The organism is Enterococcus sp. AZ040 (genome assembly GCF_050499185.1).
GTDB lineage: Bacteria > Bacillota > Bacilli > Lactobacillales > Enterococcaceae > Enterococcus_D > Enterococcus_D entomosocium.
The window spans coordinates 2,828,771-2,886,441 of the sequence record NZ_JBMHEW010000001.1 but is presented as its reverse complement, the minus strand read 5'-3'; the positions used below and the strand labels follow the sequence as shown (position 1 = coordinate 2,886,441).

54 protein-coding genes, 1 pseudogene and 1 other annotated feature (2 of these 56 running past the window's edge) are annotated in these 57,671 nt (G+C 42.9%); of the genes and pseudogenes, 40 read left to right on the top strand and 15 right to left on the bottom strand.

The features are described 5' to 3' along the window. Both IGK63_RS13220 and IGK63_RS13215 read right to left on the bottom strand, forming a co-directional pair. Positions 1-1,077, bottom strand: the 5' portion of a protein-coding gene (locus IGK63_RS13220) for an Nramp family divalent metal transporter (protein WP_008380385.1). 273 nt of this gene lie to the left of the window's left edge; the window shows 1,077 of its 1,350 coding nt (coding positions 1-1,077); the start codon lies at positions 1,075-1,077; its stop codon lies off the left edge, out of view. Between the two features lie 156 nt (positions 1,078-1,233). Beyond that, positions 1,234-3,576: an ABC transporter ATP-binding protein/permease gene (locus IGK63_RS13215; RefSeq protein ID WP_016612861.1), complete on the bottom strand. Its 2,343-nt coding sequence runs from the start codon at positions 3,574-3,576 to the stop codon at positions 1,234-1,236. 138 nt (positions 3,577-3,714) lie between these two features. On the opposite strand from IGK63_RS13215, the gene IGK63_RS13210 reads away from it, so the two are divergent. The 8 genes from IGK63_RS13210 (at position 3,715) to IGK63_RS13175 (ending at position 14,250) form a co-directional block, all read left to right on the top strand. Next, entirely contained in the window at positions 3,715-4,200 is a 486-nt protein-coding gene (locus IGK63_RS13210; protein ID WP_034872137.1) for a MarR family winged helix-turn-helix transcriptional regulator, read from the top strand. Positions 4,201-4,360: 160 nt separating this feature from the next. Beyond that, a complete protein-coding gene (locus IGK63_RS13205; protein WP_034872136.1) occupies positions 4,361-6,148 on the top strand; it encodes a glycoside hydrolase family 13 protein in 1,788 nt (595 codons plus the stop codon). A 304-nt stretch (positions 6,149-6,452) separates the two neighbouring features. Beyond that, positions 6,453-7,505, top strand: a complete 1,053-nt coding sequence (locus tag IGK63_RS13200) for an aspartate-semialdehyde dehydrogenase (RefSeq protein WP_016612859.1) — start codon at positions 6,453-6,455, stop codon at positions 7,503-7,505. A gap of 122 nt (positions 7,506-7,627) precedes the next feature. Beyond that, entirely contained in the window at positions 7,628-9,310 is a 1,683-nt protein-coding gene (locus IGK63_RS13195) for a ribonuclease J (RefSeq protein WP_005228243.1), read from the top strand. Positions 9,311-9,551: 241 nt separating this feature from the next. Further along, complete coding sequence (locus tag IGK63_RS13190; RefSeq protein WP_016612801.1) at positions 9,552-10,991, top strand: MFS transporter; 1,440 nt, start codon at positions 9,552-9,554, stop codon at positions 10,989-10,991. A 198-nt stretch (positions 10,992-11,189) separates the two neighbouring features. After that, entirely contained in the window at positions 11,190-11,873 is a 684-nt protein-coding gene (locus tag IGK63_RS13185) for a metal-dependent hydrolase (protein WP_005233945.1), read from the top strand. Positions 11,874-11,910: 37 nt separating this feature from the next. Then, a complete protein-coding gene (locus tag IGK63_RS13180) occupies positions 11,911-13,242 on the top strand; it encodes a DRTGG domain-containing protein (RefSeq protein WP_005233948.1) in 1,332 nt (443 codons plus the stop codon). Between the two features lie 54 nt (positions 13,243-13,296). Continuing rightward, positions 13,297-14,250 (top strand): DHH family phosphoesterase, encoded by a 954-nt coding sequence (locus IGK63_RS13175; RefSeq protein WP_008380500.1) that lies wholly within the window; start codon positions 13,297-13,299, stop codon positions 14,248-14,250. Between the two features lie 144 nt (positions 14,251-14,394). Here the strand turns inward: IGK63_RS13175 and dapD are convergent, their stop codons facing one another. The 3 genes from dapD to dapA are packed head-to-tail and all read right to left on the bottom strand — an operon-like array spanning position 14,395 to position 16,771. After that, complete coding sequence (dapD, locus tag IGK63_RS13170) at positions 14,395-15,108, bottom strand: 2,3,4,5-tetrahydropyridine-2,6-dicarboxylate N-acetyltransferase (protein WP_005233952.1); 714 nt, start codon at positions 15,106-15,108, stop codon at positions 14,395-14,397. Between the two features lie 12 nt (positions 15,109-15,120). Next, the gene (dapB, locus tag IGK63_RS13165; protein WP_005233953.1) at positions 15,121-15,876 is read right to left on the bottom strand and encodes a 4-hydroxy-tetrahydrodipicolinate reductase; all 756 of its coding nucleotides are present in this window, start codon (positions 15,874-15,876) and stop codon (positions 15,121-15,123) included. Positions 15,877-15,889: 13 nt separating this feature from the next. Further along, on the bottom strand, positions 15,890-16,771 hold the full coding sequence (gene dapA / locus IGK63_RS13160; RefSeq protein WP_008380503.1) for a 4-hydroxy-tetrahydrodipicolinate synthase: 882 nt from the start codon (positions 16,769-16,771) through the stop codon (positions 15,890-15,892). A gap of 222 nt (positions 16,772-16,993) precedes the next feature. Between dapA and IGK63_RS13155 the strand changes: the two genes are divergently transcribed. The 8 genes from IGK63_RS13155 (at position 16,994) to IGK63_RS13120 (ending at position 24,585) form a co-directional block, all read left to right on the top strand. After that, complete coding sequence (locus IGK63_RS13155) at positions 16,994-18,163, top strand: M20 metallopeptidase family protein (RefSeq protein WP_008380505.1); 1,170 nt, start codon at positions 16,994-16,996, stop codon at positions 18,161-18,163. A gap of 4 nt (positions 18,164-18,167) precedes the next feature. Next, positions 18,168-19,484 (top strand): diaminopimelate decarboxylase, encoded by a 1,317-nt coding sequence (gene lysA, locus IGK63_RS13150; RefSeq protein ID WP_005233959.1) that lies wholly within the window; start codon positions 18,168-18,170, stop codon positions 19,482-19,484. Between the two features lie 23 nt (positions 19,485-19,507). Further along, positions 19,508-20,341 (top strand): diaminopimelate epimerase, encoded by an 834-nt coding sequence (dapF, locus tag IGK63_RS13145; RefSeq protein ID WP_429972520.1) that lies wholly within the window; start codon positions 19,508-19,510, stop codon positions 20,339-20,341. A gap of 93 nt (positions 20,342-20,434) precedes the next feature. Beyond that, positions 20,435-20,669, top strand: a binding site (T-box leader). A gap of 50 nt (positions 20,670-20,719) precedes the next feature. After that, complete coding sequence (locus IGK63_RS13140) at positions 20,720-21,577, top strand: MetQ/NlpA family ABC transporter substrate-binding protein (protein ID WP_016612798.1); 858 nt, start codon at positions 20,720-20,722, stop codon at positions 21,575-21,577. 14 nt (positions 21,578-21,591) lie between these two features. Beyond that, positions 21,592-22,617: a methionine ABC transporter ATP-binding protein gene (locus IGK63_RS13135; RefSeq protein ID WP_016612797.1), complete on the top strand. Its 1,026-nt coding sequence runs from the start codon at positions 21,592-21,594 to the stop codon at positions 22,615-22,617. Further along, the gene (locus IGK63_RS13130; protein WP_016612796.1) at positions 22,610-23,269 is read left to right on the top strand and encodes a methionine ABC transporter permease; all 660 of its coding nucleotides are present in this window, start codon (positions 22,610-22,612) and stop codon (positions 23,267-23,269) included. The genes IGK63_RS13135 and IGK63_RS13130 overlap by 8 nt, the downstream gene beginning before the upstream one ends. A 181-nt stretch (positions 23,270-23,450) precedes the next feature. Then, positions 23,451-23,783: a zinc ribbon domain-containing protein YjdM gene (locus tag IGK63_RS13125; RefSeq protein WP_005233964.1), complete on the top strand. Its 333-nt coding sequence runs from the start codon at positions 23,451-23,453 to the stop codon at positions 23,781-23,783. A 94-nt stretch (positions 23,784-23,877) separates the two neighbouring features. Beyond that, complete coding sequence (locus IGK63_RS13120) at positions 23,878-24,585, top strand: zinc metallopeptidase (RefSeq protein ID WP_016612795.1); 708 nt, start codon at positions 23,878-23,880, stop codon at positions 24,583-24,585. Positions 24,586-24,797: 212 nt separating this feature from the next. Here IGK63_RS13120 and IGK63_RS13115 read toward each other — a convergent pair. From IGK63_RS13115 to IGK63_RS13105, 3 genes and pseudogenes are all read right to left on the bottom strand, one after another. Then, positions 24,798-25,700, bottom strand: a pseudogene (locus IGK63_RS13115) (IS3 family transposase); the annotation flags it as partial. A gap of 74 nt (positions 25,701-25,774) precedes the next feature. Then, a complete protein-coding gene (locus tag IGK63_RS13110; RefSeq protein ID WP_429972519.1) occupies positions 25,775-26,383 on the bottom strand; it encodes a helix-turn-helix domain-containing protein in 609 nt (202 codons plus the stop codon). An 85-nt stretch (positions 26,384-26,468) separates the two neighbouring features. Continuing rightward, positions 26,469-27,149 carry a hypothetical protein gene (locus IGK63_RS13105; protein ID WP_008380519.1) on the bottom strand — a complete coding sequence of 227 codons (681 nt, stop codon included), beginning with the start codon at positions 27,147-27,149 and terminating at the stop codon, positions 26,469-26,471. 748 nt (positions 27,150-27,897) lie between these two features. Here IGK63_RS13105 and IGK63_RS13100 point away from each other — a divergent pair. Then, on the top strand, positions 27,898-29,505 hold the full coding sequence (locus tag IGK63_RS13100; RefSeq protein ID WP_016612792.1) for a CTP synthase: 1,608 nt from the start codon (positions 27,898-27,900) through the stop codon (positions 29,503-29,505). 263 nt (positions 29,506-29,768) lie between these two features. On the opposite strand, the gene IGK63_RS13095 is transcribed toward IGK63_RS13100, so the two are convergent. Beyond that, positions 29,769-30,224: a YehR family lipoprotein gene (locus tag IGK63_RS13095; protein ID WP_005233973.1), complete on the bottom strand. Its 456-nt coding sequence runs from the start codon at positions 30,222-30,224 to the stop codon at positions 29,769-29,771. A 368-nt stretch (positions 30,225-30,592) separates the two neighbouring features. Between IGK63_RS13095 and IGK63_RS13090 the strand changes: the two genes are divergently transcribed. From IGK63_RS13090 to IGK63_RS13065, 6 genes are all read left to right on the top strand, one after another. Further along, the gene (locus IGK63_RS13090) at positions 30,593-31,462 is read left to right on the top strand and encodes a class II fructose-bisphosphate aldolase (protein WP_005228297.1); all 870 of its coding nucleotides are present in this window, start codon (positions 30,593-30,595) and stop codon (positions 31,460-31,462) included. A 173-nt stretch (positions 31,463-31,635) separates the two neighbouring features. Further along, the gene (locus IGK63_RS13085; RefSeq protein ID WP_016612790.1) at positions 31,636-32,895 is read left to right on the top strand and encodes a UDP-N-acetylglucosamine 1-carboxyvinyltransferase; all 1,260 of its coding nucleotides are present in this window, start codon (positions 31,636-31,638) and stop codon (positions 32,893-32,895) included. A 2-nt stretch (positions 32,896-32,897) separates the two neighbouring features. Next, positions 32,898-34,193 carry a transcription termination factor Rho gene (rho, locus tag IGK63_RS13080; protein WP_005233978.1) on the top strand — a complete coding sequence of 432 codons (1,296 nt, stop codon included), beginning with the start codon at positions 32,898-32,900 and terminating at the stop codon, positions 34,191-34,193. 99 nt (positions 34,194-34,292) lie between these two features. Beyond that, complete coding sequence (locus IGK63_RS13075) at positions 34,293-34,556, top strand: type B 50S ribosomal protein L31 (RefSeq protein WP_008380527.1); 264 nt, start codon at positions 34,293-34,295, stop codon at positions 34,554-34,556. Between the two features lie 492 nt (positions 34,557-35,048). Continuing rightward, positions 35,049-35,675, top strand: a complete 627-nt coding sequence (locus IGK63_RS13070; protein WP_005234022.1) for a restriction endonuclease — start codon at positions 35,049-35,051, stop codon at positions 35,673-35,675. A gap of 227 nt (positions 35,676-35,902) precedes the next feature. Then, complete coding sequence (locus IGK63_RS13065; protein ID WP_016608418.1) at positions 35,903-36,148, top strand: hypothetical protein; 246 nt, start codon at positions 35,903-35,905, stop codon at positions 36,146-36,148. A 27-nt stretch (positions 36,149-36,175) separates the two neighbouring features. Here the strand turns inward: IGK63_RS13065 and IGK63_RS13060 are convergent, their stop codons facing one another. After that, positions 36,176-36,949, bottom strand: coding sequence for a MurR/RpiR family transcriptional regulator (locus IGK63_RS13060; protein ID WP_010749961.1), 774 nt, complete (start codon positions 36,947-36,949; stop codon positions 36,176-36,178). A gap of 180 nt (positions 36,950-37,129) precedes the next feature. Between IGK63_RS13060 and IGK63_RS13055 the strand changes: the two genes are divergently transcribed. The 4 genes from IGK63_RS13055 (at position 37,130) to IGK63_RS13040 (ending at position 41,765) form a co-directional block, all read left to right on the top strand. Next, positions 37,130-38,701, top strand: a complete 1,572-nt coding sequence (locus IGK63_RS13055) for an alpha-glucoside-specific PTS transporter subunit IIBC (RefSeq protein WP_016612789.1) — start codon at positions 37,130-37,132, stop codon at positions 38,699-38,701. A 28-nt stretch (positions 38,702-38,729) separates the two neighbouring features. Further along, positions 38,730-40,061 carry a 6-phospho-alpha-glucosidase gene (locus IGK63_RS13050; RefSeq protein ID WP_010749959.1) on the top strand — a complete coding sequence of 444 codons (1,332 nt, stop codon included), beginning with the start codon at positions 38,730-38,732 and terminating at the stop codon, positions 40,059-40,061. A gap of 65 nt (positions 40,062-40,126) precedes the next feature. Continuing rightward, positions 40,127-41,293: an MFS transporter gene (locus IGK63_RS13045; RefSeq protein WP_016612788.1), complete on the top strand. Its 1,167-nt coding sequence runs from the start codon at positions 40,127-40,129 to the stop codon at positions 41,291-41,293. Positions 41,294-41,306: 13 nt separating this feature from the next. Continuing rightward, positions 41,307-41,765 carry a PTS sugar transporter subunit IIA gene (locus IGK63_RS13040; protein ID WP_016612787.1) on the top strand — a complete coding sequence of 153 codons (459 nt, stop codon included), beginning with the start codon at positions 41,307-41,309 and terminating at the stop codon, positions 41,763-41,765. A gap of 55 nt (positions 41,766-41,820) precedes the next feature. Here the strand turns inward: IGK63_RS13040 and IGK63_RS13035 are convergent, their stop codons facing one another. Genes IGK63_RS13035 through IGK63_RS13025 form a run of 3 tightly spaced genes read right to left on the bottom strand, consistent with a single transcriptional unit; the run spans position 41,821 to position 44,374 of the window. Beyond that, entirely contained in the window at positions 41,821-42,594 is a 774-nt protein-coding gene (locus IGK63_RS13035; protein WP_016612786.1) for an ABC transporter permease, read from the bottom strand. Positions 42,595-42,599: 5 nt separating this feature from the next. Further along, positions 42,600-43,403 carry an ABC transporter permease gene (locus IGK63_RS13030; protein ID WP_086372351.1) on the bottom strand — a complete coding sequence of 268 codons (804 nt, stop codon included), beginning with the start codon at positions 43,401-43,403 and terminating at the stop codon, positions 42,600-42,602. Further along, the gene (locus IGK63_RS13025; RefSeq protein ID WP_016612782.1) at positions 43,400-44,374 is read right to left on the bottom strand and encodes an ABC transporter ATP-binding protein; all 975 of its coding nucleotides are present in this window, start codon (positions 44,372-44,374) and stop codon (positions 43,400-43,402) included. Before IGK63_RS13025 ends, IGK63_RS13030 begins: the two co-directional genes overlap by 4 nt. Before the next feature lie 396 nt (positions 44,375-44,770). On the opposite strand from IGK63_RS13025, the gene IGK63_RS13020 reads away from it, so the two are divergent. Next, on the top strand, positions 44,771-45,439 hold the full coding sequence (locus IGK63_RS13020; RefSeq protein ID WP_034872126.1) for a CPBP family intramembrane glutamic endopeptidase: 669 nt from the start codon (positions 44,771-44,773) through the stop codon (positions 45,437-45,439). A 46-nt stretch (positions 45,440-45,485) separates the two neighbouring features. Here the strand turns inward: IGK63_RS13020 and IGK63_RS13015 are convergent, their stop codons facing one another. Continuing rightward, positions 45,486-46,277: a helix-turn-helix domain-containing protein gene (locus tag IGK63_RS13015; protein ID WP_008380558.1), complete on the bottom strand. Its 792-nt coding sequence runs from the start codon at positions 46,275-46,277 to the stop codon at positions 45,486-45,488. Between the two features lie 235 nt (positions 46,278-46,512). Here IGK63_RS13015 and IGK63_RS13010 point away from each other — a divergent pair, with 235 nt between their 5' ends. The 3 genes from IGK63_RS13010 (at position 46,513) to IGK63_RS13000 (ending at position 49,300) form a co-directional block, all read left to right on the top strand. Then, the gene (locus IGK63_RS13010) at positions 46,513-47,526 is read left to right on the top strand and encodes an acyltransferase family protein (RefSeq protein WP_016612780.1); all 1,014 of its coding nucleotides are present in this window, start codon (positions 46,513-46,515) and stop codon (positions 47,524-47,526) included. Positions 47,527-47,703: 177 nt separating this feature from the next. Beyond that, positions 47,704-48,768: a DUF1002 domain-containing protein gene (locus tag IGK63_RS13005; protein ID WP_008380562.1), complete on the top strand. Its 1,065-nt coding sequence runs from the start codon at positions 47,704-47,706 to the stop codon at positions 48,766-48,768. A gap of 160 nt (positions 48,769-48,928) precedes the next feature. Then, positions 48,929-49,300, top strand: coding sequence for a YccF domain-containing protein (locus tag IGK63_RS13000; RefSeq protein WP_008380564.1), 372 nt, complete (start codon positions 48,929-48,931; stop codon positions 49,298-49,300). Between the two features lie 257 nt (positions 49,301-49,557). On the opposite strand, the gene IGK63_RS12995 is transcribed toward IGK63_RS13000, so the two are convergent. After that, positions 49,558-50,409, bottom strand: coding sequence for a MurR/RpiR family transcriptional regulator (locus IGK63_RS12995; RefSeq protein ID WP_016612776.1), 852 nt, complete (start codon positions 50,407-50,409; stop codon positions 49,558-49,560). Between the two features lie 152 nt (positions 50,410-50,561). Between IGK63_RS12995 and gnd the strand changes: the two genes are divergently transcribed. The 9 genes from gnd to uxuA all read left to right on the top strand — a co-directional run. Next, positions 50,562-51,461 carry a phosphogluconate dehydrogenase (NAD(+)-dependent, decarboxylating) gene (gene gnd / locus IGK63_RS12990; RefSeq protein WP_008380568.1) on the top strand — a complete coding sequence of 300 codons (900 nt, stop codon included), beginning with the start codon at positions 50,562-50,564 and terminating at the stop codon, positions 51,459-51,461. 11 nt (positions 51,462-51,472) lie between these two features. Then, positions 51,473-52,474: a D-isomer specific 2-hydroxyacid dehydrogenase family protein gene (locus IGK63_RS12985; protein WP_016612775.1), complete on the top strand. Its 1,002-nt coding sequence runs from the start codon at positions 51,473-51,475 to the stop codon at positions 52,472-52,474. 15 nt (positions 52,475-52,489) lie between these two features. Further along, a complete protein-coding gene (locus IGK63_RS12980) occupies positions 52,490-53,593 on the top strand; it encodes an iron-containing alcohol dehydrogenase family protein (protein ID WP_034872125.1) in 1,104 nt (367 codons plus the stop codon). Between the two features lie 11 nt (positions 53,594-53,604). Then, a complete protein-coding gene (locus tag IGK63_RS12975; protein ID WP_008380575.1) occupies positions 53,605-54,438 on the top strand; it encodes a PTS mannose/fructose/sorbose/N-acetylgalactosamine transporter subunit IIC in 834 nt (277 codons plus the stop codon). Positions 54,439-54,457: 19 nt separating this feature from the next. Continuing rightward, positions 54,458-55,315 (top strand): PTS system mannose/fructose/sorbose family transporter subunit IID, encoded by an 858-nt coding sequence (locus tag IGK63_RS12970; RefSeq protein ID WP_008380577.1) that lies wholly within the window; start codon positions 54,458-54,460, stop codon positions 55,313-55,315. An 18-nt stretch (positions 55,316-55,333) separates the two neighbouring features. Beyond that, a complete protein-coding gene (locus IGK63_RS12965; RefSeq protein ID WP_005228434.1) occupies positions 55,334-55,840 on the top strand; it encodes a PTS system mannose/fructose/N-acetylgalactosamine-transporter subunit IIB in 507 nt (168 codons plus the stop codon). A 102-nt stretch (positions 55,841-55,942) separates the two neighbouring features. Continuing rightward, a complete protein-coding gene (locus tag IGK63_RS12960; protein ID WP_008380581.1) occupies positions 55,943-56,818 on the top strand; it encodes a hypothetical protein in 876 nt (291 codons plus the stop codon). 24 nt (positions 56,819-56,842) lie between these two features. Beyond that, positions 56,843-57,298, top strand: coding sequence for a PTS sugar transporter subunit IIA (locus IGK63_RS12955; protein ID WP_008380583.1), 456 nt, complete (start codon positions 56,843-56,845; stop codon positions 57,296-57,298). 20 nt (positions 57,299-57,318) lie between these two features. Then, positions 57,319-57,671 carry the 5' end (the start) of a mannonate dehydratase gene (uxuA, locus tag IGK63_RS12950; protein WP_005234052.1) on the top strand. 745 nt of this gene lie beyond the right edge of the window, so 353 of the gene's 1,098 nt are visible here — the first part of the coding sequence; it begins with the start codon at positions 57,319-57,321; its stop codon lies off the right edge, out of view.

Below are 57,671 nucleotides of genomic sequence, written 5' to 3'. Positions count from 1 at the left end.
GGTGATCAGACGTCGCGCCCAAGTAGGGATCTTCATATGGATAAATCCTTCCATCACGACTTGGCCTGTCAGTGTCCCAGTGATCGTTGAATTTTGACCGGATGCCAAGAGCGCTACGGCAAACAGAACGCTCAAGACTGGACTGGCGACAGCACCAGCAATGGAGGAATCTTGCAATGCATTGAACAGCGCGGAGAAGGTGCCGACTTCTTCGCTATGACCAAAGAACAAGGCGCTTCCTAAGATCAAAAGCAGGCAATTGACCAAAAACGCAGCGGATAATTGGATATTGGAATCCCAAGTAGCGAACCGCACGGCCGTTGCCACTTCTTGAGTATCGCTGCGATCGATTTTTCGTGACTGGGAGATCGAAGAATGCAGATAGAGATTATGGGGCATCACAGTCGCACCAACGATCCCCAATGCCATTGTCAGCTGCCCATGGTTCAAGACTTGTTTTTGCGGAATAAAGCCTTGCAAGACAGCCGGTAGATCCGGTTGAGCAATAATGACTTCGTAACAAAAGACCAGCATAATGACCAAAATCAGTGTCATGACGATCGCTTCGATTTTACGGAAACCTAGTTTCATTAAAAAGAGCAGAAGCAATACATCGAAAATCGTTAAGATGACCCCAACTAATAACGGTAAGCCGAATAGTAGATTGAGAGCGATCGCTCCTCCGATCACTTCCGCGATATCCGTTGCCATGATAGCCAATTCGGTGACGATCCACAAGACAAAGCCTAAACCTTTGCTGGTGTGTTTACGAGTTGCTTGCGCAAGGTCCATCTGGGTCACGATCCCTAGCTTGGCTGCCATGTATTGCAGTAGCATAGCGATCAAACTGGAAATCAAGATCACAGAAAGTAAGAGATAGCCATATTCAGCACCGCCTCCGATCGAGGTGATCCAGTTTCCTGGGTCCATATAGCCCACGGCTACCAATGCCCCAGGACCAGAGAACGCTAAGAGATTGCGCCAAAAGCTGCCGTTTTTTGGGATGGCAACTGTATTATTTATTTCTTCCAAGCTAGGACCGTTGGCCGCTTGGATCAATTTTTTTTCTTCATTCATCGTTTCACACCCTATCTTTTTAGGTATACCTAAAAACAAATCTATTGTATTCCTCATTTATGGATTTTTCAAGAGAAACCTTTTGGAAGTCAGAAGGAAGGACAAAAAAACAGCAGCCAAGGGGATGGCTGCTGCCTGTTAGGTTTTCTTATAAAATTAGTCGGCGCGTAAAGCGATCGCTGCATCTTTTTTCGCTGCCATTCGAGCTGGAATGTGGCCGCCAATCATGGTTAGAACGGTGCTGACGGCAATCAAGATCAGGCCGTGGACCGGATTTAATTGAGCAACATTTTCGAGATCAGTCATACTATATAAGATCGCGTTGATCGGGAATGTAGCTAACCAAGCAATTAGGACACCTAAAGCCCCTGAAGCGATCCCTAAAATACAGGTTTCGGCATCGAAGACGCGGGTGATGTCTTTTTTACGAGCACCTAATGCTTTTAAGACCCCAATTTCTTTCGTGCGTTCTAGTACAGAGGTATAAGTGATGATACCGATCATGATCATGCTGGTTACCAAAGAGATTCCTGCAAAAGCGATCAAGACATAGGTGATCGCATCCATCAAGCCACCAGTCAATTGAGTCATCGTACCGGCTAAATCGGAATAAACGATTTGGTCTTCTTTGTCTTTGCCTTTGTTGAAGTCATCCAAGTAATCAAGGATTTTTTCTTTGGCACTGAAATCATTTGGATAGATCATAATGCTGTTTGGTAAATCACTGCCGCCGAGATAAGCGATCAATGAATCTTTGGCACTTTCGTCAACGGGTTCATTCGTCATCACGTTGGTGTCGCTATCTTTTTGTGCTTGGACGATCGCTGAGTCTTGGTTTTCTTTGATCACTTCTTGCGCGAGGGCATCACTGTAGGCAATGCCGGTTGACAGCAAGTTCATCGTAGAGTTTTGCTTGATACGTAAGATTCCGCTGATCGTTAATTCTTTGTTGTTGCTGTTATCGAAAACTTCATTTAAATCTTGGTTTGGAATGAAGTTTCCAGTCGGCAATTCGGTGTAAAAGGCATCATTAGACGCCAATGTGATTTTTGTTCCCACGATATCGTCGAAGGAAACCGTGTCACCATCTTCAATATCAAAACCGAGATTGATCAATGCATTGACATTCGTTACGTTATTTTCATCGACGATCAAAACGACATCTGTGCTGGCACTTGGGTAGCTGCCTTCTAAAAGGTCATAGTTGTCTTTCAAGAAATTGCCGTTATCTTCTGATAACTGCTCAGGGAAAGTCGAAACCCCAATACCGGTTGAGGCACTCATGGCAGACATCATGGCATTGGTCTGTTCATTGTCAGGCGACGCGTTGGAGAAGCTGACTTGTTCCACATTGTCATCGATCTTGCGGAAAAGATTCAATGAAGTTGAACGAGTGTAGCCGATATTGTTACTTAACTCAGGATCAATGTCGTTGATGTAATCGAGAAACTCTTGATCGATTTTGTTAATATGAGTTGCACGATCCGTATCACTTAATTTGGCAGTGACCTCTTTATCTGAAGGGAAATCTTCAGATTTATCCCGCGTACCCATCGCTGATGGATCTTGTTCAGTGGCCACTTGTGAGATCGTAATCGGAAAACGAGCTAATGTTTCTGACTGGGTATTGTCGATTTGTTTTTGGAATCCCGTTGATAGTGACAAAACAATGGCGATTCCGATGATTCCGATACTAGAAGCAAAGGCTGTCAAGAAGGTGCGCCCTTTTTTGGTTCGGATATTGTTAAACGACAAACGTAAGGCCGTCATAAAACTCATTTTTGTGTGCTTTAATTCGAATTGGTCTTTCTTTTGTCCTTCAACATGGGGGTTCGAATCTTTAATAATTCGTCCGTCTTTGAATTCAATGATCCGTCCAGCGTATTTGTGGGCCAATTCAGGATTATGAGTAACCATGATGACCAATTTTTCTTTTGATAGTTCTTGGATCAGTTCCATGATTTGGACACTTGTCTCTGAATCTAAGGCACCTGTAGGTTCATCACAAAGGAGGATATCAGGATCATTTGCTAAGGCACGGGCGATCGCTACCCGCTGCATTTGACCACCAGAAAGCTGATTTGGTTTTTTGTGCATATGTTCAGCCAAGCCCACACGCGTCAAAGCATCGGTTGCTTTGGCTCGTTTTTCTTCTTTTGACACACCGCTCAAGGTCATCCCAAGCTCGACGTTGTCGATGATGCCTAAATGACTGATCAAATTGTAGCTTTGGAAGACAAAGCCAATCGAATTGTTCCGATAGGCATCCCAGTCGCGGTCTTTAAAGGATTTGGTTGATTTTCCATTGATGATCATATCACCAGAGTCGTAATTATCTAAGCCGCCGATCACGTTCAACATGGTTGTTTTCCCAGAGCCGCTTGGCCCTAAAATGGCAACAAACTCTTGTTTACGAAAGGCGACGGTGACGCCGTCGAGGGCTTTCGTAGTACTGGAGCCAACTGTATAATACTTCTTGATATCTTTTAATTCTAACATGGGGTCACTCTTTTCTTGCCGTTTTCACGATTATTTTCATTATGTAACCACGCTATCATAATGGTTAACAAAAATCAACGATTATCATTGTTTAAACAAATAATTTATACTAAACTAAAGACAGAAAAGAGGGAGAGTATGGAAAAAGCGTTAGGAACATTCAATATGGCAGTGTTTGCGGAGATATTTTCGCTGATGGGAAACATATTGTTTGAAGAAATCGGTCTGGAAGATTTAAAATTGACCAAAATGGAAATCTTGGAACTCGTGGTGATCTCTAGTAATGAAGGAATTACGATGTCCGAGTTGGCCCAGCAAATCGGTACATCAAAAGTCCAAATCAGTCGTTCGATCTCGGGGTTGGAAAAGGCTGGCTTTGTGGTACGCAAAACCAACGGCGTCAATCGTCGCAACGTCAATGTTTATTTGGAAGAAGCTGGGAAGCAGTTGTTTATCCAAAAGAAAAAACAAGTGGAAGACCGCTTGAATGCCAAAACCGCTCAAATGGCTGCGGAAGATATCCAGCAGTTGAGTCAATCGTTGACGGAGGCAGTGGGGATCTTGCGGAAATATGACATTTTACGGACTGGCAATCAATGTGAGAAGAAGACACCGTTTGATTAAAAAAGGGTGAAGCAATCGTTTGCTTTTTAATTGCTGAATTAATTTCATATTGACCTATATTATCGATTTATTAGATAAAGCAACCGATTGCGTTTTTCTCTTGTTTTGACTTCTGATTTGTGCGACAATGGGTATATCAAACAAGTCAAAGGAGTCTGCTATGAATACTACTGCCATCTATCATCGTCCCGAAAGTGAATTTGCGTATTTGTACGAGAAGGATAAAATGCATATCCGTTTGCGTACCGCCCGTCAAGACGTCCGCCATGTCCAGCTACTTTGCGGTGATCCTTACACACTGTATAAAGAAGCTTGGTACCAACAAAGAATTGAAATGCAAAAAATTCTTTCCACGGACTTGCATGATTATTGGCAAGTATCGGTCGGAGCAGAATTCCGCCGTTTGTCTTACGGCTTTTCCATCGAAAGTTACGATGGGTTGCATGTCTTCTATGGGGATCACGGGGTCTACCCCTTTGAACAGCAATATTTAGAAATGAACAACAATTATTTTCGGATGCCTTACTTCCAAGAAGCCGATCGTTTCAAAATTCCCGAGTGGGCGAAAGAAACGGTTTGGTATCAAATTTTCCCTGAGCGCTTTGCAAATGGGGACCCATCAAATGATCCTGAAGGTGTGTTGCCATGGGGCTCAAAAAATCCCGATCGCCAAGACTTTTTCGGTGGGGATCTACAAGGAGTCATCGATCATTTGGATTACCTTGTCGATCTAGGAATCAATGGGATCTATTTCTGTCCGATTTTTGAGGCATATTCGAATCACAAGTATGATACCATCGATTATTTGGCCATCGATCCTGCTTTTGGTGATAACGATACCTTTAAACGATTAGTGGAGGAATGCCACAAACGCGGCATCAAAGTTATGCTGGATGCTGTTTTCAACCATATGGGGGATACTTCGCATCAATGGCTAGATGTCATCAAAAACGGCAAAGATTCGCCGTTTGCTGATTGGTTCCACATCAATGAGTTTCCTGTCAACTACAAAGAAGGGGAAAACTTTGAAGATGCTTATGACATCACCTATGATGTTTTTGCCTTTACGCCGCATATGCCGAAACTCAATACGGAAAATCCCGATGTGCAAGATTATTTGTTGAAGATCGCTCGTTATTGGATCGAAGAATTTGATATCGATGCTTGGCGCTTGGACGTGGCTAATGAAGTTAGTCACTTCTTCTGGAAAAAATTCCGCCAAGTGTGTGATGAGGCCAAAGATGATTTTTATATCCTTGGGGAAATTTGGCATTCTTCTCAACGCTGGTTACAAGGCGACGAGTTTCATGCAGTGATGAACTACGCCTTTACAGATGCAATTATTGAATATTTTGTCAAAGACGAGATCTCCATGACGAAAATGGTCTCGGAATTAAATAACCAGCTGATGTTGTATCGGGAGCAAACCAACCAAGTGCAGTTCAATATTTTGGATTCTCATGATACCCCGCGTTTGTTAACTTTGGCTCGGGGAGACAAAGACTTGATGCGCCAAGTGATGGCCTTTACGTATCTGCAACAAGGCGTTCCTTGCCTGTATTACGGCGATGAGATTGGTTTGACCGGTGATATGGATCCGGATTGTCGTAAATGTATGATTTGGGATGAGGAAAAGCAAGATCGTGATTTGCTGCATTTCACCCAGTCATTGATCAAACTACGCAAAGACAACCAAAAAGTCTTATCTGAAGGTTCCTTGAGTTGGAACTGGGTTTCGGAAGAAGATGGCCTGATCATTTTCGAACGAGAGTTGGGGGCACAGCGGATCATCGGTATTTTCAACACTGGCGAGGACCAACTTACACTCTCTCGTCCTGATTCAATTTTGATGGAACAGTTTGTCCAACTGGAAGATGAGACGATGATCATCGATAACAAAGGCTTTGCTATCGTGAAAGTAAATAACGAAGAATCGAATGAAGCATAAAAATGAGGCAAGAATTGCATATGCAATTCTTGCCTCATTCAATGTTTTGGGTATTTTTAATTTCCCCATGCACGTTGGAAAGAATCTTCCCCAAAATTCCTTCTGTCGGTATTATATCCTATAACACCTAAATGTGACAAATGATAACCCTTAAATATAGGTAGTTTTTTCCTGAAACGGGGAAAACGATTGAAAATTTAGATAGTTCTGCCTTCTTTTTGCGCTTCTTTCCACGAAAGGCCTTTTCTTTTTTACAAGATATGATAAACTAGTAAAAATGTATTTTTATTCGAGGAGTGATTTGATGAGTACAGGGTATCACATAGCAGTTGTCGGAGCTACCGGCGCAGTAGGAACAAAAATGATTGAGATGTTGGAGAAGACCACGTTACCGATCAAAAAAATAACGTTGTTGGCATCCAAACGTTCTGCTGGGAAGACCCTTGTGTTCAAAAATGAACCACTCGTTATTCAAGAGCTGACCGCAGATTCCTTTGCGGGAGTCGATATTGCATTGTTCAGTGCCGGTGGTGGCATTTCAAAACAATTTGCTCCAGAAGCAGTCAAACACGGTGCAGTCGTAATCGACAATACCAGTCATTTTCGGATGGATCCGAATGTTCCTCTAGTCGTTCCTGAGGTGAATCCTCATGCATTAGCGCAACATAAAGGAATCATTGCCAATCCGAATTGTTCAACGATTCAAATGATGGTGGCATTAGAACCGATTCGTCAAAAAGTCGGTTTATCGAGGGTCTTGGTTTCAACGTATCAAGCAGTTTCAGGTGCTGGCGCACAAGCCTTGGCTGAATTGACTCGTGAATCTCAAGAACTATTAGCCGGCAAAGCCGCTGATGAACTAAATCCTGAGATTTTACCAGCAGGCAGCGATAAAAAGCACTACCCAATCGCGTTTAACGCCTTGCCACAAATCGATGTCTTTGCTGAAGACGACTATACTTACGAAGAGTGGAAAATGATCAATGAAACGAAGAAGATCATGGAAGATGCGCAGATCAAAGTAGCAGCTACGTGTGTGAGAATCCCTGTGTTTAGCGGTCATTCGGAGTCGATTTATATCGAGACCAAAGACCATGCCAGTGTTGAGGAAGTTAGGCAGTGGATCAGCGAATCCCCAGGAGCTGTCTTGCAAGATGATCCGAGTCAACAAGTGTACCCGCAAGCTTTGACCAGTGTGGACAAAACGGAAACCTTTGTTGGTCGGATTCGCAAAGATTTGGATGTCGAAAACGGCTTGCATTTATGGGTCGTTTCTGATAATTTGCTGAAAGGTGCGGCATGGAACTCTGTTCAAATCGCTGAAAGCCTGCATCAGCAAGGATTAGTTCATGTGTAAACCATAAGTTTTTCAGAAAAGTGTGGTGAATGCCACGCTTTTCTTTTTTTTGTTGTATAATAATAGGGACGGCTTATGCTTGGGAAATAATACAGTAGAAAAAAATTAAGAGGTGAATAAAAGTGGAAACGATAAAAATCATTCCTCTTGGCGGTGTACGCGAAAACGGAAAGAACATGTACATTGCTGAAGTTGGCGAGGATATATTTGTGCTGGATTGCGGTGTCCGTTATCCAGAAAATGAATTATTAGGGATCGATACAGTGATTCCAGACTTCACATATTTAGAAGAAAATGCCGACCGTGTGGCGGGTGTCTTCTTGACCCACGGGCATGCAGATGCGATTGGTGCATTGCCTTATTTCTTGGAGAATATCCAAGTACCGGTCTTTGGGACCGAGTTAACGATCGAACTAGCAAAATTGACCGTGAATAAAAATGAAGCTACCAAGCGCTTCAAAGATTTTCATGTGATCGATGAACATTCGGAGATCGACTTTGGCCATGCGACCATCAGCTTTTTCCGTACGACCCACTCTATCCCTGATTCTGTTGGAATCAGCGTAAAAACAGAAGCTGGCAATATCGTTTATACAGGAGATTTCAAGTTTGACCAAACAGCGATCCCTATGTATCAAACTGATTTTGGCCGCTTAGCGGAAATTGGAAAAGAAGGAGTCTTAGCATTGCTAAGTACGTCCTCAAATGCCGAAAATCCAACGCCGATTGCTTCTGAATTGACGATCCAAGATGAAGTTTATGACAATATCCGTTACTGGGAAGGTCGGATCATCGTCGCTAGCGTTGCTAGCAATTTGCAACGGGTGCAACAAGTATTAGATGCGGCGTTTCGTTCTGACCGCAAAGTCGTTTTGACTGGTCAAGATTTTGGTCGGATCATCAAAACGGCCATGAAGTTAGGGAAATTAAAATTACCTGCCGAAGACTTGCTGATCACCCAAAAAGAAATGAAAAAATACTCAGACGAACAGTTGTTGATTTTAGAAACAGGTCGTATGGGGGAACCAATCAAAGCGTTGCAAAAAATGGCCAACGGCTCTCACCGGACGCTGCGCATCAAAGAAGGAGATCTTGTTTACATCACAACGACGCCGACAACGGCAATGGAAACGGTGGTTGCGAAAACGGAAGATATCATCTATCGCGCTGGCGGTACCGTGAAACAGATCTCGGATAATTTCCGTGTTTCTGGTCATGCCAACCCGAATGATCTGCAGCTGATGTTGAATATGATGAAACCGAAGTACTTTATCCCTATTCAAGGCGAGTACCGCCAATTAGCCGCCCATGTGGACTTGGCGCAAGAAGTCGGGATTCCGATGAAAAATATCTTCATTACTGCACGCGGGGATGTTTTAGAATACAAAAAAGGCGAAATGATCGCCGCAGGTGCGGTCCCAGCTGAAAACGTCATGATCGATGGGATCGGTGTCGGTGATATTGGGAATATCGTCCTGCGAGACCGCAAAGTCTTATCTGAAGACGGAATCTTCGTTGCGGTAGTGACGATCAATCGTCGTGAAAAGAAAATTATTTCTGCGCCTCAAATCACTTCTCGCGGGTTTGTCTACGTGAAAGCCAGCCGTGACCTGATTCGTGAAAGTGGCGAGATCGTGGAAGAAATCGTAGAAAAACACCTTCATGATGAAGAGTTTGAATGGAGCAAATTGAAACAAGATATCCGTGATCGTTTGAGTCGTTTCTTGTTTGAACAAACCAAACGCCGTCCAGTCATCTTGCCGGTCATCATGGAATCAAGCCAAAGAAATCGCAACCGTAAATAATTCGTTTTGACCTACTGACAAAAGCAGGTGAAAGAATAGCCGTTTGACGGCCGATTTCTTTTCACCGAAGCTTTTGTCTTTTTTTGTGCAAGAAACAGGCGACGTTTTTTCAATAAATGCCCCTTATTTTGATCGTGAATGGGCAGATAAGGATTGACGGCGAATGGATTTCGATCAATAATACAAAGTTGTCCCCCTAAGACTAGAGGAACAAAATAAGCAAAGAGAGGATGGTCGATTTGTGAATAGTTATCAAGAAAACCCCGTAGTACAACAGAGAAAGTGGTGGATTCTCATTGCTGTTTCGATGTTTACCTTTATGTCAACACTGGATGGGAGTATCGTAAATATCGCATTGCCGACGATCTCGGCAGATATGGGTGTACCTATGAATCAAGCGGAATGGGTCGTGTCCGTTTACTTGATGATCGTTTGTGCCTGCCTTTTATTATTCGGTAAGGTAGGGGACAGTTGGGGCAAAATCAAAGTTTTCCGCTTGGGAATGCTAATTTTTATTATCGGTTCGCTGTTATGCGGGTTTAATCACTCCTTAGCATTTCTTTTATTTGCCCGAGTGGTGCAAGCGATCGGTGCTAGCATGACGATGGCGACGAATACCGGAATCATTACTGAAGTTTTTCCTATGAGTGAACGAGGACGCGCCTTAGGGATGATTGGTGCCTTTGTTTCGTTAGGCTCCATCGCCGGTCCTGGATTAGGCGGAGTGATTTTGGCGCATTTTTCTTGGCCGTTTATTTTTTGGATCAATGTTCCTGTCGGTATTCTGACGATGATTGCTGGAGAAAAGGTGTTACCAAAAGATATTACCATGAGTCATGATTCCATCGATAAAACCGGGTTTGTGCTGTTTTCAATTGCAATTATCAGCTTCTTCGGCGGCATTTTTCTTGGACAAGAGCGTGGCTTTCTAACGTGGCTGCCGCTGCTGTTGGGTGGGATCGCTTTAGTGGCATTCATCGTCTTTTTGCGAGTAGAAGCGCGTGTGAGCAAACCGCTGATTACCTTTGGGATCTTTCGTAATAAAATTTTCACCATGAGCCTGATCACGGCGTTGCTGATCTTTTCTGCAAACTTTTTTGTCAATGTCGTGATTCCCTTTTACTTGCAAAGTGCCCGAGGCTTAACGCCGAGCGTGGCAGGGATGCTGATGATGGTCTTTCCTTTGATGATGGTCATTGGTTCACCACTTAGCGGGTATTTGACGGACCGTGTAGGACCGGAGATTTTGGTCTTAGCTGGCTTAGCGTTGCTGTCGATCACTCAGCTGATGTATATGTTTATGAATCAGGATACGCCGATTTGGTATTATATCGTTGCCACTGCCATCATGGGACTTGGCAATTCGTTGTTCCAATCCCCAAACAATACGATGGTAATGAGCAGTGTCACCAAAGAAAATCTTGGGGTGGCAGGTAGTCTAAATTCCTTTGCCCGTAACTTGGGCATGGTGTTAGGGATATCCTTAGCAACGACGATTCTCTATGCAGCAATGAGTCAAGCGTATGGAAAGCATGTGACGACCTATATCGCAGGTCGGGCAGATATTTTTGCCTATGGCATGAAAATCACCTTCTTTGGGGCGTTCCTTCTTTGTATCACGGCGTTATTCTTAACAGTCTGGCGCATCTATAAACAAGGCGGACGTAAGAAAACGCTATGATCGCTTGAAGTCATCAGGTCGAACTGTTCTATTCCTTATTCAGAAAGGGTAGAACAGTTTTTTTATTTTTCTTGACAAGAACCAGAAAAAGGACGGATGTAATAAAGCTGCCAGAATTTGTGCTTTTGGATTTCTGGCGTTATCTGTTATAATGAAAAATATTAGACTGTATTACTTAGATGGAAAGGGGAATGTTGTATGAAACTCACGTATCACGGACACTCAGTGCTTGCTATCCAATTAGCGGATGGCCAAAAATTGTTGTTTGACCCTTTTATTACTGGAAATGCTCTGACTGATTTAGATGCAGAGACAGTGGAAACCGATTGGCTTTTGATCACGCATGGTCATAGTGATCATATTGGGGATATGGTGCCGATCGCCAAAAGAAATGAAGCGCCAGTGATCAGTGTCGTTGAAATTTGCCGCTATGCAGCCCGCAAAGGCGTTGCTGAGACGCATGGCATGAATATGGGAGGTTCTTTTGAGTTTCCGTTTGGCAAAATCTCAATGGTGGAAGCGAAACACAGCTCTGGCCTTGAAGAAGACGGAACGATGATCTATATGGGCAATCCTGTTGGAATCATTTTAGAAGCAGAAGGCAAAACCATCTACCACGCTGGAGATACTGCACTCTTTAGCGATATGGCGATGATCGGTGAACGTTTCGACATCGATGTGGCATTTTTACCGATCGGGGATAATTTTACGATGGGCGTTCAAGATGCCGCAACAGCAGCGGCCCTTTTAAACGCGAGCAAAGTAGTACCGATCCATTACAATACGTTTCCAATGATCAAGCAAGATCCGCAAACCTTCGTGAATTTATTGCCGGCAGGTGTGGGCCAGATCCTTGCAGTCGGTGAGACATTAGAAGTTTAAGCAACAGGAAGATTCGTAGTAGGAATAGGGGATAATTATGGCGACAAAACACGACTTGATTTTAGCGCATATCGAGAATCTGCCTGTAGGCGATCGCATCTCGGTGCGGGGAATCGCAAAAGACTTGAATGTCAGTGAAGGAACAGCCTATCGGGCAATCAAAGATGCGGAAAATATCGGCTTGGTTTCAACGATCCAGCGTGTCGGAACCATCCGTATCGAACGAAAACTAAAAAAACACATTGAAAAACTAACTTTCGGCGAAGTCGTCCAAATCATTGAAGGTGATGTTTTGGGCGGCGCTGCCGGTTTGGACAAAGACTTGAACAAATTTGTTATCGGCGCTATGAAAGAATCAGCAATGGAACGCTACATCACGCCTGGCTCCTTAGTGATCGTCGGAAACCGCAACGAAGTCCACAAGTTGGCACTGGAGGATGGCGCAGCCGTCTTGATCACGGGAGGCTTTGAAACAACAGAGGAAATCTGTCGTTTAGCAGACGAATTGGAGTTGCCGATTTTACAAACGACCTATGACACCTTTACCGTGGCAACGATGATCAACCGTGCCTTAAGCGACCAGCTGATCAAAAAGGACATTATGCTGGTGAGTGACATTTATATGCCATTGGAAAAAACCAAGTATCTGCACACCTTTGATACGGTCAAGGATTACAAACTGCTTTCGGAGTCTACCAATCACTCCCGCTATCCAGTCGTCAACAAGAATATGCGGGTCGTTGGGATCATCACAGCCAAAGATGTCTTAGAAAAGCCTGATACGCAGATCATCGAACGAATCATGACCCGGGAACCACGGGTCGTAAAAAAAGAGATGAGTGTGGCCTCTGCCAGCCATCAGATGATTTGGGATGGCTTAGAAGTGATGCCCGTCGTAGCTGATGACCTTTCTTTGATTGGGATTGTCACACGCCAAGACATTATGAAAGCGATGCAGATGGTCCAACGACAAACGCAAATTTCAGATACGATTTCTGACCAAATCTCGGGACAGATGCAAGTTATCGAACAAGATTTTGAAGGGAACAAATTGCCACAGCCGTATTTCAGCTTTGCGGTGACGCCCCAAATGGTTAATGAAGTCGGAACGATCTCTTTTGGTGTCTTGAGTGAAGTAATCGCTAATACGGCGAAACGTACGATGCAGTTGAATCAACGACGCAATAGCTGGATCGAGCAAGTCAATCTGCATTACTTCCGTTTGATCCAATTAGAAAGCGAGATCATCATTCAACCGAAGATTCTAGAACTGGGGCGACGTTCGGCGAAAATCGATATCGAAGTATCGATCGAAAATTCCTTAGTGGCAAAAGCGATCGTGGTATGCCAAGTAATGGAACGCCCATAAATCATCGAAAACGGCACTTATGGAAAAATTTTAGAGAGAAAGTTGAGACCATTCATGAAGGTACAAGAAGAAATACTTGCAACAATCAAAGCATTCGACCGGATCATTATCCATCGGCACCAGCGCCCTGATCCAGATGCATTAGGATCACAAGTGGGGTTGGCAGAAATTTTACGAGCTAGTTTTCCCAAAAAAGAAATCTATCAAGTTGGCGGACCCGTTGAAGGATTGGATTACTTGGCGCTGATGCAGACGATCCCTGATGATTTGTATAAAGGGGCGCTGGTGATCGTTACAGATACGGCCAATGCACCACGGATCAGTGACCAACGCTATGATCAAGGGGCGAAATTGATCAAAATCGATCATCACCCTAATGATGAACCTTACGGAGAACTGGTTTGGGTCAATACGAAAGCCAGCAGCTGTAGTGAGATGATCGTTTCGTTTTGGCAAATGTTTCAAAACGAGCTGACGATGACGCAAGAAGCGGCTCGTCTGTTATATGCGGGCATTGTTGGTGATACTGGACGGTTTTTATATCCGGCAACGACAGCGACAACCCTGCGCTTAGCGGCTGAACTATTGGATTACGGCTTTGATGCTCCGAAGATCAATCGTCAATTGGATCAAGTCTCTCGCAGTGTTGCTCGCCTTTCAGGGTATGTCTACGAAAACATCGAGATTGATGAGATTGGTGCTGGCAAAGTGATCCTATCGCAAGAATTGCAGCAGCGTTTTGGCGTAGTAGATTCGGAAACCTCAGCAGTCGTTTCCTTACCAGGGAAAATCGACGAAGTGATGGCTTGGGCGATCTTTGTCGAACAACCAGAAGGCTATTACCGTGTGCGGATGCGTTCGAAAGGTCCAGTGATCAATGAGATCGCCAAACGCCATCATGGTGGTGGACATCCGCTTGCCAGTGGAGCAAATGCAAAAGACCTTGAAGAAGTTGCAGTGATCTATCAAGAGATCCAAGCAGCGATCAAAGAATTTCAAGCAGAATAAACACTTTTACAAGCACATTTGCCAATAGAAAAAGGGCGTGCCAAAAGCTTTCGGCACGCCCTTTTTTAGACAAAACGCAGCGCAGGCTCATCACTGAACCGGTACTGCGTTTTTTTGTTGCGTATTTACGAGAAAATAAGAAGTTTACCCCCGTAGATCGTCTAAAAATTCGGTTTTGCTTTTCGTTTTCTCGTCTTTCATTTTGATGACTTTAGCTGGTGAGCCAGCAACGACTGCTCCAGCAGGGACATCTTCCGTCACCACAGAACCGGCAGCAACGACTGCACCTTCGCCGACACGGACGCCTTCAAGGACGACGGCATTTGCGCCGATCAAAACATTGTCTTCAATGATGACTGGGCTTGCTGAAGGTGGCTCAAGAACGCCAGCCAAGACAGCACCAGCGCCAATATGGGCTTTTTTCCCAACGGTTGCCCGGGCACCTAAAATCGCACCCATATCGATCATGGTTTCTTCACCAACCACAGCACCAATGTTGATCACTGCCCCCATCATGATAACGGCATTTTTTTCAATGATGGCTTGGTCACGGATAAAGGCACCTGGTTCGATACGGGCATCGACTTTCGTCAAGTCCAACAAAGGAATCGCTGAGTTGCGGCGATCATTTTCCAGATAGTGATCGGTGATCTTGTCTTGGTGCGCGGTTAAAAACTCAGCTACTTTTTGACTGTCACCAACCACGAAATAGAAGGTGCCGTTACCAAACAATTGGATGCCATCTGCTTGGACGTCGCCAAGATCTCCATTGATATAGACTTTTACAGGTGTTTGTTTATTTGCTTCTTTGATATATTTTGCTAATTGATAAGGATCGGAAAATTGTAATTCTGTCATGAGAGACCACCTTTACTTGTCGATTAGATTTTGCATGGAATAAAAACCGGCTGGTTGATCGGCTAAAAATTCCGCTGCTTTTAGTGCACCATTGGCGAAGATTTCGCGGGAGAGCGCAGTGTGTTTTAATTCAATGATTTCATCCTGCCCAGCATAGATGACAATGTGTTCCCCAGGGATCGTTCCGCCGCGAACGGCATGGATACCCATCTGCTTGCGGTCATTTACTAGATCACTGCCTTCACGCCCGTAGAGATACTCTTTTTTTGTTTCGCAGCTGTCATTGATACTATCTGCCAACAGCAAAGCTGTACCGCTTGGTGCATCAAGTTTTTGATTATGATGCTTTTCGATGATCTCAATGTCAAAGTCAGCTTCTAATGCGGGGGTGATACTTTGTAGTGCTTTGATCAGTACATTGATCCCCAACGACATATTGGCAGAATAGAAAACCGGAATCACTTTAGCAGCCAACGGCAGCATCATCTGCGTGTCTTCCGTCAAACCAGTTGTAGCAACCACGATTGGCAGCTGCTGTTCGACACAATAGTTCAACAAGGCAGGCACATTGCTATAATGAGAAAAATCAATCACCAAATCGATCGGTTGCGTGATTTTTTCTGGACGATCATAGATTGGAAAAGGACCATCTAATTGCTCGGTACGATCTAAGCCGGCGGCCACTTCTAACTGAGGGTGCTTTGCGATCAGGCTTTGCAACACTTTGCCCATGCGACCGTTTGCACCGCTTAATAAAATTTGTTTCACCAAAAACTCCTCCTTACAGCAATCCGTAATTGGTCATTTCTTCTTCTAAATGAACGAGGGTCGCATCTTCCGGGACACCCAAAGGCAAACGATAATGCAATTCGCATTTGCCCAGTAAGGAGACCGCTGCTTTGATCGGCACAGGATTTACTTCACTGAAAATCGCATCGATCAACGGTTTTTGTCGCAACTGCTCTTTGATGGCTGCTTTTACATCACCATTTAAGAAATCAGCAACGAGTTGTGCCGTTTGTTTCGGAGCGATATTGCCGATCGTTGAAATCACGCCAGAGCCACCTAAAGCTAAAATTGGGGTTACTTGATCGTCATTTCCTGAATAGATCGCAAAGTCATCATCCGCAAGACGAGCGATTTCTGCGATTTGCGAAATATCACCGCTGGCCTCTTTGATGCCTTTGATATTAGGGATTTTTTTTAGTTCTGCCACGGCTTCAGGTGTTAAATTTAAGCCGGTTCTTGAGCTGACGGAGTATAAGATCACTGGCAGCTCAACGCTTTGACAGATTGCTTCATAGTGAGCGACTAAACTTTTCTTGGTCGCTTTGTTGTAGTAAGGTGTTACAACCAATAATGCGTCAGCACCAACGCGCTGTGCTTCTTTTGAAAGATGGATCCCATGTTGGGTATTGTTGGAGCCTGTTCCTCCGATAACGGGGATTCGACCAGCAACTTGTTTTACCACCGCTTCGATCACCGCGATATGTTCTTCATCGTCTAACGTGGATGCTTCACCGGTCGTACCGCATGCAATGATTGCATTCGTTCCTTGCTGCACATGCCACTCCGCTAACTCCTTCAGCTTATCGAAATCCACCGAACCATCTTGAAGCATAGGGGTAATCAACGCAACGCCAGAACCTTTGAATATTGTCAAACTACGACACATCCTTTCAACCAATTTATTTTTCGTTACTCTACGTATAAGTGTACCAAAACGAGGGGTAAAATTTTCAATAAAAATCGAAACATTTCGACAATTTATACTATAGATTATTCGAATTATATACTATAATATTAAACAATATCAATGAAAAACTGAATATTCGCTGGTTTTTATGGATATTTTTAAAAGGAATGTATAGAAAGGTGTTTTAACATGCAAGTATCGCAAACAGTCACAGAATTAACCGAAGACGTGGTTCGTTTTCGTCGTGAATTACATACAATCCCTGAATTAGGGTTAACTGAGTTCAAAACAAAGGAATACTTGCTGCGTCAGTTGCAATCCTTTGGGATCAAAGAAATCTATCCAGTGATTGAAACCGGCTTGATTGCTGTCTTTCGCAGTGAGCGTCCAGGAAAGACACTGGCCTTTCGAACGGATATCGATGCACTACCGATCAAAGAAGAGACCGGTGTTTCTTTTGCTTCCAAACATGAAGGAAAAATGCACGCCTGCGGTCATGATGGCCATATGGCAACGATGCTAGGGTTTGCCAAATACTTAGCGACGCATCCTGAAGTGATTCGTGGAACGATCGTTTTGATTTTCCAACCAGCCGAGGAAAGCCCCGGTGGCGCTCAACTGATGATCGATGAAGGCATCTTACGAGATTTTGGCGTGGAAAAAATCGTGGGGCTGCATGTCTTCCCAGACTTTCCCGAAGGAGTCATTGCGAGTCGGAAAGGTCCTATGATGGCCCGTAACGGCGAGATCAATCTAACGATCAACGGTACGAGTGCCCATGGTGCCCAGCCTCATCAAGGGCATGATGCCATTTTAGCTGCGGCTGCGATCATTCAAGGATTGCATTCGATCATTTCACGCAATATCAGCCCGCTTTCTGCTGGGGTCATCACTTTTGGGAAGATCCATGGGGGAGATGCGGAAAATATCATTCCCGGCAAGGTCGTTTTAAAAGGAACGATGCGGGCGTTTGAAGATGAAGTCTATGAAACGATGACGCGCAGAATCACCACTGTCGCACAAGAAATCGCCAAAGGATATGATTGCACGGCGGATGTTGAATTCGAACATCTTTATCGTGTCGTGGACAATGATCCTGAGATGGTGGAAGTATTGGAAAAAGTGGTCGGGGAGAGCTACCGAGAAACACCGCCATATATGTTGGCAGAGGATTTTTCGATGTACCAAAAGGAAATCCCCGGCGTCTTTTTCTTTGTCGGTACCCGAAATGAAGAAAAAGGTTATGTCCACCCTTTACACAGCAGCAAAATGAATTTTGACGAAAAAAATCTATTGCAAGGCATCGAATGCTACGTTCGTTTGATCGAGGCGTTGAACGAGCCGACAGACAAGGAGTAAAGCGATGGCAAAAGAAATCAAGAACAATCACTTATACATTGACGGTTGCGATACCGTTGAACTGGCAAAAACCTTTGGAACCCCCCTTTACGTGTATTCCGTTTCGGAGATTCGCGAAGAATGCCAAAAGATTCAGGCGCAGTTTTTGACGCGCTACAGCAAGACACGAGCAGCATATGCCGCTAAAGCTTTCTGTACTACAGCGATGCTGCAAGTGATCAAGTCAGAAGGACTTTCATTAGACGTGGTTAGCGGTGGGGAGCTGTATACAGCGATCCAAGCTGATTTTCCAGCAGAACACATCGAGTTTAACGGCAATAACAAATCCATTGAAGAATTAGCAGCCGCCCTTGATTATGGCGTGGGACGGATCATCGTTGATGGCATTCAAGAAGTCGGCTTGATTCGCGCGTTATGTCAAGAAAAGCAAGTCGTTGCTAAAATCTTGTTGCGCATCACACCCGAGGTTTCGGTCAGCACCCATCAATTTATCTCGACCGGACAAAAAGATTCAAAATTCGGGATTCCTTTAGATGAAGAAATCTTATTTCCATTAGTGGAAGAAGTGATTCAAGCACCTGAATTGGATTTCTATGGCCTGCATTTTCATGTCGGCAGTCAATTGTCGGACAATCGCTCACATCTAGCGGCAGTTGATGCGGCTTTGGCCCTTGTCCAAACCATTCATGAACGCTTTGATTATTGGATCAAAGAACTAAATGTTGGCGGCGGCTTTGGCGTTCGATACACAGATGCAGATATTCGCCAACCCTACAGCTATTTTTTAGATCCTGTGATGGAAAAAATCGACGCCTTTTATGCGCAGCACCAGAGCGAACGTCCGACCATCGTTATTGAACCCGGTCGCAGTATCGTCGCAGAAGCAGGTATCAGTTTGCACACCATCGGCAGTATCAAGACATTGCCGGGAATCAGAACATACGCCAGCATTGACGGTGGCATGACAGACAATATTCGTCCTGGTCTTTATCAGGCAACTTACACTGGGATCTTAGCCAACCGCGCTTCCGAAGCAGCGACACAGAAGATCACCATTTCTGGTAAAGCTTGTGAGAGCACAGACATCTTAGTAAAAGATCTTGCATTACCGCCCGTTGAAACTGGGGATCTGTTTGCTACGTTCGCAACAGGAGCTTACGGCTATTCGATGGCCAGCAGCTACAATAATTTACAGATACCCGCAGTCGTCTTTGTGGAAAATGGCCAAGCGGAATTAGCCGTTAAACGCCAGTCCTACGAGCAAATGCTGCAAAATGAAGTGGTTCCTTCGTTTCTAAAAGAAGAAGCTTCCAGCAAGTAAAATTTTGAAAAGCAGGTGACAACATGACGATTCCTTATACAAAAATGCAAGGTGCGGGGAATGATTTTATCGTAATCGATAACCGCACATTGAAATTCTCCCATGAACAACTGTCGCAATTTGCTGCTCAAGTTTGCCATCGGAAATTTTCTGTCGGCGCGGATGCAGTCATGGCAGTGGATTTTCCCACAGGAACCGCTGATTTTCGGATGCGGTTTTACAATGCTGATGGGACCGAAGCAGAAATGTGCGGCAACGGCGCTCGCTGTATTGCCCGTTATGCCTTTGAGAAGGGAATTGCTGGCGAGCAGATGACCATCGAAACAGTTGCTGGCGATGTCCCCGCATGGCGCTTGTCGGCAAAACACTACAAAGTAACCTTGAATCCACCGACCGTGACTACATTTGATCAAGCGTACCCGAATCCAATGGTTTCTTTCGTGGACTATGTGGAATTGGGTGATCCAGGAATCCCTCATGCGGTGGTACACTATCCTGGTCTGGCAGAAACTGAGTTGGAACAGCTGGCTGAACTTGCCAAAGAGATACGCTATTGGGAGTTTTTCCCAAAAGGGGCGAATGTCAATTTCTATGAAGAAGATGACAAGGGTGATCTGATCGTTCGCACGTATGAACGAGGGGTGGAAGGTTTTACCTATGCGTGCGGCACAGGTTCTGGTGCCACTGCGTATGTCGTGACCAAACGTCACCAGCAAGCGGCAGCGAATGTCTTGCTGCACGTGTTAGGTGGCGAGTTAACGGTGGAAGTTGATGTTGATCAGGGCGCATTAGAATTGATCGGTAATGCGGTTATGGTCTCTGAAGGCTTGATTTTAGATGAGAATTTGACTCTGTAAACGCTGTGAAAATCATTGTAAAAAGATGGTTTTTTCGTGAAAAAAAGAATTGACATTCATTTGAGGCTATCGTATAGTTAAACACAAATTAAAAAACACGCGATGATAAGAAGAGTAAGTCAGTTTCGATTGGATCAGAGAGCTCGGATTGGTGAGAAAGAGCACAGCCGTTTGACTGAAGATGGCCTTGGAGCGTTTGGACGTGAGCAAAAGCAAGCGTGCAGCGGGATTGCCCGTTATAGCAAAGCAGTTGATAAACTGATAAGGTTGGCAGCTTGTGCCAATGAATTAAAGGTGGTACCACGAACATGGTTGTTTCGTCCTTTCTCTATGATGGAGAAAGGACGTTTTTTTATTATAAAAAGGGGGAACTAAAAAATGAAACAGTTGAAAAAGGGAATCGTTGGGTTAGTTGCTGCTGCTGTCTTAATTACATTGGCAGCTTGTGGCAATACTAGCAGCACAGAGGATACACAGTCTGGTGAAAACAGTGTAGATGCAGTGGAAGAAAAAGTCGTTGGAGTGGCACCAGGACCATATGGGGATATGGTGACAGAGGTGATCTCTCCATTACTGGAAGAAAAAGGGTATCAACTAACGACCAAAGTGTTTAATGATTATATTCAGCCGAACAATGCCTTGGCGAATGGCCAAATCGATGCCAATTTGTTTCAGCATACGGCCTATCTAGAAAAATTTTCGGCAGATAACCAGTTATCTCTTACGGCATTACAAAAAGTGCCAACATTGGGAATGGGCATCTATTCGAAGCAACTGTCCAGCTTGGATGAGTTAGCAGACGGGGCGACTGTTTCGATTGCCAATGATGCCTCAAATTTAGCTCGGACCTTGCAACTGTTAGCTGCCAATGAGTTGATCACCATCGCAGACAATATCGACGAAACGAAGGCAACGGTGAATGATATCGAAGAAAATCCGAAGAATCTGACATTTAAAGAATTAGACGCAGCCCAATTGGCTCGTTCGTTAGATACAGTTGATTTAGCTTTAGTACCAGGAAACTTCGCTTGGGCGGCTTCTCTTGATCCTGCAGATGCTTTGGCGTTGGAGTCGTTGAAAGAAGAATATAAAAATGTCTTTGTGGTGTCCTCCGAAGAAGAAGACAGTGATTTTGCTAAGGCAGTTACGGAAGTATTAGAAAGTGATGCATTTAAAGAAGCGATTGCCGAATCACCGTTCAGCAACTTTGATCAACCGAAATTTTGGACTGAGTAAGAAGGGCATATCTTATGGCAAAAATAGAAGTAAAACAAGTATCAGTGACATTCACTCATAAAAAACAAATCAAAAAAGCAGTGGATTCCGTTGATTTTTCCGTTCAAGCTGGAGAAGTATACGGGATCGTCGGATTGAGCGGGGCTGGGAAAAGTACCTTGGTTCGTACGTTGAATCTACTGCAGGTGCCCTCTAGCGGTCAAATTCTGATTGATGGTCAAGACATCACGCAAGCCAAAGGCAAACACTTGCGTGAAGTACGACAAAAAATCGGGATGATCTTTCAGCATTTCAATCTGATCCATAATCGAACCATCAAGGAAAATTTAGCCTTTGCTTTGCGCGCTGGGCATTATCCGAAAGATCAGCAAGAAGCGAGGATCAAGGAACTGTTGGAAATGGTGGATCTGCCTCACAAAATTCACGAGTATCCGAATAATTTGTCTGGGGGAGAAAAGCAACGGATCGGCATTGCACGAGCGATTGCCAACGAACCTGAGATTTTGTTGTGTGACGAAGCTACCAGTGCGTTAGATGTTGAAACGACTGAAGAAATTTTGAAATTATTGATCCGAATCAAGGAACAGACAGGCATCACCATCGTCTTTATCACCCATGAATTGGATGTTGCTCGCAAGTTTTTTGATCGGGTAGCAGTGATGGAAAAGGGTCGCATCGTTGAAGAACAAACGACCTACGGCTTGTTCAGTCAGCCTAAACAGCCTATTACAAAAAAACTGGTAGGTCGCTACTTGGATCTGACGCTTCCCGAGGAGATTCTAGCATCCTTCACTGAAGGCGACTTGCTGGAATTGCGCTATCAAGGTGAGTATACGTTAGAACCGCTGATTTCGACTGTAGCTAAAGCCTACGATGTGTCGGTCAATATTATCCACGGAAAAATTGAGTATATCAAAAAAGATGTGATCGGTATTTTATATATCTATTTGACCGGACCCGCCGAAGAAGCAGCAAAAGCCCGAGCACACTTGGCTGCGAACGTCTTTTCTTTAAGAAAGATAGGTGAAGAAAATGGCTGATACGCTTGAGATTTTAAAAACAAACCTGACCCAAGCACTATGGGAAACATTCTTCATGGTGGGAACTTCAGCAATTATAGGAGTAGTTTTCGGCTTATTGATTGGATTAGTCCTGTTTTTAGTCGGCAGTAACCTTTTTCATAAAAATGTTTTCTTGCATCATCTGGCCGATTTTGTCGTCAATGCAATCCGTTCGCTACCATTTTTGATCTTATTGATTACGTTGATTCCGTTATCAGCGGTGCTGATCGGTGATCCTTATACCCCGGCGGGCGGAGCGATTGCTTTATCGATTGCCGCGATTCCTTTTTACGCCCGAATCGCTGAATCCGCATTTGCCGAAATCGACTATGGCGTCCTTGAAGCTAGTGTCGCTTCCGGAGCATCGACGGGGCAAGTTATTCGCGAAGTGATTTTACCAGAAAGTCTGCCAGCTTTGATTCGCGGATTTGTGTTAACTTTGATCAGTCTTTTAGGCTACTCGGCGATGGTGGGAACGATTGGCGCAGGCGGCATTGGCGATTTAGCGATTCAGTATGGTTATTATCGCTATGAAACGGCGATTTTGATTGTGGTGATTCTCTTGTTGATCCTTTTGGTACAACTCATCCAATGGATCGGCGATGCTTGTGCAAATTATTTCTCGAAATAAAAATGAATTCTGTGTAGTTCCTTTTCGGATACACTTGAATTATCGCTTCTGTTATTACTCTACAGAAGCGATTTTTTTGCTTATCGGTCACTGATTTTTGGTTGCGCCACTAGTGGTTTTTCGGTATGCTGATGGTGAGTTGTTTTTTACAGCGAAAATTATATTTTAAAGGAGCAACACTATGACTCAAATTCCTAATTGTCCAAATTGCCAATCTGAATACGCTTATGAAGATCGCGGGCTGTTTGTTTGTCCTGAATGCGGAAACGAATGGCAAGAGCAACAAGCGGCGGAAGAAGCACCCGTATACAAAGATGCCAATGGCAATATTTTAGTAGATGGTGATACAGTAACGGTCATCAAAGACTTGAAAGTCAAAGGCGCATCTGGCGCCATCAAACAAGGAACGAAAGTGAAAAACATCAAATTAGTCGAAGGCGACCATAACATTGATTGCAAGATCGATGGCTTCGGCCCAATGAAACTAAAATCAGAATTTGTAAAAAAAGGTTAAAAACAAAATCTTCCAGTCATCTTCATAATTTTTTCACCACTTTAATGGTAAAATAAGGTCAAAGATTAAAAGGGGGAATTTTATCGTGTATGGTATGGGCGGATACGGGTTCGGCTTTTTTTATGACCCGACTTTCATTCTCGTAATTATCGGTATGGTGATTTCGCTAGCAGCGTCAGCGTATGTCAAAAGTACCTTTAACAAATATGACAAAGTCAGAAGTAAAAATAATATTACCGGCACAAAAGCGGCGCAGTACATCTTGCAGAGCCAAGGAATCAATAATGTTGGTGTGCAAGCGATCGCTGGTGATTTGACGGATAATTACAATTCTGGCAACAAAATGTTGAGTTTATCGCAATCCACCGCACAATCAACTTCGGTAGCAGCAATCGGTGTTGCGGCCCATGAGTGTGGTCACGCAGTCCAAGATGCCAAAGGCTATTTTCCTTTGCGCTTGCGTCATGCGATCGTACCGATCGCCAATATCGGAACCAGCATCTCGATCCCGTTGATTTTGATCGGGGTACTATTACGAGGCTCGTTTCTGATCAACTTAGGTTTGTTGGCTTTCTCATTGGCGTTTATTTTCCAATTAGTGACCTTGCCAGTCGAGTTCGATGCCTCAAAACGGGCGATCCGTATTTTGGCAGATGGTGGCTTGTTAACAGAAGAGGAAGTACCACAAGCGAGAAGAGTGCTCTTTGCCGCAGCGTTGACCTATGTCGCAGCTGCCGTAGCAACCTTATTGCAACTCTTACGTTTGATTATTTTATTTGGTAATAACAACCGTCGGAATTAATCGACAGTGTGACAGAAAAAAGACCAGCTCAGCATGCTGGGCTCCCCGTCAAGTGGACAATGAAATAGAATAAAATTATTTTGACGACTGTCTACCGAAATTCGGTAGGCAGTTTTTATGTTTTTTACTTTGTTTAACCTCAACTTTGCTCGACTGGCCTCCTTCTTGGTTAAGCGGATGTATTCTATTCGCTTGTCCAAGAGGGGGAGTGATTAAGCTGCCATTAATAATTCTTGATGAACTTGGATCGGTGTTTTGCTCTTCAAACATCGTTGATAGCGACCATTGTTGTAATAGTTCATGTATTTCTCGATCATTTCAACGAGACTTTCTCTACTGATAAACTTTCGCCGATAATATTTTTCTCGCTTAAGCATTCCCCAGAAACCTTCCATTGGACCATTATCGGTACAACGGGCGACACGAGACATACTCTGCTTCATTTTCGCTTTCTTTAGCTTTGTGCAAAAAACTTTACTTGTATATTGAAATCCGCGATCGCTATGAAATAGCGGATGAGCGGTTGGTTCGGCGGCGACTGCTTGATCGAAGGTATCAAAGACTAATTTATTGTCATTTTTGTCGCTGATGACAAATGAAACAATGCGACGATCGGCGAGATCGAGAATAGCGCTCAAATAGATTTTCTTCACTTCGGCCCCTTCATAATACTTGAATTCACTCACATCTGTTAGCCATTTTTGATTCGGTTGATCCGCATAGAACTTTCGATTCAAATAATTTTTCGCAATATGATACGGAGTCTTGGATGCCTTAGTGATACTATTGCCTGAATGCTTGATGGTTGATTGGATTTGAAGTTTGCGACAGATTCGAAGAATACGCTTGTCATTCACTTGAAAGCCATAATCATTCACGAGATCTTCACAGATTCTGCGATATCCTTTATCGTTGTCTGCTTCATAAATATAACGAACAAGGTCTGCCAACTGTTCATTCAACACCACTTCAGGCAGTTTGGGATTTTTTACCCAACAATAATAGGCCGATCTTGTGACATGGAGCAGTGTACACATGGTGTTAATTGGATAGCTTTTTGTCTCGTGCAGCTCTTTGATCGATTGGTATTCAAACGTATGACGAACTAATTCAAATCCCGCCTCCTTTCTAACTCGCTGACTTTTTTTAACAGGTCATTTTCCATTTCAAGCAACTTGATCCGTCGTTCTTATTGAGCCAGTTTATCGCGCATTTCTTCTTCGGGTGTTCTGGCAGGTTTACTTCCCGCTCGTTGCCCTCGACGGTCTTCTAAGCCTTTTTCTCCCATCTCGTCGTATTTCAACACCCAGTTCCGAATTTGTTGGTAAGAGACTTGGTACTGAATTGCGGTTTTCCCATAGTCTCGACCGTTGATAATACAGTCATGCACAATTTTAATTCGTTCATTCAATGTTGTTTTTCTGGATTTACTCATTCTACTTCCACCACTTTCTGATTTGAAGTTTCTATGAGTATTATATATCTTTAACCAGTCTTCTAATTGTTTTTTGTTACGAAGCCCGTATTTCTTGGCGACAGCTCTTAAGCTACCATGTGTTCCAGCTAAATAATCATGGACCGCATTCAGTTTCAACTCTGTTGAGTATGATTGATTCCTTTTTGTAGGGAGTAAACCTGTGGGTCCTTCATTCTCATAAAGAGTGATCCACCTTTCTATCGTACTGAAACTTACTTGTGCTTCTTTGGCCAGGCTGTTTATGCTAGCTTCATTTTTTAAAGCTCTTTCTACAAAAGCTAGCCGTTCTTCTGAACTTAATTTCATTTTTCCTCTAGACATACAAACTCCCCCTATATAAGCCACTTTATATTTCAGTGTCCTATATAGGGGGAGCATATCAGCATCCTGAACTGGTCTTTTTTCGTTATTCTACTATTAAGTAAACGTAATAGACGTTTTCAACGCTTTTTAAATTTTCTTCAGATAGATTGTTTTCCATTTCAGCATATAGTTTGACGTCACCGCCCTTGGCAATATAAAGCAACGGAATTTCTTGTTTTTTCTCAATGTTAAGCTCGTTATTGGGAATACTAGTGCTAGCTCCAGTGGGAGATAAACTATCTTCTCCAAGGGACGTATAGTGGAATTTAGATAAGTCGGTCATTGTATTTGATGAGGAACCATTTGAAAATAAATCAACGAAGAGTAGAGAATCGCTCTTAGTAATTCCTATGTTCAAATAGCCATTATAATCACTTCTTGGCTCTGTTATCAGGGAAGCGACTATTTTGTGTTCTTTTATCTCCCCTTTTTGATAATAATCAAAGTAAACCGTCATGGACTCAGCCACTGTGTTAAATTTCAGTTGTGAGCCAAAATCCAACAATAAACTAGAAAGGTCCATAGGGTTCTCTAGCTGAACAAGGTGATTATTGGGGACGCCAGCTACTTTTTTACTAGGGAAAGGACTGTAATTATAGTAATAACAATAAAGCATGGTAGGTAGCCCTATCACGAGCAAGAATGCGAAAAAAATCTGTAAAGGATTTCGAGACCGGATTAGTGTCTTGACAGTATCTGGTGCTTTTTGGTTTTTAGCAGTCATTGTCTTCTTCCTCCAAAATTGTGGCTTCTATAGAATCTCTTTTGGGAGACAATAGAATTTGATTGTTTCCTTATCGGTAAATGATTACCGGAAGATACCACAAAAAAATAATTTAAATATATATCTATAATCTCAAAGATAACCAAAAAGCGCAATCAAATTTTGATATTTATTGAGGGCACTCCTTATTGGGGAATAATCATTCAGAGCACATTACTTGGCAGACAAAAATAGCAGAATAGTTAGCTCTATCCTGCAAAAGAAAAATTATCTTAGCGTAGAAGGCAGGAATCGAACCTGCACCTCGTCTTTGCCAAAAATAACCAGAAATATGTTCCGATCATTTTTACCAAAACGAGTAAAGCGCCAGACTTCATCTACACTTTGTATTATGCCAAAGAGAGTTCAACGATTTCGTAAGAAGCAATGAAAAATTTGCAAAAAGTTGTGCAGAAAACATGAAGGTTGTTTAAGAAAGAGTAACCTTAGAATGCCAGTGTGAAAAAGGAGGAACCAGCTGCAACGAAGCGTAAAGCGCTTCGTTTGGAAGCCTCCGTTTTTTCTGAAAAAATCAGATAAAGTTTTCTTGACATTTGTGAGGTGAGAATGTATCATTCTGTTTGGGCACTCTTTACAAGAGTCAGAAAGTGATTTAGAATTTTCGCTCCCTATTCATTTATGGATAGGGAGCTTTTATTATTTTCTAAATGCTTTTCCTGTAAAATAGATTAAAGGAGTTTTTCAGTTTATGACAAAATATATTTTTGTAACCGGCGGTGTGGTTTCTTCTATTGGTAAAGGGATCGTAGCAGCATCATTAGGACGTTTGTTGAAAAATCGCGGCTTGAAAGTAACCATTCAAAAATTCGATCCGTACATCAACGTCGATCCAGGAACGATGAGCCCATATCAACATGGTGAAGTATTCGTAACCGATGATGGAGCAGAGACCGACTTAGACTTAGGTCACTATGAACGCTTTATCGATATCAATTTGAACAAATACTCAAATGTAACAACTGGAAAAATCTATTCAGAAGTTTTGCGGAAAGAGCGTAAAGGAGAATACTTAGGCGCGACTGTTCAAGTGATCCCGCACATCACCAACGAGATCAAAGAAAAAATCATGCGGGCAGCCAAAATGACTGATTCAGATGTGATCATCACAGAAGTCGGCGGAACAGTAGGGGATATTGAATCATTGCCGTTTCTAGAAGCTTTGCGTCAAATGAAGGCAGACGTAGGTGCGGACAACGTGATGTACATCCATACGACGCTGATTCCTTATTTGAAAGCAGCAGGCGAAATGAAAACAAAGCCGACACAACATAGTGTGAAGGAACTGCGCGGCTTAGGGATTCAACCAAATATCTTGGTCGTTCGGACAGAACAACCTGTAGGACAATCAACAAAAAACAAATTGGCACAATTCTGTGACGTGGCACCAGAAGCCGTGATCGAATCTCGTGACGTTGAGACCCTGTATTCGATCCCATTGGCACTGCAAGCGCAAGGCATGGATCAAATCGTGTGTGATCATTTGAAACTGACTGCACCAGTTGCTGACATGACTGAATGGCAAGCATTGGAAGAAAAGGTACTGAATTTGAAGAAAAAAGTACGCATCGCATTAGTCGGAAAATACGTGGAATTGCCAGATGCTTATCTATCAGTTGTCGAAGCCTTGAAACATTCTGGTTTTGCCTTTGATGCAGACATCGAGATCGATTGGATCAAAGCCCAAGAAATTACACGAGAAAACGTGGATTCTTACTTAGGTGAAGTAGACGGGATCCTTGTTCCTGGTGGATTTGGTGATCGCGGGATTGAAGGGAAAATCGAAGCGATCCGTTATGCTCGGGAAAATGATGTGCCATTCTTAGGTATTTGTCTTGGGATGCAAATGGCTTGTGTGGAATATGCCCGCAATGTCGTTGGCTTGGAAAATGCCAATTCCGCAGAAACGGATCCTGAAACAGCCAACAACATCATTGACTTGATGGCTGACCAAGAAAACATCGAAAACTTAGGTGGAACATTGCGTTTAGGCTTGTATCCATGTAAAGTGAAAAAAGGCACCAAAACAGCTACAGCTTATGATGGGGAGGAAGTTGTTCAAGAACGTCACCGTCATCGTTATGAATTTAATAACAAATATCGTGAAATCTTTGAAGCAAATGGTATGGTCTTCTCAGGTGTGTCACCAGACAATCGTTTGGTTGAGATCGTTGAGATTCCAGAAAACAAATTCTTCGTGGGTTGCCAATTCCACCCAGAATTGATTTCTCGTCCAACTCGCCCACAACGCTTGATCAAAGCATTTGTTGGAGCTTCATTAGATAACCGCCAAGCATAATAATCGCTAGCGGCAAAATCAAGCAATGAATGTGCGAAACTCCTCATCTCAAGATGGGGAGTTTTTTGAGTTGCGCGATCCCAGTAATCCGTAAAAGGTTGAAACTTGCTTGAGCGTTGGTAGAAGCTATCCCTTTTTGCACACAAAAAAACTTCCGTCAAAGCGACCGGAAGTTTCTGACTGATGCATTATTTTTTTCGCTAACAGTTCGAATGAAATCCGCCAGCGGTAACGCATGTTGATTTGCTGGTGCCTAGAGAGGATTATTCTTTTAGCTTATACCCTTGGTCTAAGAGCATTTCCTCTGTACGTTCCATGCTGATCCCATTTTCGGTGTTTCCTTCAAAACTAACCCCAGGCAATTGTTTCGCTGAATCATAATCCAACTCATCATAATTGATGGTCAATGATTCAGTCGCTTCACTATCTGTATAGTCGAGGGAATAGTCCAACCCTTTGACTTGCTGATACTGCTCTGCGATCGGATCAAGTACCGTCTGTGCTTCTTCTTTGGTCGTTACCCCAATCGCTGAATACGGCATGACATTGTTCGCAGTCTGGGTTTTTACTTTATCGCCTTCATAAGTGAAGACCAGTTCCATCGAAACCCCATTTTGATCCATTGTGAATGTTTTGGTTTCTTCTTTGGCCCCCGAGCTGCAACTTGCCAAGAAAAGAACCCCGATGACTGCCAAAAATCCAATAAGCGCTTTTTTCATTTTATCCCTCCTTTTTTACATGATAATATAGCTGCTTTCACAAGGCTATTCTTATGCTCAGAGGAGAAGAAGGAAGGATTTACTGGAAAATTATGATAAAATGACGAAAAAATATGTGAAATTTTTCTCGAATTTTCACACGCTGATTTGTTATCTAACGACCGCAGACAGAAGAGAAAAACCTTACAGAATCGTAGACTTTCAGAAAAGATGATGAAAATGCTGGATTTTTATATTTGTGCAATCTTTTTTTGAAAAGAGAAATTCCTCTTTTTAGTAGCAAATACCGCAAATCTTTGCTAAAATAGCATTGTCGGTTAAGCATTGCTTAACAAATAAAGTTTTTCAAAACTTAGGAGGAATTTTTTATGCCAGTAGTATCAGGAGCTGAATTCTTAAAAGCTGCTCGTCAAGGCGGATATGCAGTCGGCGGATTCAACACAAACAACTTAGAATGGACACAAGCGATTTTAAAAGCTGCTGAAGCGAAAAAAGCGCCAGTTCTAATCCAAACTTCAATGGGTGCTGCCAAATATATGGGCGGATACAAAGTTGCTAAAGACATCGTTACAAACTTGGTTGATTCAATGAACATCACTGTTCCAGTTGCAATCCACTTAGACCATGGTGATTACGATGCAGCAATGGAATGTATCGAAGTTGGTTACACTTCTGTTATGTTTGATGGCTCTCACTTACCATTTGAAGAAAACTTGAAATTGGCTAAAGAAGTTGTCGAAAAAGCACACGCAAAAGGCGTTTCTGTTGAGTGTGAAGTTGGTTCAATCGGCGGAGAAGAAGATGGAATCATCGGTTCTGGCGAATTAGCTGACATCGAAGAATGTAAACAAATGGTTGCAACTGGTATTGATTACCTAGCTTGCGGAATTGGTAACATTCACGGTCAATACCCTGAAAACTGGAAAGGCCTTGCTTTTGACCACTTACAAGCAATCGCTGATGCAGTAGGTTCTGATGTACCATTAGTATTACACGGTGGTTCTGGTATTCCTCAAGACCAAATCGAAAAAGCAATCTCAATGGGTGTTTCTAAAGTAAACGTAAATACTGAATTCCAATTATCATTTGCTAAAGCAACTCGTGAATACATCGAAGCTGGCAAAGATAAAGAAGGCAAAGGATTCGACCCTCGTAAATTATTAGCACCAGGTGTTGCTGCAATCGTTAAAGATGCAGAAGAACACATCGACTGGTTCGGTTCAGCTGGTAAAGCTTAATCTTAATCAAAGATTAAAACTCTTAGAATCACTGATTCTAAGAGTTTTTTTGTTTTCTAAGAAAATATTCTTGATGCGGGGATCAAAAATATACTGCATCTTTTTTCTTTGTGTAATCTGTGCTAAAATTGGAATGATACACATAAATTAAAAAAGAGTATAGGTGGAATTCAATGAAAAAAATTGTCATCAACGGCAATCGTCCCTTAAAAGGTGAAGTCACCATTAGCGGCGCAAAAAACAGTGCAGTCGCATTGATCCCGGCAGCGATCTTAGCTGATTCACCGGTCATTTTAGAAGGAGTGCCCGACATCCAAGATGTGCACTCATTAATTGAGATTATCAAAATCATGGGCGTGAAGACCCATTTTGAAAACAATACGCTAGAGATCGATCCAACCAATATCGTTTCGATCCCGATGCCTAACGGAAAAATCAATAGTCTACGGGCTTCGTATTATTTCATGGGGGCATTATTGGCGAAGTTTGGTGAAGGCGTCGTTGGGTTGCCTGGCGGCTGTTTCTTAGGCCCGCGACCAATCGATTTGCATATCAAAGGCTTCGAAGCACTTGGCGCAAAAGTCACCAACGAGCATGGCGCCATGTATTTGCGTACCGAAGAAGAAGGCTTGACTGGCGAACGGATTTTCTTAGATATGGTCTCCATCGGAGCAACAATCAATGTAATGCTGGCAGCAGTAAGAGCCAAAGGTAAAACGATCATTGAAAATGCTGCACGGGAACCTGAGATCATTGATGTCGCGACCCTTTTAAATAATATGGGAGCGAAAATCAGAGGTGCAGGTACCAATGAAATTCGTATCGAAGGTGTGGAAGAACTGCACGGTTGTCGTCATTCTATTATTCCAGACCGAATCGAAGCAGGAACCTATCTTTCTTTAGCCGCAGCAGCGGGTGAAGGCATTACAGTCAAAAATGTGATTTATGAGCATCTAGAAAGCTACATTGCGAAATTGGAAGAAATCGGTGTGCGAATGGATATTAGCGAAGATGAAATCTATGTGCATCCCTCAAAAGAGTTGAAACCAGCGACTGTGAAAACTTATCCTTATCCGGGATTTGCCACAGACCTGCAACAGCCGATCACACCATTATTGCTAAAAGCAAAGGGAACATCGGAGATTATGGACACGATTTACGCCAAACGGGTCAACCATATTCCTGAATTAGCACGGATGGGCGCACAAGCAACGACAGAAGGCAACATGATTTTTGTCAGCGGACCGAGCCAATTGCACGGAGCAGAAGTTGTCGCTTCTGATTTGCGGGCAGGGGCTTGTCTAGTTATTGCCGGATTGATGGCGACTGGCACGACTAGCGTCTTTAATGTCGAGTACATTTTGCGCGGCTATGATCATATCATCGAAAAACTAACGGCTCTTGGAGCTGATATTCAAATGATAGAGGAGTAATTATGAGCGATTATCTTACGATGGCAGAGTTGGAAAACAAAACCTTAAAAGAGATCTACACCTTTGCCAAAGAGTTTCGAATTCCTTATTACAGCCAAATGAATAAAAAAGAATTGTCATTGGCTGTGATACGGGCGCAGGCGGAAAAACAAGGCTTCTTTTATATGGAAGGAATCTTGGATATCGTAGGCCAAGAAGGCTATGGTTTTTTACGTCCAATCAACTATGGACCGAGTGCAGAAGATATCTATATTTCTTCTTCACAGATTCGTCGGTTTAGTTTGCGTAATGGCGATAAAGTCGCCGGTAAGGCGCGCCCGCCTAAGGAATCTGAACGCTATTATGGATTGATGCACGTTGAGTCTGTTAACGGCAAAGATCCAGAAGATGCCAAAGAGCGTCCGCATTTTCCAGCGCTGACGCCCCTTTATCCGAACCGTCATTTAAAATTAGAAACAACGTCAGGACGTCTTTCGACTCGGATGATCGATATGCTGGCGCCAGTGGGTTTTGGTCAACGGGGACTGATCGTTGCCCCGCCTAAAGCTGGGAAAACCAGTATATTGAAAGAAATTGCCAATGGGATTACGGACAACTATCCTGAGGTGGAATTGATCGTACTTTTGATCGACGAGCGTCCAGAAGAAGTAACTGATCTAGAACGTAGTGTCAAGGGTGACGTGGTTTCTTCAACCTTTGACCTACAGCCTAGCAATCATACCCGTGTTTCAGAATTGGTACTAGAACGGGCGATGCGCTTGGTGGAAGACAAGCGTGATGTCGTGATTTTGATGGATAGTATCACTCGTTTGGCGAGAGCTTATAACTTAGTCGTTCCTCCAAGCGGACGTACACTAAGCGGCGGGATCGATCCAGCTGCTTTGTACAAACCGAAGAAATTCTTTGGCGCTGCCCGCAATATTGAAGAAGGCGGTAGTTTGACGATCCTTGCCACAGCTTTGGTAGATACCGGCAGCCGCATGGATGATGTCATCTATGAAGAGTTTAAAGGAACCGGCAATATGGAGCTGCAGCTTTCTCGCAGCCTCGCAGAACGCCGGGTCTTCCCAGCGATCGACATCAAGAAATCTGGTACCCGTAAAGAAGAATTGCTGATGAGCAGTGAACAATTGGAAGAAACTTGGCGCTTACGCAACAACATGTTGGGGGATTCCTTGGAGTTCACAGAACAATTCATTCAATTCTTGCGCAAAACGAAAAAGAATGAAGAGTTTTTAGCGGCTTTTCATGATGTCCATTTCGGAGACAAGCGGCCAAAAAGAAATATAAAAAGATAATTGCATCTAAAATCCAAACATGGTAAGATAGTCATGTTGTAAAATCGACAAATCAACTCTGGTGAAGCAAATGAGCCAGGGCAAAGGAGAGAAGAAGAAATGAAACAAGATATCCATCCAGATTATCATCCAGTTGTATTCATGGACTCAACTACTGGTTTCAAATTCTTATCAGGTTCTACAAAGAATTCTCAAGAAACTGTTGAGTGGGAAGACGGCAACACGTATCCATTGATCCGTGTCGAAGTAACTTCTGATTCACATCCATTCTACACTGGACGTCAAAAATTCACACAAGCAGACGGACGTGTGGACCGTTTCAACAAAAAATACGGTCTCAAAGACAACAACGCTGCAGAATAAGACAAATAAATGTAAATGTTGTTTCGATAACATTTCTGAGGTTTCCCTTTTACGAGGGAAACCTTTTTTGTTTTTATAGGTAATAGACACTCAACTGCTAAACCGAAAGAAACCATTCAGAATCTGTTACAAACAAAGTAAAAGGACTCAATAAATCTGTAGGCAAGAATGTGGAAATTAGCACTGTAACGAATCCTATCTAGTAATTTTCGAAATGGAGCAATGATCAAGAGTGGTTTGATTTAATCATCGATTATTATTGAATATTCAAACTTCAATTGACATTTATCTTGAATAAAATTATCATTAAATTAATAATATTCCGTTATAAGTTTCTTATTTTTGACTTATTTTATCGAGTTCACACGATTTTTATTGAGAAAAGTAGATAGTTCTCTCTTTAAGAACCAGTTTCTATTCTACATAATTAAAGACCACTCACTAGCTATGCTTTAACGAATCACATCCAAAACAATCAAGAAAGGAAGAGACATGTTTTCATTTAAGAAAAAGAAGGAAGTCATTAATTTCCCAGAACTAAGCAACCATAATGAACGTACATACCCGAAAAAATTGAAAAAGATTGTGGCTCAATTAGAAACCTGTAAATCAGAGGATTTGAATTATATTGCTGAATGTATTTTACAAAAGATGGGATATACCGTCCAAAACATCGATGGTTACAAAGATGATGGTATTGATGTGTATGCTTTTTCTAATAATAAAAAGGCAATAGCGGTCCAATGTAAAGCCTGGAATCCGCAAAAAACAACGGAGCGGATCAGTAAGCCACTCGTTGCCGCATTTAAAGGGATTTTTCCAGACAAAGGGTTTCCCAATGGGCTTTTCATCACTACACATTTTTTTACAGATCAAGCATTAGAAATAGCCGGTGATAATCTACTGTTGGTTGATAGAAAAAAACTGATTGAGCTTCTTGCACATTTTTATCCAGAGATGATCAGTGAGTTGTTTTATTATAAAACCTTGACGGAATTAGAAGAATGCAAGAGTTGTAAAAATGGGAAGAAGTTGAAACTCTACAATAAGAAGAAGCGCAACTATTACTATATCTGTGAAACGTGCGGTGAGTATAGCTCGTTTAATTATTCATCATGAAAAAAAACAAGAGAAAAGCGTAATGAATGAACGGATATCCGTTATTCATTACGCTTTTTTCGCGACTTATGTCACAGTCATTTTTTTTCTCAAATTAATTTTAACAAATGTGTCCTATACGTCGGGTGTAATGACTAAAACAGCCTCGTTTGTTTCGGTAGGTTCGTAGCCAGCTTCCCGTGTTTTTGACGACTTAAAGTGTATTTGAATAGAAGAAAACGTAAGAAATGGCAATCAAGCAAACCAACAATAAACCAGAGAGTGACAGAAAAAGCAGCATGATTCGCTTCTTCTTCAATCCAAGTACAAGTATCACTACATTCAATAGAAAGAAAACAAGTAAAATCGCTAAATATTCCATAACTGGTCCTCTTTTACGTTTTTATTTATCTTACCAGAGATTGGCTGCTTTTCCTAGCAGAAATTGGCTGAAAATGGCTTATTCAAGCGTCTTTCAAAATACTGTAAGTTAAATGAATTAAGGAAAACCAAGAGAACTTTTATGGCTCTGAGACGCTTGCGGCTTGTTTTTGCCAAGCATCATATTTTAACAATAAGTACTCGATCACAAAGAAAAGTGTGGCGGTCGTTTCAAAGGGAGCGATCGCATTTTCGGTTGACTGGATCTCTGGATTTAAAAAGAAAATCGTTTCAGAACAGAGTTTAGAAACCGTTGAGTTTCTCAGCTTCGTGATCCCGATCGTGTTGATATTGCGCTGTTTCAGTTGCTTTGCTAGTTTGACAACGGTGGGTGACTCACCGTTTAAAGTAATCAAAATCACTAAATCATCTGGCTCTATGATGCGATAAAATTGTTCATTGACTGAGATCGCACCAAAATCGTAGACAAGTAGTCCATTAGGCAAAAATAAGAGTTTCATATAATTGGAAACAAGGTTTTGAATGTCCCCTGAACCATAGACAAAGATTCGTTTGGCATGAGCCATCATCTTGCACAATGCTGTAAAATCTTTCTTTTTTAAATTTTCAATCGTTTGAATATGATTGTCTAGAATTTCGCCTTCAATCTCAGAGAGTAGGGCATTTTCTTGTTGTACCTCGTTCTTTAAATGGTATTTGAATTCTGAAAAGCCATCAAAGCCGATTTTTTGACAAAAGCGCATAATCGTCGTCCTAGAAACGATGCACTCCTTGGCTAAATCATTGATGGACATTGCCAAGCAGTGCTTTTTGTGAGTGGTGATGTAGGACCAGATCAAAAAGTCATTCTCGGTTAATCTTGACTGGTAGGTAGTGATACGGTCTTGCAGCATAGGCTATCTCCTCATTTTATCTCTCCATTGATTCTGTGTGACAATTCACATTTTATGTGAAAAAAACCTTTCAAATGTGAGAAACTTTTAAACAACGGAAAAGGGTTTCATAGCATCATTTTAATAGTAAAATGAGAATCAGTAAAGCGCTTAACTAAAAAACGTGAAGGACGAAAAACTATGATGAAAAAAATTCAAAGGTTCGGCGGAGCGATGCTGGCACCGGTCATGCTGTTTTCCTTTTTCGGGATCGTTATCGGCTTTTCTCTGCTATTTTCGAATCAGACGATTATGGGGGATATCGCAGCACCAGATACCCTCTGGTTCAAATTTTGGAATGTGATCGCAGCAGGAGGCTGGACGCCCTTCTTCCAATTACCGCTTTTATTTGTAGTAGGGCTGCCGATCAGTCTAGCTAAAAAATACGCCGCTCGCGCTACGATGGAGGCACTCGTTACTTATATCGCTTTTAATTATTTTGTAAATGCAATTTTAACTTTGTGGCCAGAATCATTTGCGGTAGATTTAGCTCAAGGGGCAACTGCTGGTTCTGGGTTGACCTCGATTGCAGGAATCATCACCTTAGATACCGGCATGATGGGCGGCTTGCTGATTTCGGGAATCGTTGTCTATCTCCACAATCGCTTCTATGAAAAAGAATTGCCAGAAATGCTGTCGAATTTCAGCGGATCAGTCTTTGTAACCATGATTTCCTTTTTTGCCATGGTTCCTTTGGCAGTACTCATGTGTTTTGTCTGGCCAGTTATCCAAGAGGGAATGAGAAGCATGCAAGGCTTTTTCATTGAATCAGGAAACTTCGGTGTCTTTATTTATCAGTTCTTGCAAAAAATACTGATTCCAACAGGCTTGCATCACTTTGTTTATGCACCGTTTGCCTATGACAGTGCGGTTGTCGAAGGGGGAATGGCCGTTTATTGGGCCTCCCACATTGGCGAGTTCCAAACTACTGCGTTTTCGCTGAAAGAGCTCTATCCGTTTGGCGGTTTCTCACTATCAGGAATGTCGAAAGTCTTTGGAACGGCAGGTCTGAGTTTAGCGATGATCCAAGCGGCTCGGCCTGATAAAAAGAAAAAAGTGATCGCATTGATTGCACCGGCAGCATTGACGGCTATTTTGACCGGAATCACTGAACCAATCGAGTTTACTTTCTTGTTTGTTGCACCAGCATTATGGTTTGTTCATGCTTTACTGGATGCTTCGATCGCCACAATCTCCTATGCTTTCGGGGTTGTCGGGGACTTTGGCGGCGGATTGATCAACTGGTTAGGTCTAAATTGGCTGCCCTTGTGGAAATTTCACAGTTCAACTTATATTACCCAAATCATTATCGGGCTGATTTTTACCGCTATCTGGTATTTTGTGTTCTCCTTTATGATCAAGAAGTTCAACTTAAAAACGCCTGGACGTGAGGATGATACTGCAGCAATGCAGTTGTATACAAAAGCAGATTATGACAACAAAAAGCAAGATGAAAAATTACCAAAACATGTGCGGCAAGCACAGGCCTATATGCACTTGGTAGGTGGGAAAGACAATGTCATTGATGTAACGAATTGTGCGACACGGCTGCGTTTGACTGTTAAGGATGCCGACAAAGTTGCAGATAGTACGCAGTTTCAAGAAGCAGGTGCCTCAGGATTGGTCAACCCTGGAAATGGCGGCATTCAAATCATTGTAGGATTAACGGTACCAACGGTTAGAGAATCATTCGAAGAACTAATGGCCGAATAAAACAGAATCACAAGGAGGAACAAGTACCATGAGTAAGAAAAAAAGTTCAATTTTAATTGCAGGTGGCGGAAGTACCTATACACCATCGCTAGTTATGATGTTATTAGAAAGTCAAGAGCGCTTTCCAGTTAGAAAAATCAAATTTTATGACAACGATGAAAAGCGACAAGAAACCGTAGCAAAAGCTTGTGCGATCATTATTGCCGAGCGAGCGCCAGAAGTACAGTTCGAATATTCAACCGATCCAAAGGAAGCTTTTACGGATGTCGATATCGTAATGGCACAGCTTCGTGTCGGCAAATATGCTATGCGGGAACAAGATGAGAAAATTCCTTTCAGGCATAATGTTGTCGGACAAGAGACCTGCGGACCTGGTGGTTTAGCTTATGGCCTGCGCTCGATTGGACCGATCTTAGAACTAGTCGACTACATGGAAAAATACTCGCCAGATGCCTGGCTTTTGAACTATTCCAACCCAGCAGCAGTCGTTGCCGAAGCGACCAGAAGATTCCGACCAAATTCAAGAATCATCAATATTTGTGATATGCCAGTTTGTTTGGAAGATATCATGGCGCGAGTGATTGGGTTGAAGGATCGGAAAGAATTTGAGACGAGCTATTTCGGCTTGAATCATTTTGGCTGGTGGACCAGCATCAAAGACCATGACGGCAATGACTTGATGCCACAAATCAGTGCGCATGTTCAAAAGTACGGCTACACCGAACAAACACAAAAAGGCCAGCATAAAGAAAGCAGTTGGCTGGAAACGATGTGGGCGGCTAAAGATCTGCACGAAATTGAACCAGAATTTTTATCGAATACCTATCTGAAATATTATTTGATGGCTGATGAAACGGTGGCTCATGCGGACAAAGAGTATACCCGTGCCAATGAGATCATTGACGGACGAGAGAAGTATGTGTTTGATGAATGCCGACGAATCGTTGCAAACAACACAGCAGTTGATACAACATTTGCCTCAAACGAACATGCTTCCTTTATTACAGACCTTGCTTGCGCACTAACCTTTAATACGAAAGAACGCATGATTCTTATTGTTGAAAACAACGGCGCAATTGCCAACTTTGCCCATGATGCAATGGTGGAACTGCCTTGTCTAGTTGGAAAAGATGGCTACGAAGTCTTGTCGATCGGTGATATTCCAACATTCCAAAAGGGATTGATGGAGCAGCAGATCGCATCTGAAAAATTGGCAGTTGATGCTTGGGAACAAGAGTCTTACCAAAAATTGTGGCAGTCCTTTACTATGAACAAAACTGTACCAAGTGCGAAAGTCGCCAAAGAAATATTAGATGAAATGATTGTGGCGAACGAACCATATTGGCCAGAACTTAAATAGGTCCAGCAGGTAAAAAGGAAAGGGATCGGCTGAAGGAATTTCCTTCAGCCGATCATAAACAAAGAATGGAAATCAAACACAAATTTCAAGTAATCTATTTTGTTCAATATGCAACGATGGCGATTTTGATGACACAAATCGTTCCTTTTTTAACTGAGCAAGGCTATGATGCGCTTGAAAGAGGCTGGTTTTTAGCCTCCTACAGCATCACGACAATTCTTTTTCAGTTAGTGATCGGCTATTATTCGGACAAGAGCAAACGATTAAAACGTATTTCGCTGCTTCTGATGATCTTTCTGGTTTTCTTCTCCATTAGTTTTTATTGGTTAGGAAAAGACCACTGGCTGATCCATTTTCTGGTATTGGCTATTGCGGGTGGATTAGCCAATACAACAGCAACGGTGCTCGATAACTGGGTATTATCGGAGTCCAGTACTTCAAAAAGAATTGCTTCAATCAAAGCAAACGGCTCTTTAGGGTGGAGTATGATGAGTGTCTGCGTGCCATTCTTTTTATTTTCCAATAATTATCGCTGGTTTAGTTTGCCGCTGCTCCTCTTTTTGCTTATCAATTATACATTTTCACGAACGATCCCAGAGAAAAACGCCTTACCGCAAAAGCAAGGAACAGCAACAAACAGCGGTGTCTCGCTGGCAGACATTCTTCTGTTATGCAAAGACCGACGCTTTTTGGTTTATACGGGACTGTTCTTTCTCTTGTACTTGACAATCGTTGCGAACAATACGGTCGTTATCGACAAGCTGATTACAATGGAAAGAGGCAGTGAATTTGTTGGTCTGAAATGGTCGATCCAATCCTTTTGTGAAATTCCAGCGTACCTTTTGCTGAATCGCATGATTGCTAAATGGAAAAATGAGCGCTTGATTTTGATTGCAGGCATATTTTTAACCTTACAATTTTTTGTCTATTGGCTTGCTAGTAGCCCATTCTTACTTTTGGCAGCCAGTTTTCTGCAGTTTTTCACTGTACCGGCATTTACCATCGGCAGTCGAATGATTATCAGTGCTATTACACCGCCAGCTGTTTTTTCTTCTGGACAACTGATATCGATCAGTGTGTACATTGGTGCGGCATCGTTTCTTTCGCCATTAGCTGGCGGCTTTCTTTCGCAGGTGCTGTCCCTCGATACTGCCATCTTTATCTTTGGTTTATTGCCCTTCGTAGCTTTTCTTATCTATTCTAGCTGTCAGAGAACACTGTCGGCAATCTAAGGAGGAATTACGGATGCTTTTTAAAAGAAAAATAGAAATTTGTGCACCGGCAACAGGCCGACTGCTACCGATCGAAGAAGTACCAGATGAGGTATTTTCGTCTAAAATGATGGGAAATGGATTTGCCGTTTCTCATCATCACGGAAAAATCTATGCACCAGCAGCCGGGACGGTTCGAACGATTTTTCCAACACAGCATGCCTTAACCGTTGAGTTGGTGGATGGCCGTTCCCTTTTGATCCACATGGGAATTGAAACAGTGGCGTTAGCAGGGGAGCCCTTCACGATCGCGGTCCAAGAAAACCAGTCAGTCACGACAGGTGAGCTGCTGGCAGAAATGGATGTAGCAGCAGTTGAGGAAATGGGCAAAGAGACCATGGTGATCGTTGTCTTCATGGAGGAACAAGGCGGGAAGTGCCTGCGAACTGACGGCGATATTCAGCAAGGAGAAGCTGTTTTTCACTTGAAATAACCGAATAAAAAAGGAGCGCATTCTCTTAGTTTCAAAGAGAGGCGCTCCTTTTTATTTACGAACCCGTAGAAATATAGTTCTTCAAACCTACTCGCCAAAAGAAGAAGGCGGGAAAGGCAAAGAGCAGACAAACCAACGGCGATAAGATCCACCAAGGATTAGTTATGCGACCAATGACATACAAGAATGGATAATACTGAAACCAAGCCATCGGCACGACGTAGGTCAACAAACGCAAGACGTGTTTTCCGTAGATACTAAATGGGTAGCGACCAAATTCTCGGGCACCATCGGTAAAAATATTCATAAATTCAAGTCCTTGGATCGTAAAGAAGGAAATGGCGGCATACACTAAGAACAATAGGGCGAAAAAGAGGGCGCCGCAGACGATCATTAGAAAAAGAGTCAGGACATTTCCAAAATGCCAAGCAATTCCACTATTGGGAATCGCATACGCAAACAACAGCAAGGCTTGAATAAAACGACCGAGACGAGAGAACTCCATTTTGGAAGCTAAGACTTGAAAGATCAAGGATCGAGGACGCACGAGTGCCCGATCGAACTCGCCATTACTGATCATTTGTGGAAAAAGATCGAACCCGCGAAAGAAGCATTCCGCAATCGAAAAGGCAAACAAAACCGTCGCAAAGGAAAGCAGGACTTCCTCAAAGGTAAAGCCATCCACTTGATGAAACCGGGCAAACATAAACCAAATGCCTAAAAAAGCGGTAAAGGAACCTAGAAATTGTCCCAAAGCAGTTAACACAAAGGAAACCTTATACTGCATCTGACTTTTGAGATGAATACAAAAATAATGCCAATAAACCATATTCCTTAACCTCCTTGCACAACGACACGTTTGAGTGCCTGCTGCAGCCAAATTTTTCCGATCGCGATCAAAAGTACGAGCCAAAACGCTTGTAAGAGCAATGCTGAAACAAGCGCAAAGCCAGTCAGATCCCCGTTGTAAATTCGCAGCGGGACGTTTTGCATGGAAGCAAAAGGCAATAGTTCCACGAATTGGCGAAAAGGCTGTGGAAAGAAAGGCAGAGGAATGACCCCGCCAGCTAAAAATTCACCGATGGAGCTGATGACGATCCGCACCCCGATGGAGGATAATGTGTAAAAAGTCGAGATATAGACCAGCTGCGACATAGCGATCACTACACCTAAACTCAGCGCCATAGACAAAAGAAACAAGAACAGGGCAACGATGTTTGCTGGCAGAATCAAGCGATAAGGTGCTGGCAGTAAAAAGGCAATCACAAAAATCGGTCCGCAACGCAAGAGCGCTTTTGCTAAGCGATTGGCAGCCGATTGGCAAAACCAGCGGTTGTATAGATCCATCGGCCGCACAAGTTCGTAGGCGATCGTCCCTGTGGTGATGGTATTGAAAATTTCTGCCTCAAAGAACCACAACATAAATAAAGACAAAAAGGCTTGCTGGAGCCAAACATAGGAGACGGTTTGTTGAAAGGTCATGGGAAAGGCACTAGGATCTGCTTGGTAAAAGGCGTGGAATGCCAGAATTTCCATCAAGCCCCAAGCTAGTTGCGTAGCCATCCCGGCAATTGCCGCCGAGCGGTATTGCAAGGTATTGATAAAGCGAATGCGGAAAAATGCCTGATACTTCCTCATATTTGATACTCCTGATACAGCTTAGCGACCATTTCTTCGGCGGTGATACTGGCAACGGCCAAATCGGTGATCTCGACTTGATTGCTGAGCAGACTGAGCAGCTGAGCGACCGACACTTCTTTGGGATTAAGTTTCAGAACAAGGCGACCAACGTCTTTTTGAAGCAGCTGGACGTTTTCTGGCAGATGAGGTTCATTCCCTTGATAGTCGATCTCCAGCGTTTTGACATCAGAAAAACGATGCTTTAGTTCATCGAGGCGACCATCCAGCAAAATTTGTCCTTTGCCGATCAACAGAATTCGCTGTGTCAGCGCCTCGATATCTTGCATATCGTGGGTCGTCAGGATGACTGTGGTGCCTTTTTCTTGGTTTCTTTTTTTAATAAACTGACGCACGGCAATCTTTGATACAGCATCTAAACCGATGGTGGGTTCATCAAGAAATAAGATTTTGGGGTCATGGAGTAAGGAGGCGGCGATCTCACAGCGCATACGCTGACCGAGACTCAAGGACCGAGCAGGGGTTTTTAAGATCTCACCTAAATCTAGTAAGGTGACTAATTCTTCTAGGTTGCGCTGATAACTAGCAGCGTCGACTTTGTAGATATCACGGATCAAATCAAAGCTGTCATTGACGGGGACATCCCACCAGAGTTGACTGCGCTGCCCGAAGACGACGCCGATGTCTTTGACATGTTGAATACGTTCTTGCCAAGGCGTACGACCATTGATGTGACAAATGCCTTGATCAGGGGTCAAAATCCCGCACATGATTTTTATGGTGGTACTTTTTCCAGCACCATTAGGCCCGATGTAGCCAACCATTTCGCCTTCATTGATGGTAAAGCTGATGTCTTGCAACGCATGGACGGTGGTGGTTTCACGAGAAAGAAATGCTTTGGCTGCTTGGCGAAAGCCGCTTTTTCGCTTGGACACTTGGAAGGTCTTGCTGAGGTGTTCTACTTGGATCATTTGGATTCACTCACTTTCTTTTGACAAACGCGACAAAAAGAGCATTCGAAATCGAATACTCGCAACGAGTTGGTCCAAACGAACATGGTTGGGGCAGCGGTTCGTCAGCCAAACAAAAGTAGGAACAGTGTAGCATAAGAGAGCGCTTTTTTCAAACACTACTTATATTTTTTTGAGGGCAGCGAAAGAAAAAACGTGGTTTGTTGGATAAAATACGCAAAATAACTGTTTTTATTTTTTATTTGTTGTAAATACTGAGGAAACTCAGTATCATTAGAAACAAGCCGATAGCGGCTAAGCAGTTTCTGGATATATGGGGAACCAAGTGATGGACTGTGTCATGATTTGTCGTAACCCAATCCTGCAAAATGCAATGAGCAAACAATGGAGGAGAGCATGAAAGCAGTAAAGAACTTATTTATTTTGATTGGCTTATTCTTACTAAGTCAAGTAGGGATGACCGTATTCAGTGTGGTAAAAATCTATTATTTGGAAGCAGGAGAGCCGAGGATTCCTGCGATGATGAGCTACGGGTTGATTGCCTTGCTTTTGGCAAACATTGGCCTACTGATGTATTTGGCTCGGAAGCTAGGACTTGCCACCTTTGACTTTGGGTGGTCAACGAAGCGCAACTGGCTATGGATCATCGGTGGTTTTGTTTTAGGTCGAGTCGTTGCTGTTGGTGGTACCATGTATCTGCAGCATATATCCGATCAAGAGGCGACCGCGAATGATGCATTGTTAGGGGAACTGTTTACAGGCGAAAATCCGCTTTTGATCTTCCTATTGATCGCTGTGGCGGCGCCAATCATGGAAGAAATCGTTTTCCGTGGTGGGTTTATCGGCCTTTTATTCAAGAAATACCCGATAGTCGGGATCATTTCAAGTGTAGCCGTTTTTAGTATCATCCATTCCGTCACCAATCTGGTCGAGTTTTTGATCTACGGTGCTATGGGGCTGATCATGGCGTTGATTTATGTAAAAACCAAGCGCTTAGAAACAGCCATCGCCATGCATTTTCTCAATAATGCCTTGGCGGCGATCGCAATGATCTTGTTAGGTTAAGAAGTCAGCAAAAAACCACCGATCAAAACGATTCGGTGGTTTTTGTTTACTCTGGCAGTTGTCCTTGTTCAAAGGGTAATTGTTCCAGTTCTTCTGCAGTAAAGAGGAGATCGCCTTCGTCTTCGATAGAAAATGCGTCACCTGCTGCAGATTTTTGATAGGCGCGCGCTTTATTCATATTACGAAGATAAAGATCCTTGTTTGCATTTAATTCTGGTGCAGCTAAATTGTCTTCGCGATTGCTGCGAATGACGATTTTGCTTGTTTGCGTGCCAAAATGAAAACCGTGATAACCCGAAACCATTAATTGGCTGGCATTTTCGCTGCTGTATTCTTTATAACCCGACAGACGGCCCGTTTTTACCATTGGCCGATCGATCGTATAAGTGATCAAGTATTCCGTATCTTCAGGCAGCTGAATCACTTGTCCGGTTTCCTGATTCGTTATCTCAGTGGCAGGCAAGTGGTACTTTTTAATAGAAGTGATCGTTAGGTCTTCTTTTGTGAAAAAGACTGGATCGATCCAAAATCCTGCCAGCAAAATCGTACTTAAGCTAATACTGAGAACAGTCAAAAGGGCGATCAATACGAGGCCAATTCGTTTTCGGTGGGTGGTCAGATTGAGTTCTTGGACCATCTGTTTGTCTTCTTTTAATAAATAGTCCAAGGTCAATTCAAAATAGTTGCTCAGTTTGACTACTTGGTCTAGATCAGGATAGCTCTTGCCGTTTTCCCATTTTGAAATCAGTTGCCGAGTGACAAAAAATTCCTGCGCCAATTGTTCTTGCGTGAGATTTCGTTTGGTGCGTTCTTCTTTAATAATTTTCCCAATATCCATGTGTCTGTTTTGCCTCCATCATTCTTCTTATATATTATAGCAAACTCTTTTCTATGCGAACGAGGATCTATGAAATTAACGATGCAACAAAGGGTAACATCCTTTATTTATCAATGTTTCTACTTGTTGCACTGTCTTTCTATTCTGGAAGCTTTCAGTGCTGGTCATAAAAAGAAAGGTCCAGTAGAGTGAAGTATGTTTGATCAAATTTGACGGAGAAAGGAGAAACGATCGAATGAAGACAAAACACCTTATGGTTCCAATTGGCTATACCCAATTCTTCGCTTCCTTACTGGTGATTCTCGTTCACTGTGGTCGACTGGCAGAAAACAACGGGCTTCATTTTTTGTTAAAGAGTCTCTTATGTCGTTTGGCGGTTCCTTTTTTTCTGCTGCTGAATGGCTATTTTTTTCAAAAGAGCACCTGTTCATGGCAGCAATGGTGCAAACGACAACTCAAGCTTTATTTGCGTTGGTCGATCGTGTACCTTCCCTTAGGTTGGTTTTATTTAGGACAGCAAAATCTTGCCGATCCATTACGGGTCATCGGTTTGGCTGCTGGCTTTTTAACAGTAGGGGTCTGGTACCATCTTTGGTATTTTCCAGCGTTGCTCTTTGGCATGTGGTTAGTAAGGAAAACCCGTTTTCTTGGCTATCGGTGGCAGTTTTTACTGGCGATCAGTTTGTATTTGATTGGCTGTCTTGAAACGTACAGCAGTTATTTAAGTGGACCATTATTGGTATTTTATCAAAATTATCGGACCCTATTTTTTACAACGAGAAACGGTCTTTTTTATGGGTTTCTTTTTTTGCTGTGCGGGTTTTGTTTAGGTGAACACCAGAAACGTCCTTTTTTCGCGAAGCATCTTGGCAGAAAATTTGCGGTCTCTCTTTGCTTATTAGGCATTGAAGGTCGACTGGTGTATCTCAATCAGGGGGACGATAAGAATTTCATGCTGTTCTTTGTGCCGACGACTCTTTTTTTCCTTGCTTGGCTGATCAAGCAGCAACCACAAAAGCGGACTTGGCAAGCAAAACAAGCAGCTGAGGCTAGTCGATTGATCTTTCTGAGTCACCCGCTGTTTCTGGAATCCGGGAAAGTCTTTTTTTTACTAGGAGGGTTTCCGTTGTTCTTTTATACGATAGTTTTAACGGGAGCCTTTCTCGGCTTGAGGAAAGTGGGCAGTCATTTCAAATCCTATGCTGTTGGGTTTGCTAAAAAAACAGTTGATGAAAAGAAAAGCGCCTAAAGCATTGCTGCACCAAGGATAAAACCAAGTTACACTTTTTTTAAATAGCAGCAGAGTTCTAAGTTTTTCTTCATTTCAGACCCTAGACGTAGGCTTTGCAAGAAAACCTATAGTACAATAACAGCAGTAAGAGGGAAAAATCCCTGAAAAAGAGATCAACACTTGGAGGATATAGTGATGAAAAAACAGACTCGAAAACCAGCGATGATTTTAGCGACTCTCTTGGTATCTAGCCAAGTTTTATTAGCAGCACCACAAGTTTTTGCTGACGAAACCAATTCAACGACGAGCAGTTCCACTGCAACAAGCAGTTCTACCGCAACGACAGCCACTACCGACAGTCAAACAAGTACCTCTGACAGCAGTTCAGATCGTTTGCAAGTCAATGCTGTGGCGATCGGAAATGCCTTGACGAAAGCACAAGAAGACTACACACTTGAGCGCTTAGGCATCCAAGGCGAAACACCGATTTATACGACAAACGGTAATGACTTGATGAAATACATTCCCGATGGCGGCTTTACTGCAGATTGGGCGGTCTATAGCTCGGTCAGAATGCAGACTTTAGAAAGCGGGGCAGGAATCACTGTCGATATCGCGACACCAGATAACATTACCCGCATCACTGCAGCCCAGTACCAAAATGCAGCGCTGACGGCAGGGATCACTGATGCGAAGCTAACGGTCGCTTCTGCCGTACCGATCGACGGTTCCGGAGCTTTAGCTGGGGTATACAAAATCGTTGAAGAATCAGGCGGTGTCATCAATCAGAATCGAGTAGCCGTAGCTCAAGATGAGATGGATGTGCTGTCTACGATCACCGAAGAGAATAAAGATAAAGAAGGCTATTCCGATGAAGCTTTGAATGCAGCGCAAGAACAAGCGAAAACCGATTTGGCTGCTCAAACTGCAGATGGTACGGAATTAACCCAAGCAGATATTCAAGAAACAGTAGAAAAAGCCTTGAAGGACAACGGACTTGAAGGAATCGTTACGGAAAATCAAATTTCTGAATTGACCTCTTTGATGAGCGACATGCGAGACAACAATATCTTCGATGACTTCATCAAAGAATTGGATCTGTCAGAAGCCCGCAAGCAAATCGAAGAAACCTCTAAGGGCCTTTGGGAAAATATCAAGAGCTTCTTTAGCGGCATCTGGTCTTCGATCACCGGTGTCTTCGGCAATGACTCAAATGAATCAAATAACAGCAGCGAATCAACGGTTGATTCTGGACAATAAGCATTTTACAAAATAACGTATTTCGCTTGTATTAAGAAAAAAGAGAAGAGCGCAGGGGAAGGAGCAGGGACGCTAGTGCACATCTGAGTGCTAACGATGTCCTCTGCTTTCTTTGCTAAAACAGGAGCAGTCTTTATTAAAAGAGAAGGAGGGCAATCAGATGAATTTTTTAGGCAACGTGATTTGGTTTGTCTTTGGCGGCTTGATCGGTGCGATCTCATGGTTTTTGGCTGGGTGTTTATGGTGTATTACCATCATCGGCATTCCCATTGGTCTGCAATGTTTTAAGTTTGCGACTTTGTCATTAGCACCATTTGGGAAAGACATCGTTTACCGTGGCGGTGGCGTGTCCGTGATTCTCAATATTTTATGGTTGATTTTTTCTGGTATACCACTGGCTTTAGGACATTTAGCTAGCGCAGTCCTTCTAGCCATCACGATCATCGGCATTCCATTTGCGGCGCAATCATTGAAAATGGCGCGCTTAGCGTTGATGCCCTTTGGAGCAGAGATTGTGTCTAGTCGTTATTGATTTACCCCAAAAAATAGTCTTAAAAAACCACATTACAGAGCGGATAGCTTTGTGATGTGGTTTTTTTGCGAATATCAGCAAGAGTAAGGGACAAGATTTTTGGCAGGCTCACCGCAGTTGAATTTCAGAACTGAAAAAGTTGTTAAGAAACCAAAGAAGAGGACAGGAAAAAACACACAAGTTTTTTTGCATATCAACCGTGATTCACAAAAGATTTAGCGAAACACAGAAAAATGTTAAGTTTTTTTCTTCCCTTCTCAGGGTTCTTTGATTTTTGAAATGGAGCGCCGAATTTTGGCAATCGATTGTTGTGCTTTGTCTCGATTAATAAACATTAAGATGACATAGAGGGAATCCATGATGCTCAGTTGAGCGATTCTGGATGCCAATGCCTCTGAGCGAAACTCAGTTTCTTCGGAAATAGAGATGAAAACCACGTCGCCGAGTTTGGCTAAAGGAGAAGCAGCATGGCTAGTAATGACGATAATTTTGGCACCATTGTTTTTGGCAACTTGAGCTAGTTCAATGGTTTCTCTTGATTTTCCAGTATGAGAGATAAAAATGCCGCAATCATCTGGCGTCAACAATGAAGCCTCCATCAGTTGGATGTGATAATCACTGCTGTGGAAAACAGTGATCGGCGAGCGCAAAAATTTGTGATAGGCATCGGTTGCCACGATTTCTGAACCACCAACGCCGAAGAAAAAAAGTCGTTTAGATTTATTGACCATTGCAGCAGCAATCTTTAAATCTTCTTCTTTTAAAAGATTTTTGGTATCAGTCAGTGTGGTCATATTGGAATCAAATACTTTTTGAGCCATAGTCAATTCATTATCAGACTTCTGGATATTTTCATGGATCGAAATGGCAGAAAAATCATTTTCCTGCATCAGCATTGCCATTTTGAAGTCTTTAAATCCGTTGTAACCGAGTTTTTTTGTGAATTGAAAAAAGGTCGAATCAGCGATGCCTAATTCATTGGATAAATCACTGATTGAACTGTGGCTGACTTTACTAGGATTTTCCAAAATGTAGTCGGCAATCGCTTGTTCTTTGAGACTTAAGTCTTTATAAAGCGTTTTTATTTGCAGTCGAATCGAAACAGTCAAAGACGGTTACCTCCTTTATATGAACATTATCATCTTTGTATTGTTACGTTACCTCTTTTAAAGAAAAAAAGCAAATAAAAATTATTTTTATTTTTATTGTTTACAAAAAAATATTTTTTTGTATAATGGAAGTATGAAATGGAGGCGCTATCATGGAGGTAGGAATTATCGGACTTGGAAAAATGGGATTGAACTTAGCCCTCAATTTAAAAGATCAAGGTTATCAAGTAAAAGGGCTGGATCTTTCGGTACATGCGCAGAAAACAGCGCAAGAAGCTGGAATCACACTCTATCAAACGCTAGCTGATTTGACGAATTCCTTTAGCGGCCGACGGATTTTATGGTTGATGCTTCCTGCGGGAACGGTGACTGAGGGGGTTCTTGAAGAACTATGGACCCTTGTATCAGCGAAAGATATCGTGATTGAAGGCGGAAATTCTAATTACAAAGATTCGATTCGCCGAGCAGCCTGGTTTAAAGAAAAAGAGGTGCATTACTTTGATTGTGGGACTTCTGGTGGGGTTTCCGGAGCTAGAAAAGATGCATGTTTGATGATTGGCGGGAATGAGATCGCTTTTTTAGAGGTGGAATCTTTGTTTGCAGATGTGGCTGTTTTAGGAGGCTACCTTTACGCAGGGGAATCAGGAAGCGGTCATTTTCTAAAGATGGTCCATAACGGTATCGAATATGGAATGATGCAAGCGATCGGTGAAGGCTTTCAATTGATTGAACAAAGTGCCTATAACTTTGATTTGGCTTCCGTCGCGGAGGTATGGAATCATGGATCGGTTATTCGCAGCTGGCTGATGGAAATCGCAGCGGCCCAATTTAATGAGAGCCCTAAGTTGGAGGAATATCGCGGGGTTGTTGCAGCTTCTGGTGAAGCTAGGTGGACAGTGGAAACGGCTTTGGAGATGAATGTTGCTGTACCGACGATCGCTATGAGTTTGTTTATGAGAAATTTGTCCCAAGAAGAAGACAGTTTCTCAGCAAAAGTCGTCTCTGCGCTAAGGAATGGTTTTGGTGGTCATGAGATTGTTGCAAAAGAGTAAGGAGGAAGAATATGGAACAGTTTAAGATCGCTATAGTGAATTCCAGCAGCTTTGGAAAAATCTTTCCGCAACATATCGAGCGGTTGAAAGCAATCGGAACTGTCAGTCCTTTCACGTTCGATAGCGAAATCAACGGGAAAGAATTGGCAGAAAAGCTTAAGGGATACAACATCATTATAGCAAGTGTTACCCCATTTTTTACCAAAGAATTTTTTGAGTACAAAGATGAATTGCTACTGATCACACGCCACGGGATCGGCTATAACAATATTGATTTAGAAGCAGCGAAGGACCACCAAACGATTGTTTCGATCATTCCAGCTTTGGTCGAGCGTGATGCAGTAGCAGAAAATAATGTGACCAATCTATTGGCGCTTCTGCGCTGTACAGTTGAATCGAATACAAAAGTCCGCGAAGATCAATGGGAAAAACGAGCGAACTTTGTCGGACGCGCACTATTTAACAAGACAGTAGGCGTGATTGGTGTCGGCAATACTGGAAGTTGTGTAGTAGAAATATTGAGAAATGGTTTCCGCTGCGAGATTTTGGCATACGATCCATATAAGTCCGCTTTGCATATTCAAAGCTATGGCGGAAAAAAAGTCGATCTAGACGAGCTGCTAGCAAAATCAGATATTATTTGTCTATGTGCTAACTTGACGGAGGAAAATTATCATATGATTTCCTTTGAAGAAATTTCAAAAATGAAAGATCAAGTGTATCTCTCCAATAGTGCCCGTGGCGCACTTTTGAATGAAGAGGCAATTGTAAGCGGATTAAAAAGTGGGAAAATCGCTGGTCTTGCCACCGATGTCTTAGAGGAAGAGCCTGGTCATAAAGATCATCCGTATTTAGCTTTTGAAAATATAGTTATGACACCGCATACATCAGCTTATACTATGGAATGCTTAGAAGAGATGGGAAACAAATGTGTAACGGATATTGAACGAATCGTTAAGGGACTGCTGCCAGACCGTGCTGTTCAAGCGGAAAGTCGGTTTTTGGCTGTATAAAGGAGAGTGAAGCTCGTGCTAACGGATTTAAAAGTAAAGGTTGGACCGCAAGTTTATCGTTACCATGAAGGCGCGATCGACTATGTGCCGGAAGTATTAAAAGAGTACAAAGTAAAACGACTGCTGCTCGTACATGGAACGGTTTCATGGGAAAAAGCGAAACCAAAATTACCCTTTTTAGAAGATGCGCATTTGGAAATTTTTTATCATCGCTACACAGGAGAATGTAGCTATTATGGCGCTGGACTGATTGCTGATCTTGTTGAAGAACTGGCGATCGATTTTATTCTGGGGGTTGGTGGCGGGAAGTTAGCCGACTTAGTGGGATATGCAGCACATGTAGTCAATCGACCCTTTGGACTGATCCCAACATTGGCCAGTAATTGTGCACCATGGACACCCTTGTCTGTCATGTATAAAGAGTCGGGAGAATCTGAAGGGAAGTCGGAACACTATTTAAGACAGGCTGCTTTTTTGATTACCGATCCGACGTTAGTGATCGATGCACCAGTCTCCTACTTTATCGCCGGTTTAGCAGATACGTTGGCAAAGTGGATTGAATCGGAAGCAATCTTAGCCCAACCACATTTGAAAAATGAGCCTTTCTTGCAAATGGCAGGCTATACAGCAAAATTATGCGAAACAGCTATTTTGACACAATCGAAACAAGCGATTGAAGATATGAAGCGGCAGGAAGTGACAGACGCCTTTTGTCATTTGTCGGAGATCGTTATTGCAGTTGCTGGAATGGTAGGCGGGCTAGGCGATAAATATGCCCGCAATGCAGCGGCGCATGCGATGCATGATGCCATCAGTAAATATCTTCCTGAGAGTCATCGTTTTCTTCACGGGGAAAAGGTTGCCTATGGGATGTTTTATCAATTAGCGCTTGAAGAAAAATGGACGGTCATCGATCAGTTGATCCCCTTTTATCAAGAATTGCACTTACCAATGAGTTTACATCAAATGGGTATTTTTCCTGAAGATGCACAAGTCATTGATCAGTTGGTGCAGTTCATAGATTCAAAAGAAAAAGTACACTTGATTCCAGTCTTAATCACCAAAGAACGCTTGAAAGAAGCTGTTCTTGATTTAGAAAACTATTTGAAAGAAGTTTAGGAGGAGGAAAAATGGATACATTAAGTGTTACACAAAGTTTACTGATTGCGCTATGGGTTGCAGCAGTCATGTCTCGTTGGCTCGGCGGAGGCGCCACACTGACTTTACGTTTTTCACCGTTGATGACGGGATTAGTTGTCGGACTGGTGATGGGAAATGTGCCTCAAGCCATGATCGTCACTGCCGCTTTACAAATGATTTACATGGGGGTATTTTCTCCCGGCGGATCCATGCCGGCGGAACCTTCGATTGCAGCGGCGATTGCCGTACCGGTAGCTTTGCTAGGAAATCTGCAACCAGAAGCAGCGATTGCTGTTGCCGTACCTGTTGGTTTGCTTGGGAGTTATTTATATCAGTTCCGTTTCTTTATCAATACCTTCTTAGGAAAATATACGGATAAAGCAGTGGAAGATCTTAATGACAAAGCAATGACTCGTTCAATAATTTTATACCCAACGCTGGCTTCATTTATTTTATTTGTTCCGCTGGTATTTATTGCACTTTATTTAGGCGCTCCACTGATTGCTGATGTCATCAATGCTCTTGAGGGGACAGTCGTTATCCATATTTTAGAAGTAGTCGGCGGCGGATTGGCAGCGATCGGGATTGCAACTACCGTCTATGTGATCGGTCGAAAAGATTATATGGTCTTTTTCTTCTTGGCCTATTTCATGAGTGTAGTTTTCAGTTCGCTGGAAATTACCATGGTCACCTATGCGATTTTTGGTATTTTGATCGCGTTGATTTTTGTTCAGTCACAAAAAGGAAAATTGGCCCCAGCCCCAGAAACGAATACAGCATCACCATCCTTTGATGATGACGATGACTATGATGACGGGTTCTAATCGATAAGGAGGAGCAGTAATGACCGAAATAATTCAAAAAGCGCAAGGCGCACCGGAAGAAATCACGAAGAAAGATGTCACAAAAGCATACCTAAGATGGCATTTCGCCAATGAGATCCCGCATTCGTTTGAACGGTATTTATCACCATCGCTTTTATACGCCATGATGCCGATTTTGCGCAAACTTTACAAAGACGATGAGGCACTGAAAGCTGCCTACAAACGCCAACTGTTGTTTTTCAATACCCAGCTAAGTTGGGGTGGCGGTGTTATTACTGGGCTGATGTCATCAATGGAACAACAGCGAGCCGAGGAAGAGCATGAGAAAAAAGAGATCTTGATGCAGGATGATCTAATGTACAACACGAAAGCTGGTTTGATGGGTGCTTTAGCAGGAATCGGGGATGCCATCGACTCAGGAACCGTTCAATATATCTTTATTGCGATTGCCGTCCCTTGGGCACAGCAAGGAAGTCCGCTAGGTGCGTTGTTTCCGTTCATTTGCTTTGCACTGTATCAAGTTTCTCTAGGAATGTTTTTTGCCCGCCAAGCGTTCTCAATGGGACGCAACGCAACTGGCTTGATGCAGAGTACAGGTGTTCAAACTGCCATTGAAACACTGTCGGTTCTCGGTTTGTTTATGATGGGGGTTCTGGCTGGAAACTATGTCAAAGTCAGTTCTTCGCTGCAGTTTGATATTTCTGGACGAGAATTTATTATCCAAGATATCCTTGATCAGATTGTACCAGGGATCTTGCCGTTAGCAGTTGTAATGGGCGTCTACTGGTTCTATACAAAGAAAGGATTAAAAGTCACGCAAGCATTGCTATGGCTGACTTTGATTCTGATTATTTTAGCCGGTGTCGGTATTTTATAAGAAAAGGAAGTGTCAACAATGGGTGTAGTAAATTTAGCACGAGTAGATGAACGATTGATCCATGGGCAGGTCATGATGACCTTGTCGCAAAAAAGCGGAGTCAACTCGATCTTTGTAGTGGATGAGGTAGTAGCTAAGGATAAGTTCATGCGGGAATTATACAAAAATGCCGGTAGCCGCACAGGGCAAAAAACGATCGTCGTTACACCAGAAAAAGCCAAATTTTACTGGGATGAATACAACTTCAAAGATTACAACTGTATTTTGATCGCTAAAACCGTCAGTGTGATGTACGACTTAGTCAAACACGGCGTGCCAATGAAAGAATTGAACATAGGCGGTATCGCCCAAAAAGATCCCGAGAAAGATCTCTTGGTAACAAAATCTGTTTATTTAAATCAAGCTGATGCGCAAAAACTCAAAGAAATGAACGAAGCGTACGGTGTGGAATCAATCTATTTTCAAGCAACACCTTCTGCACCGAAATCAACCCTTAAAGATGTGTTGAAGCAGTTCAATTTGTAATCATTGAGCGCGTTCGTCATCTGTTGAAGAGGAAGGCGGAGGGTCTTATAAAAATAGAGTTCCTCCTTCCTTGTCAGTAATTTGTGAATAGGAGAATCCGCCATGAATCAAACAGAAGCATTTCGTGATTGGCTTTTTCGTTATCGATATGTCTATCGGTCGCGATCAACGGATAAAAGCAAACAAAGATTTTTGAAGGCACTCATCGCGGATATCATTCCATTTCGCAAAGACCTTCAGGTGATCGAGTATGATCACACGAAAAAAAACGCCTCACGCAATTTGTATGTTGGTGATCTGACCAAAGCAAAACGGATCATCTGCACATATTATGATACACCGCCAGAGCATTTCGGCGATTACCATTTTTTTGATCGGCAGGAGCAAGGCCGTAAAACAAATCAATTTATTCTGACTGCTTCAGCAGTGATGATTCTTTTAGGGTTGTTAGGTACCTGGCTTTATATCCACTTTGCCTCAGGGAGATTTCCCTTATTGTCTTGGCAAACAGCGCTTTTTGCTTCAGGGGTCGGTATTTATTTTCTGCTATTAAATCGCGTAAGCCGCGGGGCAGGATTTCAGCAAAATCTAACCCGCAATACCTCCTCTATCTTAGCGCTGCTGTCCCTAATCAGTCAAAACAGTCAAACAACGACGGCCTTCGCATTTCTTGATGAAGGAAGTTACGGAGAACGCGGGTTGGAAGTGTTACGTGATTCAGTAAGGCCGAATGCGAAGATTTATTATTTAGATTCTATTGGTGCCGATGCTCCGATTCGAGCTATCGGCAAGCAATTCAATGAAGGGCAACTCCAGCAGTTGTCAATCGAACACAGTAGTGAAGCAATGGGCAGCATCAACTATCTGTTTTGTGCAGAAAAGCAACAGGATCAGACGTATGTGTTGCCTAAAAAACAATTAAAGCAAAAAGAGCTGAATAGTAGGAATATGCAAAAAGTCCTTGCGTTATTTGGTTAGGAAGCGAAAAAGGAGGAACAACATTTGTTAGGAATCGTATTGGCAACTCACGGACAGCTGAGTACTGGTTTTAAAGATGCCGCAGAGGTGATCATGGGCAGTGTCGAAAATATTGCGGTCGTTAATTTGAACCACGGAGAGGATATTCAACTTCTGGGAAACAAAATCCATGAAGCAATCCATGAAACAGATCAAGGGGACGGTGTCGTGGTGTTTGCTGATCTATTGAGTGCCAGTCCCTACAATCAGTCGGTTGTAACGATCAATCAATTAGATGAACCACTTCAGGAAAAGACGTATGTGATCGGCGGAGTGAATCTACCGATGGTATTAGAAGCAATCAATCATCAATTTTTGGCGACACCGATTGAACAGGCGGTGGCAGCAGTGATCCAGCAAGGAGAAAACAGTGTAGCGATTTGGCACAATTCTTCAGCAGGTGATAGTAGCGAAGAAACTGATGAGGACGATGATTTTTAAAAACGAAAGGGTGACAGCAAATGCAATGGGGGTTTCGATGGTACGGGGAAGGGGATACGATCCCGTTAACGAATATTCGACAAATTCCAGGAATGCACGGCATTGTAGGAACACTTCTGAATAAAATGCCCGGAGATGTCTGGGAGATTTCCGAAATCAACGCACTAAAAGCATCAATTGAAAAAGAGCATCTTTCGCTATTAGGGATTGAGAGTGTCGCGATCCACGATGCGATCAAAGCTGGAACAGAGGAACGGGATCACTACATCGATCAATATATTCAAACGATTCGGAATTTAGCAGCTTGTGATGTACATATGATCTGCTATAGCTTCAAACCGATCTTCGGCTGGGCAAAAACAAACCTATTTTA

Excerpts from the sequence above, each read along its gene's own strand:
- IGK63_RS13090 (WP_005228297.1), top strand. The coding sequence starts at position 30,593 with ATGCCAGTAGTATCAGGAGCTGAATTCTTAAAAGCTGCTCGTCAAGGC.
- IGK63_RS13035 (WP_016612786.1), bottom strand. The coding sequence starts at position 42,594 with ATGGTTTATTGGCATTATTTTTGTATTCATCTCAAAAGTCAGATGCAG.
- gnd (WP_008380568.1), top strand. The coding sequence starts at position 50,562 with ATGGAGGTAGGAATTATCGGACTTGGAAAAATGGGATTGAACTTAGCC.
- IGK63_RS13180 (WP_005233948.1), top strand. The coding sequence starts at position 11,911 with ATGGCGACAAAACACGACTTGATTTTAGCGCATATCGAGAATCTGCCT.
- IGK63_RS13095 (WP_005233973.1), bottom strand. The coding sequence starts at position 30,224 with ATGAAAAAAGCGCTTATTGGATTTTTGGCAGTCATCGGGGTTCTTTTC.
- IGK63_RS13040 (WP_016612787.1), top strand. The coding sequence starts at position 41,307 with ATGCTTTTTAAAAGAAAAATAGAAATTTGTGCACCGGCAACAGGCCGA.
- dapD (WP_005233952.1), bottom strand. The coding sequence starts at position 15,108 with ATGACAGAATTACAATTTTCCGATCCTTATCAATTAGCAAAATATATC.
- IGK63_RS12985 (WP_016612775.1), top strand. The coding sequence starts at position 51,473 with ATGGAACAGTTTAAGATCGCTATAGTGAATTCCAGCAGCTTTGGAAAA.
- IGK63_RS13020 (WP_034872126.1), top strand. The coding sequence starts at position 44,771 with ATGAAAGCAGTAAAGAACTTATTTATTTTGATTGGCTTATTCTTACTA.
- IGK63_RS13070 (WP_005234022.1), top strand. The coding sequence starts at position 35,049 with ATGTTTTCATTTAAGAAAAAGAAGGAAGTCATTAATTTCCCAGAACTA.
- IGK63_RS13210 (WP_034872137.1), top strand. The coding sequence starts at position 3,715 with ATGGAAAAAGCGTTAGGAACATTCAATATGGCAGTGTTTGCGGAGATA.
- IGK63_RS13025 (WP_016612782.1), bottom strand. The coding sequence starts at position 44,374 with ATGATCCAAGTAGAACACCTCAGCAAGACCTTCCAAGTGTCCAAGCGA.
- IGK63_RS13125 (WP_005233964.1), top strand. The coding sequence starts at position 23,451 with ATGACTCAAATTCCTAATTGTCCAAATTGCCAATCTGAATACGCTTAT.
- IGK63_RS13045 (WP_016612788.1), top strand. The coding sequence starts at position 40,127 with ATGGAAATCAAACACAAATTTCAAGTAATCTATTTTGTTCAATATGCA.
- IGK63_RS13120 (WP_016612795.1), top strand. The coding sequence starts at position 23,878 with ATGGGCGGATACGGGTTCGGCTTTTTTTATGACCCGACTTTCATTCTC.
- IGK63_RS13060 (WP_010749961.1), bottom strand. The coding sequence starts at position 36,949 with ATGCTGCAAGACCGTATCACTACCTACCAGTCAAGATTAACCGAGAAT.
- IGK63_RS13140 (WP_016612798.1), top strand. The coding sequence starts at position 20,720 with ATGAAACAGTTGAAAAAGGGAATCGTTGGGTTAGTTGCTGCTGCTGTC.
- IGK63_RS13135 (WP_016612797.1), top strand. The coding sequence starts at position 21,592 with ATGGCAAAAATAGAAGTAAAACAAGTATCAGTGACATTCACTCATAAA.
- IGK63_RS12965 (WP_005228434.1), top strand. The coding sequence starts at position 55,334 with ATGGGTGTAGTAAATTTAGCACGAGTAGATGAACGATTGATCCATGGG.
- IGK63_RS13010 (WP_016612780.1), top strand. The coding sequence starts at position 46,513 with ATGAAGACAAAACACCTTATGGTTCCAATTGGCTATACCCAATTCTTC.
- IGK63_RS13000 (WP_008380564.1), top strand. The coding sequence starts at position 48,929 with ATGAATTTTTTAGGCAACGTGATTTGGTTTGTCTTTGGCGGCTTGATC.
- IGK63_RS13175 (WP_008380500.1), top strand. The coding sequence starts at position 13,297 with ATGAAGGTACAAGAAGAAATACTTGCAACAATCAAAGCATTCGACCGG.
- IGK63_RS13065 (WP_016608418.1), top strand. The coding sequence starts at position 35,903 with ATGGCAATCAAGCAAACCAACAATAAACCAGAGAGTGACAGAAAAAGC.
- IGK63_RS13215 (WP_016612861.1), bottom strand. The coding sequence starts at position 3,576 with ATGTTAGAATTAAAAGATATCAAGAAGTATTATACAGTTGGCTCCAGT.
- lysA (WP_005233959.1), top strand. The coding sequence starts at position 18,168 with ATGGCAAAAGAAATCAAGAACAATCACTTATACATTGACGGTTGCGAT.
- IGK63_RS13050 (WP_010749959.1), top strand. The coding sequence starts at position 38,730 with ATGAGTAAGAAAAAAAGTTCAATTTTAATTGCAGGTGGCGGAAGTACC.
- IGK63_RS13005 (WP_008380562.1), top strand. The coding sequence starts at position 47,704 with ATGAAAAAACAGACTCGAAAACCAGCGATGATTTTAGCGACTCTCTTG.
- IGK63_RS13105 (WP_008380519.1), bottom strand. The coding sequence starts at position 27,149 with ATGACTGCTAAAAACCAAAAAGCACCAGATACTGTCAAGACACTAATC.
- IGK63_RS13030 (WP_086372351.1), bottom strand. The coding sequence starts at position 43,403 with ATGAGGAAGTATCAGGCATTTTTCCGCATTCGCTTTATCAATACCTTG.
- IGK63_RS13055 (WP_016612789.1), top strand. The coding sequence starts at position 37,130 with ATGATGAAAAAAATTCAAAGGTTCGGCGGAGCGATGCTGGCACCGGTC.
- IGK63_RS13205 (WP_034872136.1), top strand. The coding sequence starts at position 4,361 with ATGAATACTACTGCCATCTATCATCGTCCCGAAAGTGAATTTGCGTAT.
- IGK63_RS13185 (WP_005233945.1), top strand. The coding sequence starts at position 11,190 with ATGAAACTCACGTATCACGGACACTCAGTGCTTGCTATCCAATTAGCG.
- IGK63_RS13015 (WP_008380558.1), bottom strand. The coding sequence starts at position 46,277 with ATGGATATTGGGAAAATTATTAAAGAAGAACGCACCAAACGAAATCTC.
- IGK63_RS12970 (WP_008380577.1), top strand. The coding sequence starts at position 54,458 with ATGACCGAAATAATTCAAAAAGCGCAAGGCGCACCGGAAGAAATCACG.
- IGK63_RS13130 (WP_016612796.1), top strand. The coding sequence starts at position 22,610 with ATGGCTGATACGCTTGAGATTTTAAAAACAAACCTGACCCAAGCACTA.
- dapF (WP_429972520.1), top strand. The coding sequence starts at position 19,508 with ATGACGATTCCTTATACAAAAATGCAAGGTGCGGGGAATGATTTTATC.
- IGK63_RS13155 (WP_008380505.1), top strand. The coding sequence starts at position 16,994 with ATGCAAGTATCGCAAACAGTCACAGAATTAACCGAAGACGTGGTTCGT.
- IGK63_RS13075 (WP_008380527.1), top strand. The coding sequence starts at position 34,293 with ATGAAACAAGATATCCATCCAGATTATCATCCAGTTGTATTCATGGAC.
- IGK63_RS13110 (WP_429972519.1), bottom strand. The coding sequence starts at position 26,383 with ATGTCTAGAGGAAAAATGAAATTAAGTTCAGAAGAACGGCTAGCTTTT.
- IGK63_RS13200 (WP_016612859.1), top strand. The coding sequence starts at position 6,453 with ATGAGTACAGGGTATCACATAGCAGTTGTCGGAGCTACCGGCGCAGTA.
- IGK63_RS12960 (WP_008380581.1), top strand. The coding sequence starts at position 55,943 with ATGAATCAAACAGAAGCATTTCGTGATTGGCTTTTTCGTTATCGATAT.
- rho (WP_005233978.1), top strand. The coding sequence starts at position 32,898 with ATGAGCGATTATCTTACGATGGCAGAGTTGGAAAACAAAACCTTAAAA.
- IGK63_RS12975 (WP_008380575.1), top strand. The coding sequence starts at position 53,605 with ATGGATACATTAAGTGTTACACAAAGTTTACTGATTGCGCTATGGGTT.
- IGK63_RS13100 (WP_016612792.1), top strand. The coding sequence starts at position 27,898 with ATGACAAAATATATTTTTGTAACCGGCGGTGTGGTTTCTTCTATTGGT.
- IGK63_RS13085 (WP_016612790.1), top strand. The coding sequence starts at position 31,636 with ATGAAAAAAATTGTCATCAACGGCAATCGTCCCTTAAAAGGTGAAGTC.